The sequence below is a fragment of the Synechococcus sp. A15-24 genome, assembly GCF_014280195.1.
Lineage (GTDB): Bacteria > Cyanobacteriota > Cyanobacteriia > PCC-6307 > Cyanobiaceae > Parasynechococcus.
The window spans coordinates 1483347-1537896 of the sequence record NZ_CP047960.1 but is presented as its reverse complement, the minus strand read 5'-3'; the positions used below and the strand labels follow the sequence as shown (position 1 = coordinate 1537896).

The 54550-nt window shown below is 61.8% G+C and carries 62 protein-coding genes (1 of these 62 running past the window's edge); 36 read left to right on the top strand and 26 right to left on the bottom strand.

Annotation, left to right across the window (positions count from 1 at the left end; genetic code table 11):
* Positions 1–39: 39 nt before the first annotated feature.
* Positions 40–753 (bottom strand): UMP kinase, encoded by a 714-nt coding sequence (gene pyrH, locus SynA1524_RS08770; protein WP_186496924.1) that lies wholly within the window; start codon positions 751–753, stop codon positions 40–42.
* An 83-nt stretch (positions 754–836) separates the two neighbouring features.
* Between pyrH and SynA1524_RS08765 the strand changes: the two genes are divergently transcribed.
* Positions 837–1025: a hypothetical protein gene (locus tag SynA1524_RS08765; protein WP_186499590.1), complete on the top strand. Its 189-nt coding sequence runs from the start codon at positions 837–839 to the stop codon at positions 1023–1025.
* 9 nt (positions 1026–1034) lie between these two features.
* On the opposite strand, the gene cobO is transcribed toward SynA1524_RS08765, so the two are convergent.
* From cobO to SynA1524_RS08750, 3 genes are read right to left on the bottom strand one after another with little or no spacing between them, the layout of a single operon-like run.
* Positions 1035–1700: a cob(I)yrinic acid a,c-diamide adenosyltransferase gene (cobO, locus tag SynA1524_RS08760; protein WP_186496922.1), complete on the bottom strand. Its 666-nt coding sequence runs from the start codon at positions 1698–1700 to the stop codon at positions 1035–1037.
* A complete protein-coding gene (locus tag SynA1524_RS08755) occupies positions 1697–2344 on the bottom strand; it encodes a class I SAM-dependent methyltransferase (RefSeq protein WP_186496920.1) in 648 nt (215 codons plus the stop codon). Before SynA1524_RS08755 ends, cobO begins: the two co-directional genes overlap by 4 nt.
* Positions 2344–3486, bottom strand: coding sequence for a site-specific integrase (locus tag SynA1524_RS08750; RefSeq protein WP_186496918.1), 1143 nt, complete (start codon positions 3484–3486; stop codon positions 2344–2346). Before SynA1524_RS08750 ends, SynA1524_RS08755 begins: the two co-directional genes overlap by 1 nt.
* A gap of 72 nt (positions 3487–3558) precedes the next feature.
* On the opposite strand from SynA1524_RS08750, the gene hemH reads away from it, so the two are divergent.
* The 6 genes from hemH to SynA1524_RS08720 all read left to right on the top strand — a co-directional run bounded on the left by hemH (position 3559) and on the right by SynA1524_RS08720 (position 10128).
* Positions 3559–4734 carry a ferrochelatase gene (hemH, locus tag SynA1524_RS08745; RefSeq protein ID WP_186496916.1) on the top strand — a complete coding sequence of 392 codons (1176 nt, stop codon included), beginning with the start codon at positions 3559–3561 and terminating at the stop codon, positions 4732–4734.
* 56 nt (positions 4735–4790) lie between these two features.
* Positions 4791–6644, top strand: a complete 1854-nt coding sequence (gene ilvB / locus SynA1524_RS08740; protein ID WP_186496914.1) for a biosynthetic-type acetolactate synthase large subunit — start codon at positions 4791–4793, stop codon at positions 6642–6644.
* On the top strand, positions 6626–6994 hold the full coding sequence (locus SynA1524_RS08735) for a nuclease (RefSeq protein ID WP_186496907.1): 369 nt from the start codon (positions 6626–6628) through the stop codon (positions 6992–6994). Before ilvB ends, SynA1524_RS08735 begins: the two co-directional genes overlap by 19 nt.
* Positions 6995–7216, top strand: coding sequence for a GIVxVP protein (locus SynA1524_RS08730; RefSeq protein ID WP_186496905.1), 222 nt, complete (start codon positions 6995–6997; stop codon positions 7214–7216).
* 76 nt (positions 7217–7292) lie between these two features.
* On the top strand, positions 7293–8486 hold the full coding sequence (locus tag SynA1524_RS08725; protein WP_286188550.1) for a type 1 periplasmic-binding domain-containing protein: 1194 nt from the start codon (positions 7293–7295) through the stop codon (positions 8484–8486).
* Positions 8470–10128 (top strand): NAD(P)/FAD-dependent oxidoreductase, encoded by a 1659-nt coding sequence (locus SynA1524_RS08720; protein ID WP_186499589.1) that lies wholly within the window; start codon positions 8470–8472, stop codon positions 10126–10128. The genes SynA1524_RS08725 and SynA1524_RS08720 overlap by 17 nt, the downstream gene beginning before the upstream one ends.
* Here SynA1524_RS08720 and pgeF read toward each other — a convergent pair.
* Genes pgeF through SynA1524_RS08705 form a run of 3 tightly spaced genes read right to left on the bottom strand, consistent with a single transcriptional unit; the run spans position 10092 to position 13034 of the window.
* The gene (gene pgeF, locus SynA1524_RS08715; protein WP_186496901.1) at positions 10092–10922 is read right to left on the bottom strand and encodes a peptidoglycan editing factor PgeF; all 831 of its coding nucleotides are present in this window, start codon (positions 10920–10922) and stop codon (positions 10092–10094) included. The two genes, SynA1524_RS08720 and pgeF, sit on opposite strands and share 37 nt — an antisense overlap.
* Before the next feature lie 7 nt (positions 10923–10929).
* Positions 10930–11811, bottom strand: a complete 882-nt coding sequence (locus SynA1524_RS08710) for a Tab2/Atab2 family RNA-binding protein (RefSeq protein WP_186496892.1) — start codon at positions 11809–11811, stop codon at positions 10930–10932.
* On the bottom strand, positions 11808–13034 hold the full coding sequence (locus tag SynA1524_RS08705; protein WP_186496890.1) for a S1 RNA-binding domain-containing protein: 1227 nt from the start codon (positions 13032–13034) through the stop codon (positions 11808–11810). Before SynA1524_RS08705 ends, SynA1524_RS08710 begins: the two co-directional genes overlap by 4 nt.
* Positions 13035–13105: 71 nt before the next feature.
* On the opposite strand from SynA1524_RS08705, the gene SynA1524_RS08700 reads away from it, so the two are divergent.
* From SynA1524_RS08700 to folE, 6 genes are all read left to right on the top strand, one after another.
* Positions 13106–13936, top strand: coding sequence for a creatininase family protein (locus tag SynA1524_RS08700; protein WP_186496888.1), 831 nt, complete (start codon positions 13106–13108; stop codon positions 13934–13936).
* A 76-nt stretch (positions 13937–14012) separates the two neighbouring features.
* Positions 14013–14732 (top strand): aldehyde oxygenase (deformylating), encoded by a 720-nt coding sequence (locus SynA1524_RS08695; protein ID WP_186496886.1) that lies wholly within the window; start codon positions 14013–14015, stop codon positions 14730–14732.
* Between the two features lie 111 nt (positions 14733–14843).
* A complete protein-coding gene (locus tag SynA1524_RS08690) occupies positions 14844–15884 on the top strand; it encodes a long-chain acyl-[acyl-carrier-protein] reductase (protein WP_186496884.1) in 1041 nt (346 codons plus the stop codon).
* Between the two features lie 10 nt (positions 15885–15894).
* Positions 15895–16884, top strand: coding sequence for an acetyl-CoA carboxylase carboxyltransferase subunit alpha (locus SynA1524_RS08685; protein ID WP_186496883.1), 990 nt, complete (start codon positions 15895–15897; stop codon positions 16882–16884).
* A gap of 24 nt (positions 16885–16908) precedes the next feature.
* Positions 16909–17616: an SDR family oxidoreductase gene (locus SynA1524_RS08680; protein WP_186496881.1), complete on the top strand. Its 708-nt coding sequence runs from the start codon at positions 16909–16911 to the stop codon at positions 17614–17616.
* Between the two features lie 10 nt (positions 17617–17626).
* A complete protein-coding gene (gene folE, locus SynA1524_RS08675) occupies positions 17627–18388 on the top strand; it encodes a GTP cyclohydrolase I (protein ID WP_186496879.1) in 762 nt (253 codons plus the stop codon).
* A 3-nt stretch (positions 18389–18391) separates the two neighbouring features.
* On the opposite strand, the gene SynA1524_RS08670 is transcribed toward folE, so the two are convergent.
* A complete protein-coding gene (locus tag SynA1524_RS08670; RefSeq protein ID WP_186499588.1) occupies positions 18392–19081 on the bottom strand; it encodes a phosphoribosylanthranilate isomerase in 690 nt (229 codons plus the stop codon).
* A gap of 42 nt (positions 19082–19123) precedes the next feature.
* Between SynA1524_RS08670 and SynA1524_RS08665 the strand changes: the two genes are divergently transcribed.
* Positions 19124–20383 (top strand): M50 family metallopeptidase, encoded by a 1260-nt coding sequence (locus SynA1524_RS08665; RefSeq protein ID WP_186499587.1) that lies wholly within the window; start codon positions 19124–19126, stop codon positions 20381–20383.
* Here SynA1524_RS08665 and SynA1524_RS08660 read toward each other — a convergent pair.
* On the bottom strand, positions 20320–21072 hold the full coding sequence (locus tag SynA1524_RS08660; RefSeq protein ID WP_186496877.1) for a lipoate--protein ligase family protein: 753 nt from the start codon (positions 21070–21072) through the stop codon (positions 20320–20322). The two genes, SynA1524_RS08665 and SynA1524_RS08660, sit on opposite strands and share 64 nt — an antisense overlap.
* 26 nt (positions 21073–21098) lie before the next feature.
* On the opposite strand from SynA1524_RS08660, the gene SynA1524_RS08655 reads away from it, so the two are divergent.
* The gene (locus SynA1524_RS08655) at positions 21099–21872 is read left to right on the top strand and encodes a sulfite exporter TauE/SafE family protein (RefSeq protein WP_186496875.1); all 774 of its coding nucleotides are present in this window, start codon (positions 21099–21101) and stop codon (positions 21870–21872) included.
* A 3-nt stretch (positions 21873–21875) separates the two neighbouring features.
* On the opposite strand, the gene SynA1524_RS08650 is transcribed toward SynA1524_RS08655, so the two are convergent.
* A complete protein-coding gene (locus tag SynA1524_RS08650; protein WP_186496873.1) occupies positions 21876–22346 on the bottom strand; it encodes a CRR6 family NdhI maturation factor in 471 nt (156 codons plus the stop codon).
* An 83-nt stretch (positions 22347–22429) separates the two neighbouring features.
* Here SynA1524_RS08650 and psaM point away from each other — a divergent pair, with 83 nt between their 5' ends.
* From psaM to SynA1524_RS08635, 3 genes are all read left to right on the top strand, one after another.
* On the top strand, positions 22430–22534 hold the full coding sequence (gene psaM / locus SynA1524_RS08645; protein WP_011128588.1) for a photosystem I reaction center subunit XII: 105 nt from the start codon (positions 22430–22432) through the stop codon (positions 22532–22534).
* 32 nt (positions 22535–22566) lie between these two features.
* The gene (locus SynA1524_RS08640) at positions 22567–22938 is read left to right on the top strand and encodes a hypothetical protein (RefSeq protein ID WP_186496865.1); all 372 of its coding nucleotides are present in this window, start codon (positions 22567–22569) and stop codon (positions 22936–22938) included.
* Between the two features lie 69 nt (positions 22939–23007).
* Positions 23008–23958: a protochlorophyllide reductase gene (locus SynA1524_RS08635; protein WP_186496863.1), complete on the top strand. Its 951-nt coding sequence runs from the start codon at positions 23008–23010 to the stop codon at positions 23956–23958.
* On the opposite strand, the gene bchL is transcribed toward SynA1524_RS08635, so the two are convergent.
* The 4 genes from bchL to SynA1524_RS08615 all read right to left on the bottom strand — a co-directional run bounded on the left by bchL (position 23959) and on the right by SynA1524_RS08615 (position 28313).
* Positions 23959–24849: a ferredoxin:protochlorophyllide reductase (ATP-dependent) iron-sulfur ATP-binding protein gene (bchL, locus tag SynA1524_RS08630; RefSeq protein ID WP_186496861.1), complete on the bottom strand. Its 891-nt coding sequence runs from the start codon at positions 24847–24849 to the stop codon at positions 23959–23961.
* A 149-nt stretch (positions 24850–24998) separates the two neighbouring features.
* Positions 24999–26573 carry a ferredoxin:protochlorophyllide reductase (ATP-dependent) subunit B gene (locus SynA1524_RS08625; RefSeq protein ID WP_186496859.1) on the bottom strand — a complete coding sequence of 525 codons (1575 nt, stop codon included), beginning with the start codon at positions 26571–26573 and terminating at the stop codon, positions 24999–25001.
* Positions 26574–26577: 4 nt separating this feature from the next.
* A complete protein-coding gene (locus SynA1524_RS08620; protein ID WP_186496857.1) occupies positions 26578–27855 on the bottom strand; it encodes a ferredoxin:protochlorophyllide reductase (ATP-dependent) subunit N in 1278 nt (425 codons plus the stop codon).
* 80 nt (positions 27856–27935) lie between these two features.
* Complete coding sequence (locus tag SynA1524_RS08615) at positions 27936–28313, bottom strand: DUF8679 domain-containing protein (protein ID WP_186496855.1); 378 nt, start codon at positions 28311–28313, stop codon at positions 27936–27938.
* Positions 28314–28432: 119 nt separating this feature from the next.
* Here SynA1524_RS08615 and SynA1524_RS08610 point away from each other — a divergent pair, with 119 nt between their 5' ends.
* Positions 28433–29218, top strand: coding sequence for a BMC domain-containing protein (locus tag SynA1524_RS08610; RefSeq protein ID WP_186496853.1), 786 nt, complete (start codon positions 28433–28435; stop codon positions 29216–29218).
* Positions 29219–29221: 3 nt separating this feature from the next.
* Here the strand turns inward: SynA1524_RS08610 and SynA1524_RS08605 are convergent, their stop codons facing one another.
* The gene (locus SynA1524_RS08605) at positions 29222–29800 is read right to left on the bottom strand and encodes a non-canonical purine NTP pyrophosphatase (RefSeq protein ID WP_186496851.1); all 579 of its coding nucleotides are present in this window, start codon (positions 29798–29800) and stop codon (positions 29222–29224) included.
* 350 nt (positions 29801–30150) lie between these two features.
* Here SynA1524_RS08605 and csoS1 (SynA1524_RS08600) point away from each other — a divergent pair, with 350 nt between their 5' ends.
* The 13 genes from csoS1 (SynA1524_RS08600) to cbbX all read left to right on the top strand — a co-directional run bounded on the left by csoS1 (SynA1524_RS08600) (position 30151) and on the right by cbbX (position 43489).
* Complete coding sequence (gene csoS1 / locus SynA1524_RS08600) at positions 30151–30462, top strand: alpha-carboxysome major shell protein CsoS1 (RefSeq protein ID WP_006169870.1); 312 nt, start codon at positions 30151–30153, stop codon at positions 30460–30462.
* 73 nt (positions 30463–30535) lie between these two features.
* On the top strand, positions 30536–31951 hold the full coding sequence (locus SynA1524_RS08595) for a form I ribulose bisphosphate carboxylase large subunit (RefSeq protein ID WP_006043650.1): 1416 nt from the start codon (positions 30536–30538) through the stop codon (positions 31949–31951).
* A 59-nt stretch (positions 31952–32010) separates the two neighbouring features.
* Positions 32011–32352, top strand: coding sequence for a ribulose bisphosphate carboxylase small subunit (locus SynA1524_RS08590; protein ID WP_006043651.1), 342 nt, complete (start codon positions 32011–32013; stop codon positions 32350–32352).
* Positions 32353–32453: 101 nt separating this feature from the next.
* The gene (gene csoS2, locus SynA1524_RS08585; protein WP_186496849.1) at positions 32454–34796 is read left to right on the top strand and encodes an alpha-carboxysome scaffolding protein CsoS2; all 2343 of its coding nucleotides are present in this window, start codon (positions 32454–32456) and stop codon (positions 34794–34796) included.
* Positions 34797–34803: 7 nt separating this feature from the next.
* On the top strand, positions 34804–36543 hold the full coding sequence (locus SynA1524_RS08580) for a carboxysome shell carbonic anhydrase (protein ID WP_186496847.1): 1740 nt from the start codon (positions 34804–34806) through the stop codon (positions 36541–36543).
* 2 nt (positions 36544–36545) lie between these two features.
* Positions 36546–36866: an alpha-carboxysome shell vertex protein CsoS4 gene (gene csoS4, locus SynA1524_RS08575; protein WP_011128576.1), complete on the top strand. Its 321-nt coding sequence runs from the start codon at positions 36546–36548 to the stop codon at positions 36864–36866.
* Complete coding sequence (locus SynA1524_RS08570) at positions 36866–37117, top strand: carboxysome peptide B (protein ID WP_186496837.1); 252 nt, start codon at positions 36866–36868, stop codon at positions 37115–37117. The genes csoS4 and SynA1524_RS08570 overlap by 1 nt, the downstream gene beginning before the upstream one ends.
* 52 nt (positions 37118–37169) lie before the next feature.
* Positions 37170–37727: an alpha-carboxysome major shell protein CsoS1 gene (csoS1, locus tag SynA1524_RS13060; RefSeq protein ID WP_286188549.1), complete on the top strand. Its 558-nt coding sequence runs from the start codon at positions 37170–37172 to the stop codon at positions 37725–37727.
* Between the two features lie 111 nt (positions 37728–37838).
* Positions 37839–39683, top strand: a complete 1845-nt coding sequence (locus SynA1524_RS08560; RefSeq protein ID WP_186496835.1) for an NAD(P)H-quinone oxidoreductase subunit F — start codon at positions 37839–37841, stop codon at positions 39681–39683.
* 10 nt (positions 39684–39693) lie between these two features.
* The gene (locus tag SynA1524_RS08555) at positions 39694–41184 is read left to right on the top strand and encodes an NADH-quinone oxidoreductase subunit M (RefSeq protein WP_186496833.1); all 1491 of its coding nucleotides are present in this window, start codon (positions 39694–39696) and stop codon (positions 41182–41184) included.
* Positions 41181–42323, top strand: a complete 1143-nt coding sequence (locus tag SynA1524_RS08550; protein WP_186496832.1) for a CO2 hydration protein — start codon at positions 41181–41183, stop codon at positions 42321–42323. Before SynA1524_RS08555 ends, SynA1524_RS08550 begins: the two co-directional genes overlap by 4 nt.
* Before the next feature lie 25 nt (positions 42324–42348).
* Complete coding sequence (locus SynA1524_RS08545) at positions 42349–42600, top strand: 4a-hydroxytetrahydrobiopterin dehydratase (RefSeq protein WP_186496830.1); 252 nt, start codon at positions 42349–42351, stop codon at positions 42598–42600.
* Positions 42584–43489, top strand: a complete 906-nt coding sequence (gene cbbX, locus SynA1524_RS08540) for a CbbX protein (protein ID WP_186496827.1) — start codon at positions 42584–42586, stop codon at positions 43487–43489. The genes SynA1524_RS08545 and cbbX overlap by 17 nt, the downstream gene beginning before the upstream one ends.
* Here the strand turns inward: cbbX and SynA1524_RS08535 are convergent.
* The 6 genes from SynA1524_RS08535 to SynA1524_RS08510 form a co-directional block, all read right to left on the bottom strand.
* Positions 43404–44654, bottom strand: coding sequence for a chloride channel protein (locus tag SynA1524_RS08535; RefSeq protein ID WP_186496826.1), 1251 nt, complete (start codon positions 44652–44654; stop codon positions 43404–43406). The genes cbbX and SynA1524_RS08535 overlap by 86 nt on opposite strands.
* Complete coding sequence (locus SynA1524_RS08530; RefSeq protein ID WP_186496825.1) at positions 44651–44902, bottom strand: 2Fe-2S iron-sulfur cluster-binding protein; 252 nt, start codon at positions 44900–44902, stop codon at positions 44651–44653. The genes SynA1524_RS08535 and SynA1524_RS08530 overlap by 4 nt, the downstream gene beginning before the upstream one ends.
* Positions 44903–44959: 57 nt before the next feature.
* Positions 44960–45199, bottom strand: a complete 240-nt coding sequence (locus tag SynA1524_RS08525; protein WP_186496824.1) for a hypothetical protein — start codon at positions 45197–45199, stop codon at positions 44960–44962.
* A 17-nt stretch (positions 45200–45216) separates the two neighbouring features.
* Positions 45217–46125, bottom strand: coding sequence for a zinc metalloprotease (locus SynA1524_RS08520; protein WP_186496820.1), 909 nt, complete (start codon positions 46123–46125; stop codon positions 45217–45219).
* A gap of 63 nt (positions 46126–46188) precedes the next feature.
* A complete protein-coding gene (locus SynA1524_RS08515) occupies positions 46189–47643 on the bottom strand; it encodes a cobyric acid synthase (protein ID WP_186499585.1) in 1455 nt (484 codons plus the stop codon).
* A gap of 17 nt (positions 47644–47660) precedes the next feature.
* Positions 47661–47984 carry an Npun_F0494 family protein gene (locus SynA1524_RS08510; protein WP_286188548.1) on the bottom strand — a complete coding sequence of 108 codons (324 nt, stop codon included), beginning with the start codon at positions 47982–47984 and terminating at the stop codon, positions 47661–47663.
* Between the two features lie 111 nt (positions 47985–48095).
* Here SynA1524_RS08510 and SynA1524_RS08505 point away from each other — a divergent pair, with 111 nt between their 5' ends.
* The 4 genes from SynA1524_RS08505 to SynA1524_RS08490 all read left to right on the top strand — a co-directional run bounded on the left by SynA1524_RS08505 (position 48096) and on the right by SynA1524_RS08490 (position 52995).
* Entirely contained in the window at positions 48096–48677 is a 582-nt protein-coding gene (locus tag SynA1524_RS08505; RefSeq protein ID WP_186496818.1) for a nucleoside triphosphate pyrophosphatase, read from the top strand.
* A complete protein-coding gene (locus SynA1524_RS08500; RefSeq protein ID WP_186496816.1) occupies positions 48674–50428 on the top strand; it encodes a mechanosensitive ion channel family protein in 1755 nt (584 codons plus the stop codon). Before SynA1524_RS08505 ends, SynA1524_RS08500 begins: the two co-directional genes overlap by 4 nt.
* A gap of 108 nt (positions 50429–50536) precedes the next feature.
* Positions 50537–52714: an ERV1/ALR-related protein gene (locus SynA1524_RS08495; protein ID WP_186496811.1), complete on the top strand. Its 2178-nt coding sequence runs from the start codon at positions 50537–50539 to the stop codon at positions 52712–52714.
* A gap of 41 nt (positions 52715–52755) precedes the next feature.
* Positions 52756–52995, top strand: a complete 240-nt coding sequence (locus tag SynA1524_RS08490; protein ID WP_222930480.1) for a hypothetical protein — start codon at positions 52756–52758, stop codon at positions 52993–52995.
* A 100-nt stretch (positions 52996–53095) separates the two neighbouring features.
* Here SynA1524_RS08490 and SynA1524_RS13055 read toward each other — a convergent pair whose 3' ends face one another.
* The 5 genes from SynA1524_RS13055 to SynA1524_RS08470 form a co-directional block, all read right to left on the bottom strand.
* A complete protein-coding gene (locus SynA1524_RS13055; protein WP_286188547.1) occupies positions 53096–53230 on the bottom strand; it encodes a hypothetical protein in 135 nt (44 codons plus the stop codon).
* Between the two features lie 344 nt (positions 53231–53574).
* Entirely contained in the window at positions 53575–53850 is a 276-nt protein-coding gene (locus SynA1524_RS08485) for a hypothetical protein (protein ID WP_186496809.1), read from the bottom strand.
* 44 nt (positions 53851–53894) lie between these two features.
* Positions 53895–54089 carry a hypothetical protein gene (locus tag SynA1524_RS08480; RefSeq protein WP_186496808.1) on the bottom strand — a complete coding sequence of 65 codons (195 nt, stop codon included), beginning with the start codon at positions 54087–54089 and terminating at the stop codon, positions 53895–53897.
* Between the two features lie 140 nt (positions 54090–54229).
* Positions 54230–54454, bottom strand: a complete 225-nt coding sequence (locus SynA1524_RS08475; protein ID WP_186499668.1) for a hypothetical protein — start codon at positions 54452–54454, stop codon at positions 54230–54232.
* Positions 54455–54472: 18 nt separating this feature from the next.
* On the bottom strand, positions 54473–54550 hold the final stretch of the coding sequence (locus SynA1524_RS08470) for a DUF4079 domain-containing protein (protein ID WP_286188546.1). It continues 570 nt past the right edge of the window; only the last 78 of its 648 coding nucleotides appear in the window; its start codon lies off the right edge, out of view; the stop codon is at positions 54473–54475.

The following is a 54550-nucleotide window of genomic DNA, read 5'->3' as shown; positions in this document are numbered from 1 at the left end:
GGTTGCTGTTAAGGGAGGCGTGCAGGCGTGGCTGCGTTGTCAGGCGGGATTGCCGATGCGGGATCCGATCGGTTCACCTGCCACTGCTCTGCCGATGTTGCCAGGTTCAAACAGGTTGAAAACAACAATCGGAATGTTGTTGTCTTTGCACAAGGCAATGGCGGTGCTGTCCATCACGGCCAATTCACCGCTCAGCACATCCTGATAGGTGAGATGGGCATGCTTCACCGCATCAGCATGTTTGGCCGGATCCTTGTCGTACACACCATCCACCTTGGTGGCTTTGAACACCACATCGGCATTGATTTCAGCGGCCCGCAGGGCGGCGGTGGTGTCGGTGGTGAAGAAGGGATTGCCGCAACCGGCGCCGAACACCACCACCCGACCCTTCTCCAGATGGCGCATCGCCTTGCGGCGGATGTAGGGCTCCGCAACTTCCTGCATCGCAATGGCCGTTTGCACCCTGGTGGGGACCCCGGCCCGCTCCAAGCCGTCCTGCAAGGTGATGGCATTCATCACCGTGGCCAACATGCCGACGTAGTCCGCCGTGGCCCGCTCCATTCCAGCCGCAGAACCCTTGAGGCCACGGAAGATGTTGCCGCCGCCCACCACGATGGCCAGTTCCGTGCCCCCGGCCACCACCTTGGCGACATCGGACGCGACTGAATTCACAATGGCGGGGTCGATTCCGTAACCCTGCGTACCCATCAGGGCTTCGCCACTGAGCTTCAGCAGCACACGGGAATAGGTCATCCAGATCCCAGATCCAAACGACAGTAGCAAGCACTGGCCAGATCACCCTGGCCTCGTTTGGATGGGTGAACCGTTCCGACCGGATGCCAGAAACCGAAAGCAGTCACAGCGGTGTAATGGCCAGGCTGACTCTGTCGGCCCTGGAACGGGCCAGCCGAGATCCCGCTTGCTGGAAGGATCCTGTGGTGCATCGGGCCCTGCTGGTGAGTGGCCTCTCCGTATTGACGGAAGCCACCAAGCGTCTCAACGAGGATCTAGAAGCAACAGCCTGATCGTCCTTATCAGTATTCGATGCCGGCCTGGGCCTTGACGCCCTGCTCGCGGAACGGGTGGTGCACCAGGGTCATCTCCGTCACCAGATCAGCTCTCTCCACCAGGGCTGCCGGCGCCCCGCGGCCGGTCACTGCCGCATGAGTGAGCTCCGGGCGCTCGTTCAAACCGTCAATCACCGTTTCGGCATTGATGTAGCCCAGCTTCAGGGCCACATTCAGCTCGTCCAGCAGCACCAGCTTCACGGCACCATCACGCAGGTACCCCAGGGCGGTCTGCCAGGCCTCTTCCACCAGCTGTTGATCCCGTTCCCGGTCCTGGGTTTCCCAGGTGAACCCTTCGCCAAGGGCATGCCAGCTCACCTGATCGCCGAAGGCTTTCAGCGCCCGTGCTTCGCCGGGTTCCCATCCCCCCTTGATGAACTGCACGATCGCCACCCGCTCGCCATGGCCCAGGCTGCGCAACACCAGCCCCAGCCCAGCGGTGGTTTTGCCCTTGCCCTGGCCGGTGAACACCAGCACTAATCCCTTTTCTTTGTTGCGTTCTTCCACCCGTTGTTTCTGCACCTGCTGGCGCCGTTCCATCCGCTTGCGGTAACCGGCATCGTCGGTTTCAGGGGCGAGATTGCCTCCCATGCCCAGTTCGGCGGCGGATTGATCGAGGTCACTGCTGCTCATGAGGGCGTGCTGTCTGCGGAACGGGTTGCGGTGATGCGTTGCAAAGCCTGACCCGCCAACAGCTCCTGGTTCACGGCAGAGAAACCCAGTTGCTTCAGCTGTGCGGGGAGGTCGTCCTCCAGCATGGCGGTGGCGGTATCGGTTTCAAACAACGCACAGAACAGCTGCTGCGGCAGCCGCAGCCATGGCCCTGCTGGGTGCAGGTCCACCACCACCAGCCAGCCACCGGGTTGCAGCAGCCGCAGACAGCTGCGCAGCACCGCCTCCCGGTCGGTTCGCGGGAATTCGTGCAGGGCCACACTCAGCTGGATGGCCGCGAAGCTTGCATCCGCCAGTGGTGGGTCTTCCGCTAATCCCTCCACCCGGGTCATCGCGGGATGCCGTTGCGCCGCCAGGGCAAGGGCACGGGGTGAGATGTCGAGCCCTGTCACGCGGTAGCCGGCCTCCAGCCAGGGGGCGGCCGCCTCGCCACTGCCGCAGCAGAGGTCCAGCACGGCGGCGTCCGGGCTCAGATGGGGGCCTAAAGCCTCCAACCCAAGCCCGCGCAACCGCTCCACCCCGCCGACACTCAACGACGAGACGGCCGTCACCAGGTCGTAGATCCAGCGATGCCGATAGGCTAGTGGCCGCAGAAAGGAGCTCATCAGGCCTGCTGGCGTGCCAGGGCTGCATCCACCGCCTGCTGCTGATCACGCCGGGTGATCCAGTGGTGATACGTGCGGGTGTGAATCGCCACGGAGTGTCCCATCATCCTGGCGGCAACGGTATCGGGAAGTCCGATGTGGATGGTGCGCACCGCCCAGGCATGGCGCAGGTCGTAGGGGGTGATCGGCAAGCCATAACGGCGGAACTGTTCACTCACCCGTCGCCCCACCTGCTGCAGGGTGGTGCGGCGCAGATCGGTCTGGATCTGCGGCAGTGCCTCTTCACGGCTTCCCAGGCTGGTGAGGCTGAAGCGGTCCACCCACTCCGGCTGGAACGGCCACACCTGGTGTTCACCTGTTTTGGTGTTGGGCAGCACCCGGATCACCCGGTCACCGTGCTCGGCCAAGGCACTGAGATCGCAGAAAAACACCTCATGGTTGCGTAATCCATAGGTGGCCATCAGGCCGTAGGCCAGCCGCCATCGGGGGTTGGGGATCCGCAGCACCGCTTCGAGGATCTGCGCGTCTGTCGGCAGCTGCCGAAAGCGTGCCCGGTGCAGCCCGTAGCCGCCGGCTTCCTGTCGCCAGTCCTCCGGCAGGGCAAGGCCGAGATGCTGGGCCAGGGCCGCGAGGGCCGTGGAACACTGCTGGCGGCTGCGGCTTCCATCCTCATAACTGCGCAGGGTTTGCAGCAGCAATGCAGCGTTGAGGGGTGCTTCACCGCTGAGGTGGCGCAGGCGTCTGAGATAGGGGAGGTAGGCCCCACTCCAGGTGGTGCGGCTGCCGGCGGCGGCGCGGCGGCGGCGGGGGTCGTTGAAAAAGGCTTGTTCGAAGGAGCCGATCGCTGCGTCTGCACCGGTTCCGGTGGATCCGCGCGGCGTGGTCTGCCAGTCCTCCCAGTTGAAGCGGTCACGATCCAGCTGCCGTTGAACCTGATCCAGGGTTTCCTTGGCCTCCTGCAGGCCAGCGGCATCGGCCCGTAGCCCCAGGCTGATGCGCTGCACCTTGGTTTTGGATGGCTCGTCCCGCAGCGGCAGCGGTCCCCTCAGGTTGAGGCCCTGGCCACGTTGCTCGATGCGCAGCCGTGTCCCCTGGACAGCCAGCTGCGCGTTGAGGGCATTCAGGCTGTTGCGAAGGTCCATAGCTGAGGCTTCAGCGCCCAAGATGACGTTGACGCGGGTTACGCTCAAGCCCCTGATTTCACGGTTGTTGGCATGTCCCGCGTCGGCGTCGTCCTGCTGAATCTGGGGGGACCCGAACGCATTCAGGATGTCGGACCGTTTCTCTACAACCTGTTTGCTGACCCGGAGATCATCCGGCTACCCAGCCCCGCCCTGCAGAAGCCCCTGGCCTGGTTGATCAGCACCCTTCGCAGCGGTAAATCCCAGGAGGCCTATCGCTCCATCGGCGGCGGATCACCCCTGCGCCGGATCACCGAACAGCAGGCCCGGGAGCTGCAGAGTCTGCTGCGGCACCGCGGACTGGATGCCACCACCTACGTCGCGATGCGGTACTGGCATCCGTTCACGGAATCCGCCGTGGCTGACATGAAGGCGGATGGCATGGATGAGGTGGTGGTGCTGCCGCTCTATCCCCACTTCTCCATCAGCACCAGCGGCTCCAGCTTCCGGGAACTGCAGCGGCTGCGTCAGGGCGATGCAGCCTTCGAACAGCTTCCGATCCGCTGCATCCGCAGTTGGTTTGACCACCCCGGCTACATCAAGGCGATGGCCGAGCTGATCGCCGAAGAGGTGCGCAACAGCGACGACCCGGAAAAGGCCCATGTCTTTTTCAGTGCCCACGGCGTGCCCAAGAGCTACGTGGAGGAAGCCGGTGATCCCTATCAGCAGCAGATCGAGGCCTGCACCGATCTGATCATGAAATCCCTGGCGGAGCACATGGGCCATGCCAACCCCCACACCCTCGCGTATCAGAGCCGAGTGGGTCCGGTGGAATGGCTGAAGCCCTACACCGAGGAGGCGCTCGAGCAACTGGGGGAGGCCAAGACCAACGATCTAGTGGTGGTGCCCATCAGTTTCGTCAGCGAGCACATCGAAACACTCGAGGAGATCGACATCGAATACCGGGAGCTTGCCACCGAAGCCGGTGTGGTCAATTTCCGCAGGGTGCGTGCCCTTGATACTTACCCTCCCTTCATCGAGGGGTTGGCGGATCTGGTGACCAGCAGCCTGGAGGGGCCTGAGGTGAGCCTCGACGCAGCGGCTGAACTGCCCACCAAAGTGAAGCTCTACCCCCAAGAAAAGTGGGAATGGGGCTGGAACAACAGTTCCGAGGTTTGGAACGGACGCCTGGCCATGCTCGGTTTTTCCGCGTTTCTGTTGGAGCTGATCAGCGGCCATGGCCCGCTGCATGCCCTCGGTTTGCTCTGAGCAAGCCAGGAGAGCTGCAGGCCCTTAACCTTGTGGGTCATTCCCGACCAGTTGCCGTGACCCTTACTTCCGCCTCAACGGTTGTCGGTGGACTGGATGCCAATGCACCGCAGACCATCAGCGGCGCTGCGGCGTTGATGGATGCGCTGCGGCGCCACGGGGTGGACATGATCTTCGGCTACCCAGGCGGGGCGATCCTGCCGATTTACGACGCTCTGCACATCGCTGAAAGCGAAGGCTGGGTGAGGCACATCCTGGTGCGTCACGAGCAGGCCGGCACCCACGCCGCTGATGCCTATGCCAGGGCCACCGGCAAGGTTGGTGTCTGCTTCGGCACCTCTGGTCCAGGTGCCACCAATCTGGTGACGGGCATCGCCACAGCCCAGATGGATTCCGTGCCGATGGTGGTGATCACCGGGCAGGTTCCGCGCCCGGCCATCGGTACCGATGCCTTTCAGGAAACCGATATTTTCGGCATCACCCTGCCGATCGTGAAGCATTCCTGGGTGGTGCGCGACCCTGCCGACCTGGGTTCGATCGTGGCCCAGGCGTTTCTGATTGCCGCCAGCGGCCGCCCCGGCCCCGTGCTGATCGACATCCCCAAGGATGTGGGGCAGGAACAATTCAACTATGTGCCGGTGGAACCCGGTTCCGTCATCCCTGGCGGTTTCCACCAGCCCGAACCTCCGCTCGATGCTGCGGTGGCAGCGGCACTGGATCTGATCGAGCAGGCCCAACGACCTCTGCTCTACGTGGGTGGCGGCGCGATCTCTGCAGGTGCCCACGACAGCCTCAGGATGCTGGCCGAGCGTTATCAGCTCCCGGTCACCACCACCTTGATGGGCAAAGGTGCCTTTGATGAGAACGATGCTCTCTCGGTGGGCATGCTCGGCATGCATGGCACCGCCTACGCCAACTTCGCCGTCACCGAATGCGACCTGTTGATCGCTGTCGGTGCACGGTTTGATGACCGCGTCACCGGCAAGCTGGACACTTTCGCCCCCCGGGCCCGGGTGGTGCACTTCGAGATCGATCCGGCGGAGATCGGTAAGAACCGCAAGGCTGATGTGGCTGTGCTCGGTGATCTTGGCCTGAGCCTGGCGCGGATGGTGGAGATCAGCCTGCAACGCACGGCGGAACCCCGAACTGCAGCCTGGCTGGAGCGCATCAACACCTGGAAGGATCGTTATCCCCTCACGATTCCGCCAACGGAAGGGGCGATCTACCCCCAGGAGGTGCTGCTGGCGGTGAGGGGTCTGGCCCCCGACGCGATCGTCACCACGGACGTTGGTCAGCATCAGATGTGGGCTGCGCAGTACCTGCGCAACGGACCCAGGGGCTGGATCAGCAGCGCCGGCCTGGGGACGATGGGCTTCGGGATGCCGGCTGCCATGGGGGCCCAGGTGGCCATGCCGGATCGGCAGGTGGTGTGCATCGCCGGTGATGCCAGCATCCTGATGAACATCCAGGAACTCGGAACCCTGGCGGCCTATGGCCTGCCGGTGAAGGTGGTGATCGTCAACAACCACTGGCAGGGCATGGTGCGTCAGTGGCAGGAAAGCTTCTACGACGAGCGGTATTCCGCCTCCGACATGCTCAATGGCATGCCTGATTTCATCGCCCTGGCCCGTTCCTTCGGCGTGGATGGCGTCAAGATCACCGAGCGTGAGTCGCTGCACCGCGACCTCGCCGCAGCCCTGCAATCACCAACCCCGATGATGATTGACGTGCACGTGCGGCGGGGAGAGAACTGCTACCCGATGGTTCCGCCGGGCAAGAGCAATGCACAGATGGTGGGTCTCCCCTCGCACCCGGAGCTGGCGATGGGCACTACCCGCACCTGCAGCTCCTGTGGCGCTATCACTGCCCATGAACATCGCTTCTGTCCGCAGTGCGGCGCCTCCTTGTGATCACCCGCTTGCTGGGGTTGCTGCTGGTGGCCGTCGTTGCGGTTTTACCGGCAGCGGCGGCCGAAGTGCTGCAGGTTCGTACCGCATCACTGTTGCAGGTGGGTGATGGCAACCGCACTTACACGGTTCAGCTGGCCTGCATCGACGTCGAGCCTGCTGGGGAGTCCGCTGCCGTGGATTGGTTGAGGCAGGAGCTGCCCCGCCGCAGACGGGTCAATCTCCGCCCGGTGGGACGCAACGATGGCCAGTTGCTGGCCAGGGTCACCCCCATCGGTGATGAGCAGGATCTCAGCTCCGGTCTGGTGACGGCTGGCCTGGCGGCTGACAGCTGCCCCACGGAGCCAGCCTGAATGGCCGATAACCGCATTGCACGAGGCATCGTTCTGGTGCCCTGCCTCCTGCTTGGAGGTTCTTTTCTGGCCACGGCCGTGTGGGGACAGGGCGCTGCGGCCGATAACCGCGGTCTGGCCACAGCCATCGGTGCTGCGCTGCTTGTTGGTGGCCTGTTATCTCAAGTGCCATCGTCCGACGATCAGGTGACAAAACCGGACGACGGAGACCGTTCTCCCTAGTTTGACGCGGTCGGGTTGACGGTCCCGTTTCATGTCGAGCTCGGCACCGCGTTCCCGGTGCGCCTGGTCCTGTGTTGTGGCTGCGGCCATTGGCTGTCAGGCCATGGTGTCCAGTGCCCTACCGCGGCAGCGTGTTGTGGTGATGCTGCCGTCCACCTCGGCTGACGCCACCCTGCGCGACCGCTTTCTGCAGGGATACACCGTTGGTGAAGCGACGGTGAGGGCCTGCGGTCATCCCGTGCCCCCAGTGCGCTGGATGGCACTGCGGCCTGATCAATCTCCGCTGGAGCAACTGCCGCGTCATCGCGATCAGCATCTCGTGGTGGCGCCACCCTCCGCTGATCTGCGCGCCTTCAATGACCTGTCTGAGCAGTACGGCCTCAGTGTTCTGCTCCCTTATCAGCGCGGTGAGTCGATTGACACCCTCCGAGGTTTGAAGGGGCGTGAGAAGCTCTGGCCACTGGTCCCCTCGATTCAGGAGGACGTCAAGGCCACGGTGGAGGCCACCCTCAAGGCCGGTTGGGACCGGGCCATGGTCGTGGCGGATCCGAGTGCGCTAGAGGCCACCCTGTCAATGGCCTTCGTCGATCACTACAAGGCATCCGGCGGTCTGGTGGAGAGCTACGAACCCACCCCGGTGCAGCAGGTGGATCCAACGGACGGGCAACGACTTGATCGTTTTCGCAAGGACATGAACTGGTCATGGGCCGGCACGGTGGTGGTGGCCGGTCAACCCGACGGGCCTCTGGCCACTCGCCTGCGGCAGGAGCAGCGTGATGGTGCATTCGGTGGCGGCGCACCCTGGACGCCCAACTGGGTGTATCTGTCGGATTCGTCCACGCTGCGGGATCTGCCGCAGGTGCCTTGGCAGCAACTCGGTTTGGAACATCCAGCCCGTGGTGAGGATTGGTTGGCCTTTGCCGAGGCGTTCAATCGCCGCTGGGGGCAGACCCCAGACCTGCTCGCTGCAGCGGGCTACGACACGGCGCGGGTGCTGGCGCTGGTCGAAGCGGCGCCGCTGCCGGTGTCGGATGAGGGTCTCCCGGATCCGATGGGTTGGGTCAGTCCTGATCAGGACGCGGTTGATCTCTGCTCCGCCCTGCGTCATCGACAGCGGGGCGAGGCGCTGCGGCTGAAGGCGGCGGCCAGTGATTTCCGTTTGCGCGGTGGCATGACGCCGTCGGGTCAGGCCGCTGCAGGGCTGCTCATGGCGACGCCATCTGATCCAATGAAGGCAGATGGCAAGCGGGCTGATGCTGCGACTGGCTGAGCTGAAGCTGCCGCTGGATCACACCGAGGAGGAGCTCACGCAGGCTGTACTGCGTCGGTTGAAGATTCCACCGGATCAATTGCTGGAGCAGCGACTGGTCAAGCGCAGCATCGATGCTCGCCGCCGTGATCGCATCCAGCTGATTTACAGCGTTGATGTGCTGGTCCGCCATGAGCAGGCGCTGATGAAGCGCCGCCGGCCCGGCCCCCCGCTGAAACAGGCACCGGACACCCGCTACCGGATGGTGGCGCAGGCGCCGCCTGGCCTGGAGGCGCACCCCGTGGTGGTTGGTGCCGGCCCCTGCGGTTATTTCGCTGCGTTGCTGCTGGCGCAAATGGGGTTTAAGCCCTTGCTGCTGGAGCGTGGGCAGCCGGTGAAGCAGCGGACCCAGCAGACCTTCGCCTTCTGGCGGGGGCAGCAGGCCCTTGATCCGGAATCCAATGCCCAGTTTGGGGAGGGGGGTGCCGGCACCTTTTCCGATGGCAAGCTCTACAGCCAGGTGAGCGATCCTGAGCACTACGGACGCAAGGTGCTTGAGGAGTTGGTGGCTTGCGGTGCCAACGCCGAAATCCTCACGGTGCATCGGCCGCATATCGGCACCTTCAAGTTGGCCACCGTGGTACGTGGTCTGCGTTCGCGCATCGAAGCCTTGGGGGGTGAGGTGCGCTTTGGTTGCCGGGTGGACTGCCTGTTGCTCGAGCCCAGCGGCGGCGAGAAGCCCTTCAGCTTGAAGGCGCTTCTGCTGGCCGATGGTCAGCAACTGCCCTGCCGTCACCTGGTGCTGGCGCCCGGCCATTCGGCCCGGGACTGTTTCGCCATGCTCGATCAGGTGGGGGTGCAATTGGAGCGCAAACCGTTTTCGGTTGGTGTGCGGATCGAGCACCCGCAACCTTTGATTGATCAGGCCCGCTGGGGAGCGATGGCAGGCCATCCGCGGCTTGGCGCGGCGGAATACAAGCTTGTTCATCACGCCAGCAATGGCCGCTGCGTCTACAGCTTCTGCATGTGTCCTGGCGGTTTTGTGGTGGGCGCCACCTCGGAGGAGGGGCGGGTGGTGACCAACGGCATGAGCCAGCACTCCCGCAATGAGCGCAATGCCAACAGCGGCTTGGTGGTGACCCTCGAACCCGAGGATCTGCAGCCCTACGAACGGCATCCGGGTGATCCCCTGGCGGGGATTGCGCTGCAGCGGGATCTGGAGCAGCGGGCCTTCTGCAGTGGGGGGGGAACCTATGCCGCCCCAGCGCAACGTCTGGAGGATTTTCTGGCCGGTTGCCCGTCCACAACGCTGGGCACGATTGCCGCGTCGTATCAGCCCGGCATTACGCCGACAGACCTGGCTCCGGTGCTGCCGCAGCCGATTCTCACCGCCCTGCGCGAAGCACTGCCGCAGTTTGCCCGCCGCCTCCGGGGCTATGGCCATCCCGATGCTGTGCTCACGGCGGTGGAAACCCGGACGTCGTCTCCTGTGCGCATCCCCAGAGATGGCCAGCTTGAGTCGCTCAACACCCGTGGTCTGATTCCAGCCGGTGAAGGAGCGGGCTACGCCGGAGGCATCCTGTCGGCTGGCATTGACGGGATCCGGGCGGCGGAAGCGATGGCCGCTCAGCTGCTGGCGGCTTCGTCCAAGTCAGCGGCCTGACTGACAATGCCGCTCCACTGCACCGCTTTCACCTGATCCCGCCGCCAGGAGTGGAACAGCTCCGGTTCGCTGACGGTGCAGAGCGGGCAGTGGCTGATCTGGGCTGGTGTCAAACCGATGCGCTGCAACTGCAGGGCCGCGGCGCGACGGATGTCCAGCCGATGGCGCTGCGGATCTGAATCCGGCAGCAACGCCCCGGCGTCTTCGAGTGCTGCTTCGGCATCAGCAGGGATGTTGAGCCCCTGGGCGATGGCCGCCACCACCTCAGGGCCCACTTGGTAGTTCGCGCCGCTCACCGCTGGCCCCAGGGCCACCAGAAGATCGTCTCGCCGTGCACCGCGTTGCTCCAGAAGCCGCACGGCCTCCGGAAAGATCCCCGCGGCCACGCCACGCCAGCCGGCATGACAGGCCGCGGCATGGCCGGTGCCGCGATCGGCGATCAGAACCGGCGTGCAGTCGGCACCACAGACCCAGAGGCTCTGGCTGCCGCCATCACTCACCAGGCCATCGGCCTCGGGCCAGGGCTCCTGGCGGGCTTCGCTGGCCTTCAGAACGACTCCACTGTGGATCTGCTGGGGACGATGGACGCTGATGCCAGCACTGATGTAACCGGCCAGTTCGTCGGGGCCTCGGCCCTGCCAGCGGCGCGTGAAGAACCCGTGTTCAAAGCCTGCAGCGTCGAGACGATCGCACTGCAGGTAATAGCCGCCGTAGCAGCCAATCCAGGTCCAGCCCTGCAGGGTGTTGAAGCTGTTGTCCGGTCGATCGAAAGGATCGTGGCCTTCCATCGGCATGGCTGGCCTAGAGGGTGGCGATGTCACGCATCATCCAGAAGCCCGCGAAGGCTTGCTGCTCGGGGCTGGTCTGGATCGCGATGAATTGAAGCCCCTTGCCGCGTTCCTTGGATTGCGCCAGCTCCTCGGCGATGGCCTCGGCCGCCGCTGAATCCAGATCACTCACCAACCAACGGTCGTCCTGCCCTGCTTCGAGCACGAGCTGACGACCCTCCACCAGCAGCCGCACCGGCTCAAGACCCCCCAGCCAGCCGGCCATCGCCAGGGCGCGGCTGTTGCTGAACAGACGCAGCCCCGGCACCGGCTGGTTGCTGTCCAGGCCGGCCGGGAGGGGCAGCAGGCCGCTGAAGCTGGTGGGCCAGTCCGACGCGTCACTCAGAAGATCCGTCGGCAGGGATGCCCAGGACCAGGCATCGCCCTGCACCTCTTCAGGCAGCGGCACAGGCGGGGTGGCGACAGGTGCGGGCGGTGGGGCCAGAGGGCCTGCCATGAAGCCTTCCTCCTGGGGATAGACCTCTTGCTCGCGCTGTTGCAACCACTCCAGCAGCGCATAGGTGCGGCGGCTGGCGATCATTTCCAGATCCAGCTCCGTGGCAGCCCGCTGAACCATCGTTCGCATGGAGCTGCGCCAGCAGCGCAGGCGTCGGGGTGCCGGCCAGCCGGCCTCCATCGCGCATTGCCGGGCTTCGCCGAGGGCAGCCGTTAACCAGAGGGAATTGACCTCCCCCGATGGGCAGCATTTGGAAAAACGGAAGGGGATCTCAGTTGCATCTGCCGCGGGGGTTGCAGTGACCAACAGCTCCCAGCGTTTGCGCCCGTCGGCTTCAAGAATCGGCCTGGAATAGAAATCCAGTTCCCAGTCGGCGCCGACCGTTTGCGTGGCGTTCATCCGGCTTCTTGTTCACGTTGTTTGAGCATGCTCTGGGCGCGGCTGGCGCGATCACTGGCCTCTGCCATCACCTTGTCTTTTTCAATCAGCAATTCGCCGGGGGGACCCTCCAGCAGCGCGGTATTCAATCCGATGCGGCCACGGCCAGGATCAAGCTCCGTGATCAGCGCTTGAACACGGTCGCCCTGATCGAACACCTCGCGGATGGACCGCAGGCTGCCGTTGGTGATGGAGGACTGGTGCAGCAGGCCGCTGATTCCCCCCAGGTCGACGAACAACCCATAGGGCTTCACCGCGGCAACCACACCCTCCACCAACTGGCCAACCTCCAGCTCCTGGAAACGGGCAGCCACCGCAGCACGTTTCTGCGACAACACCAGCTTGCGGGTTTCAGAGTTGACCTCGATGAAGGCCACCCCGAGGGTCTTGCCCACCAGCTCCTGGTGGTTGTCGCCCTCCTGCAGCTGGGATCGGGGAATGAAGCCCCGCAGGCCCTCGAGATCGCAGGTCACACCGCCACGGTTGAACCCGTTGACGATCACCTGCACCACCTTCCCCTGCTTCTCGAGTTCCTTGACCTTGTCCCAGCTCTTGCGCAGTTCGAGGGCCCTGCAGCTGATGGTGACCATGCCATCTGCGTTCTGTTCGCGGGTGACCAGCACCTCGACCTGCAGCCCTTTGGGGAAACGCTCACCCAGGTTGGTGATCACCCCCAGGCCGGCCTCGCTTTTGGGCATGAATCCCGGCGCTTTGCCGCCGATGTCCACATAGATGCCATCACTTTCAAGCCCGATCACGGTGCCTTGCACTACATCTCCCGTGGTGCCCACGGGAGCGTTCTCATCCAGGGCGGCCAGGAAGGCTTCTTCGTCGAAGTCGAAGTCGTCAACGCTGCGGGGTTTGTTGTCGTCTTGGCGGCGGGGTGCATTATCAGGCGATCCCATCAGATCCGCCATGGTCATCCCCTCCATGGCGCCCATGTCGAAGCGATCGTCATCGGCCTCGGCCGCAGCCGCTCGGGGTGGACCCATCAATCCCGCCCGCTCCTCCAGCAGGCGTGCCTTTTCGGCTGCCGCCTCGGCTGCTGCGCGAGCTTCTGCGGCCTCGCGTTGCAGCTGCTCCTGCTCCTTCTTGCGGTTGATCTTCATCACCTGGAGCGGTGGGGTCGCAGCCGCTCGCGGTGCCTTGGGGCGATTGGGCTGCGAACTGCCAGCTGCGGCCATGAACAGGAGGTCGTCGATCGACCATTCTGACAGGGAGGGACAGGTCTGGGAACGATGCAACACGAGTTTCGATGACGGGCCATCGGCGTCGCTTTGACCAGCTCGCCTGGCCTGAGATCCAGGAGAGAGCCCACTGCGATGGATCAACGCTGATCTGGCCATTTGGTGCCTGTGAGCAGCACGGCCCCCATCTCCCCCTTGTCACCGATGCCCTGTTTGCTGAACGGATCGCTGACGCCGTTCTGGCAGAGCTCAATCCTGAACTGCCGATCTGGAGATTGCCGACCCAGGTCATCGGCTTTTCACCGGAACACCAATCGTTTCCAGGCACCCTCAGTTTGTCCTCGGACCTGCTGATCGCCTTGGTCGTGCAACTGGGGGAGCAGCTGGCTGCCATGGGATGGCGTCGCCTGGTGCTGTTCAACGCCCACGGTGGGCAGATCGCCTTGCTGCAGGTCGCGGCCCGGGCGCTGCGGCAACGCTGTCCGGCGATGGCTGTGCTGCCTTGTTTTCTCTGGAGTGGGGTGGAAGGGCTCGCTGATCTGCTGCCTGCAGATGAGTTGGTGAATGGTCTGCACGCCGGTTTGGCGGAGACATCGTTGATGCTGCATCAGGCCCCTGAACTGGTTGGTGATCAGCGCCCGAAAGACGGTTTGCCTGGTTTAGACAGCTGCCCTCTTCCCCCCAGCGGTTGGAGTTTGGAAGGGGCCGCTCCTTCGGCCTGGTTGATGCAGGATCTCAGTCGCAGCGGTGTGATTGGAGACAGCGGTGCTGCTTCAGCTGAGCTTGGACTGGCCTTGGAACAGCACCTGCTGGTGCATTGGACCGCGCGATTCCAGGCGTTGTTGACGAGCGACTGGCCAGCGGTTGAAAAGGCTGCTGACAGGACCTCTGCGTCCTGAACTGAGAACGCTTCTCTCACCAAGATTGGGGGTCCTGGTTATTCTCAGTCGCACTGAAAGTGGTGGACCACGTCCTATGACGACCCTCAACGCACCCGAGGCAGCTGTGGTGGAGGGCCTGGACGCGCTGCCTGATTTCACCACCGAGGCTTACAAGGATGCCTACAGCCGCATCAACGCCATCGTGATCGAGGGCGAGCAGGAAGCCCACGACAATTACATCTCCCTCGGCAGCTTGATTCCTGATCAGGAGGACGAACTGGCGAAGCTGGCGCGGATGGAAATGAAGCACATGAAAGGCTTTACCTCCTGCGGCCGCAACCTGGGAGTCGAGGCGGACATGGTGTTCGCCAAGAAATTTTTCGAGCCCCTGCACGGGAACTTCCAGGCCGCACTGAAGGAGGGCAAGGTGGTGACCTGCCTGCTGATCCAGGCCCTGCTGATCGAAGCCTTTGCGATTTCGGCTTATCACATCTATATCCCTGTAGCCGATCCCTTTGCTCGCAAGATCACAGAGGGTGTGGTGAAGGACGAGTACACCCATCTGAACTACGGCCAGGAATGGCTGAAGGCCAACTTTGAAGCCAGCAAGGATGAGCTGTTCGAGGCCAACAAAGCCAACCTCCCCTTGATTCGCTCAATGCTTGAAGAGGTCGCGTCCGATGCCGCTGTGCTGCATATGGAGAAGGAAGACCTGATCGAAGATTTCCTCATCGCCTATCAGGAGGCTCTCGGGGAGATCGGATTCACCTCCAGAGACATCGCCCGGATGGCTGCTGCAGCCCTTGCGGTCTGAGGTCACTCAGACCTTCGGCCGGTTTGTCCACAGGAACTTGATCAGAATCCTGCCGTGCCGTGGGAGCATGGAGGATCGGGTCGTCATTAGCGGCGTGTTTAGAGCGGGTGCATGTTTGGTCTGATCGGGCATTCAACGAGCTTCGATGCAGCCCGTCGCAAGGCGATGGAACTTGGTTTCGATCACATCGCTGATGGAGATCTCGATGTTTGGTGCAGTGCACCACCGCAGTTGGTGGAACACGTGGAGATCTCCAGTCCCATAGGCACCACGATCAAAGGTGCCTACATCGATTCCTGTTTCGTTCCGGAAATGCTGAGCCGGTTCAAAACGGCGCGGCGCAAGGTTTTGAACGCCATGGAGCTGGCGCAGAAGAAGGGGATCAATATCACCGCTCTCGGCGGCTTCACCTCGATCATTTTTGAGAACTTCAACCTGCTGCAGCACCAGACGGTGCGCAGCACAACGCTGGAGTGGCAGCGTTTCACAACCGGCAACACTCACACCGCCTGGGTGATCTGCTGTCAGGTGGAGAACAACGCACCAACCCTCGGCATCGACCTGAAAACCGCCAAGGTGGCTGTGGTGGGTGCCACTGGAGACATCGGCAGTGCCGTGTGCCGCTGGCTGTCAGCGCGCACCGGTGTTGGAGAACTGTTGCTGGTGGCCCGCCAGCAACAGCCGTTGCTGGACCTTCAGGCGCAGATCGGCGGCGGACGAATCCTCACCCTGGATGAGGCCCTGTCCGAGGCGGATGTGGTGGTGTGGGTGGCGAGCATGCCGCGCACCTTGGAGATCGATCAGGCCAGCTTGCGCAAGCCCTGCCTGATGATCGATGGCGGCTATCCGAAAAACCTCGACACCAAAGTTGCTGGTGGCGGCATTCATGTCCTCAAAGGAGGAATCGTTGAGTTCTGCAAGGACATCGGCTGGACGATGATGCAAATCGCCGAAATGGAGAAGCCACAACGGCAGATGTTTGCCTGCTTCGCTGAGGCCATGCTGCTGGAGTTCGAGCGCTGTCATACGAATTTCAGCTGGGGTCGAAACAACATCACCCTGGAGAAAATGGACTTCATCGGAGCTGCTTCGGTGCGCCATGGTTTTTCCACGCTGAACCTCAACCCCTCTGCCCAGGCCGCCGCCGCCTGATACTAACGCCATGCCTCGCCGCCCCCTACTCGAATTCGAGAAGCCTCTGGTGGAGCTGGAGCAGCAGATCGAACAGATCCGCCAGCTCGCCAGGGATTCCGAGGTGGATGTCAGTCAGCAGCTCCATCAGCTGGAGTCTCTGGCGGCTCGCCGTCGTCAGGAGATTTTCCAGGGGCTAACGCCGGCCCAGAAGATCCAGGTAGCCCGTCACCCCCATCGTCCCAGCACCCTGGATTTCATCCAGATGTTCTGTGACGACTGGATTGAATTGCATGGTGATCGACGCGGCAACGATGATCAGGCCCTGGTGGGCGGTGTTGGGCGTCTGGGTGATCAGCCGGTGCTGTTGATCGGCCATCAGAAGGGACGCGACACCAAGGAGAACGTTGCCCGAAACTTCGGCATGGCCACCCCAGGGGGGTATCGCAAGGCCATGCGTCTGATGGATCATGCTGATCGATTCCGCTTACCGATCCTGAGTTTCATCGACACTCCGGGAGCCTATGCAGGGCTGCAGGCGGAGGAGCAGGGGCAGGGTGAAGCCATCGCCGTCAATCTGCGCGAGATGTTCCGGCTGCGGGTCCCTGTGATCGCCACAGTGATCGGTGAGGGGGGTTCCGGCGGAGCCCTTGGTATCGGAGTGGCCGACCGCTTGCTGATGTTCGAGCACAGCGTTTACACGGTGGCCAGTCCTGAAGCGTGTGCCTCGATCCTCTGGCGGGATGCGGCCAAGGCACCTGATGCGGCCACGGCGCTGCGCATCACCGGTGTCGACCTCTTGGAGCTCGGTGTGGTGGATGAGGTGCTTGAGGAACCGTCCGGCGGGAACAACTGGGCCCCTCTGGAGGCAGGTCAGACCCTGCGGGCTGCACTGGAGCGGCATCTCGCTGAGCTGTTGGCCCTGTCGGAACGTGAGTTAAGAGACAGCCGTTATCGAAAATTCCGTGCAATGGGGCGCTTTGTTGAGGGAAATTCACAGAATCCTGGCAAAATCGATTAATCTGTCACGGTTTGCAAACAGCGCTTGCCAACGGCTCTGATTACGGGTGCAAGTCGTGGCATTGGCCGCCGAACTGCTGAACTGTTAGCCCGCAAGGGTTGGGATCTCAAGCTTGTTGCCCGCAGTGGCGATCAACTCGAGCAATTGGCTGCTGAATTGCGGCCGATGGGTGTTCAGGTGGAGGTCAGCTCCATTGACCTGACCGATCCCCAGGCCATTCAGCCAGCGCTGACAGGCCTTCTGGAGCAGGGTTCTCCTCCTTCGGTGTTGATCAACAACGCAGGTGCTGCTTACACGGGAGATTTGCTGGCCATGCCGTTGGAGCGTTGGCAGTGGTTGATGCAGCTGAATGTCACCAGCGTCATGCAGGTTTGTGCGGCCGTGGTTCCTGCCATGCGCGCAACTGGAGGTTTGGTGATCAACGTCAACAGCCACGCCGCTCGCAATGCCTTCCCGCAATGGGGGGCGTATTGCGTCAGCAAAGCGGCTCTGGCCAGCTTCACCCGTTGCCTGGCGGAAGAGGAGCGAGCCCATGGAATCCGCGCCTGCACCCTCACCCTCGGTGCCGTCAATACCCCCCTGTGGGACGCGGAAACCGTACAGAGCGATTTCGATCGTCGTGCCATGCTCTCCGTCGACAAGGCAGCGGAGGCCTTGGTGAACCTGGCCGAACAACCCGTCAACCAGGTGATCGAAGATTTAACCCTCATGCCGGCTGCCGGCGCCTTCTGAACGAATAGCCATGACCACCACCGTCCCTTTCGTGACCAATGGCGCCAGCAATGGCATCTCCAACGGCAACGGCCAGCCTCGTCTGAGTGCCGAAGTGTCGAGCCGGATCCGCGAGCGGCTTCAGGCCGCAGGCGTGTCGTTCCTTGCTAACGACAACATCGCCGAGTACATCGAACCCGGTGAACTCAGAGCGCTGGAAGTTGAGGTGGCGGACAAAGTCCGCGACCTGCTGCGCACGTTGGTGATCGATATCGACAACGATCACAACACCCATGAAACCGCCGAGCGTGTGGCTCGGATGTATCTCCATGAGGTGTTCAAAGGGCGCTACCACCACCAGCCGAAGGTGGCCAGTTTCCCCAACGTTAAAAAGCTGGATGAGATCTACACCGTTGGCCCGATCACGGTGCGATCGGCTTGCTCCCATCACCTTGTGCCCATCATGGGCAACTGCTGGATCGGCATCAAACCCGGTGCCCGGGTGATCGGACTGTCCAAGTTCACGCGCGTGGCGGACTGGGTCTTCTCACGGCCCCACATCCAGGAAGAGGCGGTAATGATCCTGGCCGATGAGATCGAGAAGCTTTGTGAGCCCCAGGGACTCGGCATCATCATCAAGGCCCAGCACTACTGCATGAAGTGGCGCGGTGTGAAAGAGCCGCAAACCAGCATGGTGAATTCCGTGGTGCGGGGCGACTTCCGCCACGACCCCAGCCTGAAGCAGGAATTCTTCGAACTGGTGCGTCAGCAGGAGGCGCTGCTCAGCAGCTGATCGTCAGGCTTGAACTGCCGAGAGCAGTGCGTTCACCTTCTCGAGGTCCTTCCAGCCGGGACGGACCTCAAGCCGGCTTGAGGCATCGAGGCCATCGGGTGTGACGCGGTCAAGCAATTCCGGGATCCATTCCGCACTGATGCCACCGGCCAACCACCAGGGCAGCGGCAATGTGGTTTCCGCCAGCCAGTCGAGGGGGAGCCGATGGCCCGTGCCCCCCAGCTGATCCGGACTCCAGGCATCGAGCAACAGTTCATCGACTGATTGCACATAGCCCTTCACAGCATGGAGGTCGTCCTGGCTGCGCAATCGCAGGGCCTTCCAGACGGTGATCTCGGGGTGGCGTTGGCGCAACGCCTGGCACTGCGAGGGGGTTTCCTGGCCATGCAACTGAATCACCGTTGGGGTGCCCTCTCCCTGCAGTGATGCATCAAGCATCGCGTTCGATGGGTCCGCCACCACCCAGACCCGTTGGAGCGAAGGGAAGTTCAGCTGCAGTTGGCTGAACAGGGCCCGGCGAGGGCTGTCCTCGAGGTAACGCGGAGTTCCTGCCACGCCGATCACACCGATGGCATCTGCACCCATGGCAGCGATCGCCAGTGCCTGTTCGGTGTCGGTGAGGCCGCAGATCTTCACGGCTGGAGCTGTGGATTGATCGCGCAAGATCCTGCTGGCTGATCTCTTTAGGATCATGCTTGACATGCCCTATTGGGGCAGCGATACCACGGAGCAGCGGTGGGAGAAGGCTGGACCCTGTTGACCTTTCGGGGCGTTCCGCTGCGGATCCAGCCCAGCTGGTTGTTTGCCCTGGCCATCTTCACCACGCTATTTCAGGGGCGTTATGCGAGTGAGGTCACTCCAGCCGTTCCGATGCTGGTGAGTTGGGGCCTCGGGTTGGCCACAGCACTCATGCTCTTTCTGTCGGTGCTGCTTCACGAACTCGGCCATGCCGTGATGGCTGTCCGCGAAGGGGTGAAGGTACTCAGCATCACGCTGTTTCACCTGGGGGGCATCGCCCGGGTGGAGAAGGAGTGCACCACGGCCATGGGCAGCCTGCGGATTGCCGCCGCTGGTCCGCTGGTCAGCCTGCTGCTGGCCCTCGGCCTGCTGCTTGCAGCGGTGCCGGCCGGTGCTGTCAGCCCCCTGCTCACGCTGCTTTGCACCCAGCTCGGTCTGCTCAATCTGATGCTTGGGTTGTTCAATCTGCTGCCCGGTTTGCCCTTGGACGGCGGGTTGATCCTGAAGGCGCTGGTCTGGCAGTTCAGCGGCAGTCAGAAGCGGGGCATGCAGGTGGCCGCGGCGTCCGGCCGTGCCCTGGCCACGTTGTTGATCGTGATGGGGGGCCTGCTGCTGCTGCAGGGCGGTGGCTTCAACGGTGTGATGTTGATGCTGATCGGTTGGTTCGGCCTGGGAGCGAATCGCAGTCAGTCCCAGATGTTGGTGTTGCATCAGGTGCTTCAGGACCTGAAGGTGGCTGATGCCGCCAGTCGCCGCTTCAGGGTGATCGAATCGGATCAACCCCTGCGAAAGCTCAGTCAGCTGCGGCTGCAGGACGACGAGGCCAAACGCGGAGCGGATTGGTTGCTGATCTGCCGTGGCCCCCACTGGCTGGGCTGGGTGGATGATCAGCCCCTGAGGGATCTGCCGGTTCAGCAATGGGATCGGCAGACCGTCGGCGACCATCTGCGCCCCCTCGACTCCCTTCCTTCTGTTGCCGACAGCGCGCCCATCTGGCAAGCGATCAAGGCTGTGGAGGCCTCTCAACAGGGACGCGTGCTGGTGCTCAGCCCAGCCGGGCTTCCTGCCGGCACGCTGGATCGCATGGACATCGGTGAAGCAGTGCTGAAGCGGTTAGGGGTGCGCCTTCCCGCTCCGATCCTCGATGAGGCCCGACGCCACAACAGCTACCCGATGGGACTGGTGATGTTGCCTCAGATCGTTGCGTCGATGCCCGCAAATTCCGAACAATCGGACCGTGAACGGGCCTCCACCTGAGCACGTTCGTCGTCGCTGAGGGGCACCTCCTCCCAGACCACATCAGGCCAGGCCATGGCCATGGCATTGATCAGCTGTTGCTCCAGCGTCAGCCGGTTGAGGTTTGCCGCTGCTGCAGGCGGGGCGGCTTCGCCGAATACCGCGTTCCAGAGCATCGGCGGAGGGTCCAGCAGGATTTCGCCGTGCTGGAGCAGACGTCCGTGCTGCCAGCACTGGGCACTGCCGATGCGTTTCACGCCGGCACGGTCCACGAGATCCGCTGCGGTGGAGCTGGCGAAGCAATTGCTGCTGCTGCCCAGGGCGGGATCGTCCCCGAACTGCAAAGGCAGCCCCAGTTGGCTGAAGCCATCGATCAACCATTGGCAGGCCTCGCGGTAGGCCTGCTTGCGTCGGCGTGGGGCGGAAGGCCAGATCAGTGCGTAGGTGAGCCCCCCGGCGTGAAGGACGGCCTGGCCGCCACTGGGCCGACGCACCATGCGAAGGCGCCCCTCCTTCGCCAGTTGCTCCCAGTGCTGGGGCCAGTGGCGCTGATGGCGGCCCAAGGACAGCCATGGTCCGTCCCAGCGGTAGAAGCGCAGCACCGGAACCTCCGTGGCCTGGGCCAGCAGCAGCGCATCGATGGCCATCTGGGTCGGGCCATCCGCGATCCGGTTGGGAATGAGTCGGCCAGGGGATCGGGCGGTCGGCATGCTGGAGATCGTGAGCGAGCGATGACGTGCTGCCCTGGTGGGACATCCCCCTGCTAATCGGCCTTGGCCTGCTGGCTGGCGGGTTGGCCGGCCTGCTGGGCATCGGAGGTGGTTTGATCTTCGCGCCCCTGCTGCTCTGGTTGGATCTTCCGCCCCATCAGGCTCTGGCCACCAGCAGCTTTGCCATTGTTCCCACGGCCCTGGCGGGCCTGGTGTCCCACCTGCGCAGTGGATCGCTGCCGGTTCGAACCGGTGTGGCTATTGGACTGTCCGCCTTTGGTTCAGCGCTGTTGTTCGGCGGTCTGGCCGGCGTGGTGAGCGGTTGGCTGCTGCTGGCGATGCAGACGTTGATCTACGTGGTGCTGGCCTTTGCCGTACGCGTGCGGGAGGAGGAGGCAACACCCGGCGTGGACGAGGAGACCAACGGCCAGGTGGGGCTGTTGGCGGGGGTGGGCTGCATTGCCGGCTGGACCGCCGGAATGCTCGGCCTTGGTGGTGGCCTGGTGATGGTGCCACTGATGAACGGACCCCTGGGGGTTCCCATTCATCGGGCGGTGCGCCTCAGCACCGTGGCGGTGTTCTGCTCGGCGTCAGCGGCTTCGCTGCAGTTCCTGCATGAGGGGCGAGGGGTGCCCTGGATGGGACTGGTGCTGGGGGGTGTGGCGGCCCTGGCGGCGCAATGGTCCGCCAGTCGTCTGGATCGGTTTGATGCGGTGGTGCTGGTGCGGTTGCTGCGGGGCCTGGCGATCGCGCTGGCGGTGGACAGCTGCCGGCGGGCCCTGCATTTGTTGATGGTCTGAGGCTCAGCTCAACAGGGTCCAGAAGCCAGCGTCTAGCTCGTAGCCGAGGGACGCTGCCATCTGCGACAGGTTGCCCCGTTGGGGGCGTCCCAGCGTGGCGGTGCAGAGGTCATCCAGTTGCATCAGCCGGTGGGTGATCCACAGCTCGAGGGCCTGGGGCTCGAATCGCAGTCCCTCACTGCGGTTGAAGCTGTGGGGCACCACCATGGCCACATGGCGGATCAAACTGCCCTGGTCGCGTTCCAACAGCAGCGGTAGCCAGGGATAACGGGCATCGGCCCGCACGGCCCAGAGCCGTGGCTCGGGGCATTCGGCAAGTTCCCGGGGATCCGAAGGATCGCGAGGCCAGTCGAACTGCAGTTCCAAAGCAGGGCCTTGCTCCAGCAGCGACGGCAGCGGCTGGCTGCTCCAGGGCTGCAGGGGAGTGAGGTCGAGACGCCGGATCGCATCGGCATTGATCTGAACCGGTTCCATCGACGGGTGTGACAGGCCTTTGCGAATGATGGCCTGAAGCCCTGCTGAGGGAGAACAATGGGATCGCTTGTGTCTTCTTTCCCATGGCCACTGCTCTGACTTCGGCTGAAGTGTTCGTTGCTCTCGTGGTGGCAGCCCACGCTGCTGTGCTGGCCCTGCGTCTCTCCATCAGCCTTTACGAAGCCTGATCACTGCGTTACAAGCGGACATCTGAACAGTCGTGGTGACGGCGTCAACGACAAAGTCATCCCGACTCACTAATCAGCCATCGGCGGAAGCGGCCGCTCATCGTGCTGCAACGATTCAGCGCCAGCTGGACCGACAGGAACTGCACTGCAGCCTGATCGCTCTGGCGGCCAAGAGTGCGCTGATTCTCGTGGGTTGCGTCAGCGTGGCGCGCCTTTCTGTGGCCTATCAGGAGCGGCTTGAGCGCCACGGCGAGATTGCAGCGGTGGTGAATCTTGAATCGAAGAAGTTGGAAACCCTGCAGCAACGCTTTGATCGGTTGTTCAGCATTGGCGGTGAGAAACGGTTGCTGAGCGAGCAGGATCAATGGATTGCACCCAATCGTCTGCGGGTGATCTGGCGCTGAGATTCATCACCACCGGTCAGCGTTTCGGAGGCTGACCGGCAGACTGTCAGCCTTCCTGGCCCTGTCTTGATGTCAACGCCCGGCACCGTTCTGATCACCGGCACCACCTCAGGTGTGGGTCTGAATGCAACCCGCGCCCTGGTGAAGCGGGGCTGGACGGTGATCACCGCCAATCGCAGCCCCCAGCGGGCCGCGGCTGCTGCTGACGAGCTGGACCTCCCCAAGGAGCGGCTCCAGCACGTGTTGATGGATCTGGGCGATCTCGACAGTGTGCGGCGTGTTGTTGATGCCCTGCCCGATCGTCTGGATGCGGTGGTCTGCAATGCGGCGGTGTATAAGCCAAAGCTGAAACAGCCGGAGCGTTCGCCGCAGGGCTATGAGATCTCGATGGCCACCAACCACTTTGGCCATTTCCTGCTGGTACAGCTGCTGTTGGATCGGCTCAAGGCCTCCAGCCATCCCTCCAGGCGGGTGGTGATTCTGGGCACGGTGACGGCCAACTCCAAAGAACTGGGGGGCAAGATTCCCATTCCGGCGCCGGCCGATCTGGGGGATCTCTCCGGTTTTGAAGCTGGCTTCAAAGAGCCCATTGCCATGGCAAGCGGCAAGGCCTTCAAGCCCGGTAAGGCCTACAAAGACAGCAAGCTCTGCAACATGATCACCACCCAGGAGCTGCACCGCCGCCTGCACGGTGAGACGGGGATCACCTTCATGTCGCTCTACCCGGGCTGTGTGGCGGACACCCCGTTGTTCCGCAATACCCCCAAGGCGTTCCAGACGATCTTTCCCTGGTTCCAGAAGAACATCACCGGCGGCTACGTCTCCCAGGCCTTGGCCGGAGAACGGGTGGCGGATGTGGTGGCCAATCCCGACTTCGCCGAATCCGGGGTGCACTGGAGCTGGGGCAACCGCCAGAAAAAGGATGGCCAGCAGTTCAGCCAGGAGCTGTCGGTCAAGGCCACCGACCCAGACACCGCTCGACGGGTCTGGGACCTGTCGATGCAGCTGGTCGGCCTTTGATCAGTCGAAGCCGAGCAGGTCAAAGATCTCCCGATCCTTCAAGGATGTGGCTTCGAGGGGCTCCACCTTGTCGAGCATGTTCTGAGCGAGGCGCAGATATTCCTCACGGACGGCCTGCACCGCCTCGTCGTCATCATCCATCTCGAAAATTGTGCACTTCTTGAGCCGTGAGCGACGAATCGCATCCACATCCTTGAAGTGGGCCATGGTGCGCAGGCCGGTGCGTTCGTTGAACTTGTCGATCTGATCTGTGTCTGCCGAGCGATTGGCCACGACACCTCCAAGCCGCACCTTGTAGTTCTTGGCTTTGGCCTGAATCGCCTGGACGATCCGATTCATCGCGAAGATCGAATCGAAATCGTTGGCGGTCACGATCAGGCAGTAGTTGGCGTGCTGCAGCGGGGCGGCAAAGCCACCACACACCACATCGCCCAACACATCGAAGATCACCACATCGGTGTCTTCCAGCAGGTGATGCTCTTTCAGCAACTTCACGGTTTGCCCGGTCACATAGCCGCCACAGCCGGTCCCTGCCGGTGGGCCGCCGCTTTCGACGCACTGCACACCGTTGAAACCGGTGAAGACGAAGTCTTCCGGACGCAGCTCCTCGCTGTGGAAGTCGACTTCCTCAAGGATGTCGATCACCGTCGGCACCATCTTGTGGGTGAGGGTGAAGGTGCTGTCGTGCTTGGGGTCGCAGCCGATCTGCAGCACCCGCTTGCCCAGCTTGGAGAAGGCCGCCGAGAGGTTGGAGGAGGTGGTGGATTTACCGATGCCACCCTTGCCGTAAACGGCGATCACCAGGGTTTCCTCGTGAATGTTGAGGCCAGGGTCCTGGTGGACCTGCACACTGCCTTCGCCGTCCGTGGGACGCGTCAGGGTCGTGGTCATTCAGCGACCTTCACAAGAGGAGACAGGTTCATTCAACAGCAGCAGATGTGCCGTGGTTGGTTTTCACTAAGAAATGAAAGATCTGGTTTCTGGCTGAGCCTTAAAAACAGAATTTCTTTCAATTAAATAAAAAAAATGAGTGCAAATGCTCATGCCTTGTAGTGGGCTTTGGCGTCGTACAACGTCTCGCTGCTGATTTCCCGGCACCCCACTTCTCGGGCGTAGGCCTCGGCATTGCGGCGGACTTTCCCGCGCACGAAAAAGGGGATCTTCTTCAGTTCCGCCTCGCCATCAGCGGTCCACACTACGTCGCCCTCCTCGGCCTCGGGAACGTCGCTTAACCTGCTCTGCTGGGATGCTCCGGAGCCACCGGCATGGCCCAGATGGCTCTGATGGCCGTCCACGAATTCGAAATCGTGGCGGAACATGCCGATCAGGTGCTCCTCCAGGCCCATCATCAGCGGGTGCACCCAGCTGTCGAAGATCACGTTCGCCCCTTCCCAGCCCATCTGCGGGCTCATCCGGGCTGGCACGTCCTGAACGTGCATTGGCGTGCTGATCACCGCGCAGGGAATCCCCAGCCGTTTGGCGCTGTGGCGTTCCATCTGCGTGCCCAGCACCAGTTCAGGAGCTGTTTCGGCCATGGCCGCCTCCACCGCCAGATAGTCGTCGCAGATCAGGGCCTCCAGCCCCAGGGCCTTCGCAGCGGCCCTCACTGGCCGAGCCATCTCGCGGCTGTAGGTACCCAGCCCCACCACCTGAAAGCCCAGTTCCTCACTGCAGATGCGGGCGGCAGCGATGGCATGGCTGCCATCGCCAAAGATGAACACCCGTTTGCCGGTGAGGTAAGTGGAGTCAACGGATTCGGAATACCAAGGCAGGCGTGAGCGGCGATAGCCTTCCTGCGGCGAGGGTGGTTCCAGTCCCAGAGCTGTGTGCACTTCAACCAGGAAGTCGTGGGTGGCGCCGACACCGATCGGCACTGTGCGGCTGAAGGGCATGCCGAAGTTGCGTTCCAGCCAGAGGCAGGTGGATTCAGCCACCTCCGGGTAGAGGCAGATGTTCAGGTCGGCCTCCGGCAGACGGTGCACGTCTTCTACGCCAGCTCCCAGGGGGGCGACGACCGCCACATCGATGCCGTGCATCGTGAGCAGCGTCTGCACCTCCAGCACGTCATCGCGGCAGCGGAACCCGAGCAAGGACGGGCCCAGCAGATTCACCCGTGGTCGACGCCCCTGTTGCTGCCAGCGCTTGGGGTCATGCTTCGGCTCAGCCGGCACCTGTTGTTTCAGCAGACCCCGCACCAACTGATAGAGGGTTTCTGAGGCGCCCCAGTTCTCCTTTTTGCTGTAAGCCGGCAGTTCAAGGCTCACCACCGGCATGGTCAGCCCCATGCCCTGCGCCAGGGCACCGGGTTGGTCCTGGATCAGTTCAGCCGTGCAGCTTTCCCCCACCAGCAGTGCATCGGGTTGGAAGCGGTCCACCGCTTCCCGCACATGGCGCTTCACCAGTTCGGCCGTGTCGCCACCCAGGTCCCGGGCCTGAAAGGTGGTGTAGGTCACCGGCGGGCGCTGGCCGCGCCGTTCGATCATCGTGAACAGCAGGTCGGCGTAGGTGTCGCCCTGCGGTGCATGCAACACGTAGTGCACCCCTTGCATGGAGGCGGCGATGCGCATGGCCCCCACATGGGGTGGTCCTTCGTAGGTCCAGAGCGTGAGATCCATGGTGTCAGGCGTGCACGGGTTGGTCGGGTTGTGTCGGATGAAGCCCGGGGTGAATCAGTTGGCGACGCCGCAATGGCCTGGAGAAGAGCTCCGCCAGGTCTCCGGCCTGGTCGATGCCGTGAATCGGACTGAACACCAGCTCGATCGACCACTTGGTGGCGATGCCCTCGGCCTCCAGCGGATTGGCCAGCCCCATGCCGCAGACCACCAAATCCGGTGCGCTGTCACGCACCCGGTCGAGCTGCAGCTCCACGTGCTGTCCCTCCATCACGGGGGTGCCCTCCGGCAGCAGGGCCAGCTCCTCGGCCATCTGATCGCGGTTCAGGTATGGCGTGCCCACTTCCACCAGCTCCATGCCGCATTCCCGCTGCAGAAAACGGGCCAGGGGAAGCTCCAGCTGTGATTCGGGCAACAGGAAGATGCGCTTGCCCGCCAGCACCTCCCTATGGGGTTCCAGGGCGATGCGCGCCCGCTCCATCAGGGGATCCAGCACAGTTGCCACGTGGCTGGGTGCCACCTCGAAGGCTTGGGCGGCCGCCTCCATCCAGCGTCGACTGCCCTCCGCTCCCAGCGGGAAGGGGGCGGTGAGTACCGTGGCGCCGCGGTTGCGCAGCAGGCGGGCGGTGTCGGTGAGGAACGGCTGGGTGAGCAGCACGGTGGTTCCGGGGCCCACCGGTGGCAGCGCGGTCGACTGGCGCGGCGGCAGGCTGCGGACCCTGTCGATCCCCAGGCGTCCGAACAAGTGGATCAGGCGATCCTCTACAGCGTCGGCGAGGGTGCCCACCAGCAGCAGCTGCCGTTCAGCGCTGCTGGGCAGCAGCGGCACCAATGCCGCCAACGCTCCATCCTCCCCTTGGGTGAAGGTGGTTTCGATGCCGCTGCCGGAGTAATTCACCACCCGCACGCGGCCCTGCAGTTCGTCGTTGAGCCGCTCGGCCGCCCGGGCTAGGTCCAGCTTGATCACCTCACTGGGGCAGGACCCCACCAGAAACAGGGTGCGGATCTCTGGGCGCCGCTGCAGCAGTTCCCGAGCCACACGGTCCAGTTCCTCATAGGCGTCCGCCAGGCCCGCCAGATCCCGCTCGCTGAGAATGGCGGTGCCAAACCGAGGTTCGGCAAAGATCATCACGCCGGCGGCGCTTTGGATCAGGTGTGCGCAGGTCCGTGACCCCACAACAAGAAAAAAGGCATCCGGCATGCGCCGGTGCAGCCACACAATCGAGGTAAGACCGCAGAACACCTCCCGCGGTCCGCTTTCCTTCAGCAGGGTTGGCCCGGCCATCGGCCATGTCCCGAGGAATCAGCCCACAACCTGACCTCGGCAGCGGGCTGGTGACGCTCAGCCCCTGAAACTCTTCCGGATCAGAGGCGACGGCGGAAGCCGTCGTAGCGGTCGGAACGATCGCTGTCCTCCAGCTTGCTGAGCCGCCAGACGTTGCGGCTGACGCGCCGCGCCATCAGTCCGCCACGCTCAACCTGCTCGCTGCCAGGGCGGGCCCCCAGCAGCAGGGTGACCTCCGCTGTGGTGAGCGGTGCGCCGGTGTTGATGGCCAGGGCGGTGAGCTCCAGGCGTTGGCGTAGCTGCCGGGCCCGTTCCACCTCGCTGTCCACGGCGGTCTCCAGCCAGGGCAGATCCACCTGTCCATCCTTGGCCAGCCGTTGCATCAAGCCGAAACTGACCATGCCCAGGGCCTGGTCGGCATTCAACTCAACCGCATTCAGGGGGGATTGCTCGCTCATCACCGGAGTCCTCAGTGTTGATAAGCGGACAGTATCGGCTGCGCTTCGGCACGCAAGACCGCTTCCCACGGCTGTGATCACAGCCGGAAACACCGAATTCATCCGGTACACTCCCCGCCATGACCCGTTTCGCCAGCTTCGAGGCCCGGGAGCGGCGGCGCGGTGGAAGCGCTCTCGTGACCGGCACTGAGGTGAAACCTCCCCAGGGAGGTGCGAGTTGTGTTGTGACCACGGATTCCGAATCCCCCAGGTTGCAACGCCAGAACAGCCATGTGCAGTCGATCGAGCTGCGCACCCATGTGTTCATCGACTCATTGCAGCCTCAATTGGCGGCTTACATGGGTTCGGTGAGCCAAGGATTTCTGCCCATTCCGGGCGATGCCTGTCTGTGGATGGAGGTGTCGCCGGGTATGGCGGTTCACCGCGTGACGGACATCGCCCTCAAGGCGAGTGATGTGCGCCTTGGCCAGATGGTGGTGGAACGTGCCTTCGGATCGATGGCGCTTTATCACCGTGACCAGAGCACGGTGCTTCATTCCGGTGATGTGGTGCTGGAAGCGATCGGCAGCACCATCGAGCAGCGTTCCCCCGCTGATGTGAGTTGGACGGAGGTGATCCGGGCGATCACCCCGGATCATGCGGTGTTGATCAACCGCCAGAACCGCCGTGGCTCGATGATCGAGGCCGGCATGAGCATGTTCATTCTCGAAACAGAGCCCGCTGGCTACGTACTGATTGCGGCGAATGAAGCGGAAAAAGCGTCCAACATCACCTTGGTGGACGTGAAAGCCGTCGGTGCCTTTGGCCGGCTCACCCTGGCCGGACGGGAAGGGGATGTGGAGGAGGCTGCTGCTGCGGCTATGCGGGCCATTGAAACCGTCAACCGACGTTCCACGTTGCGCTGAGCCTCAGTTCAATCTCAGCAGGCGTCGAAGATCCGGTGCCAGGGCGCGTGCCGCTTTGCCACGGCTCCCCAGACGGGTGAGTTGGGCTGCGTTGAGCTCCCCGTAGGTGCAACGGGCTTCCCGCACCCACAACAGCGATTCGAAGCCACCGCCGGCATAGGCCGGTTTCAGCAGCAGTTCACCCCAGCAGACCCCTTCGGCTGAGGCCACACAAGTGCCGGAAGGATCGCTGATCACCATCGTGCTGCGGAAACAGGCACTCCGATAGGGGGAACTGTTGAGTTCCTCCAGTAGACGCTGAATTTTGGCGTCGTTGCCGCTGGCGTAACGGGCGGAAAACAAACCCGGGGCACCGCGTAAGGCATCAACTTCCAAGCCGGAATCATCCGCCAGGGCCCATTCGTTGGTGCGCAACGCAGCGGCACTGGCTTTCAATGAAGCGTTCTCCAGATAAGTCGCTCCTGTCTCGTCAACGTCGAGATCATTGGGTTGACGCTGGACCTCGAGACGCAACGGTCCAAGCATTGCTTCAATCTCGGCGACCTTGATGGGGTTGCCGGTGGCAATGGTTAGACGTCGCACCGAACGGAGAGCTCAGAAAGGCTCACCATTGTGGGGTTTAGCGGTAGGTATTTTTCGATCACCATCAGAACCGAATGGCATGGGTTGAACATTCCACCCCTCAGCCAATGGCATCAGGACCATTCGTTCAGGTGAAGGTATGCATCAAGGCTTGTCGCGGCAACGACTTGTGCGGATGTGATCACAGGAACTACCACAGCAGTGCGGAACAGTGAGGGACAGGGTGATAAGCCGGGCTTATCAGGTTCACTATGGACAGTGATCTTGGCTGTGTGCCCAATTGCTTGACGGGAAGGGATCTGGCGGACCAATGTCCCGAGCGAACATTCCACCCCTTCTCCCGGTAGGCAATGGCTAACGAAACCATGGGCATCGCCCTCGGCATGATCGAGACCCGCGGTCTGGTCCCCGCCATCGAGGCAGCTGATGCCATGACCAAGGCTGCCGAAGTGCGCCTGATCGGTCGTGAGTTCGTCGGCGGCGGCTACGTCACCGTTCTGGTGCGCGGCGAAACCGGCGCTGTGAACGCTGCTGTGCGCGCCGGCGCTGATGCCTGCGAGCGCGTCGGCGACGGCCTCGTGGCTGCTCACATCATTGCCCGCCCCCACCGCGAAGTGGAGCCTGCACTGGGCAACGGCAACTTCCTCGGTCAGAAGGACTGAGATCTTCCGCTGAGCCTCTGACGAGGCACGCGAACGTCTCATCCCCCCTTCACCGACCTAACGGAGTTTTCCCATGAGCAAGAAGTACGACGCTGGGGTCAAGGAGTACAGGGACACTTACTGGACTCCTGATTACGTTCCCCTCGACACCGACCTGCTGGCCTGTTTCAAGTGCACCGGCCAGGACGGTGTGCCCAAGGAAGAAGTTGCCGCTGCTGTGGCTGCTGAATCCTCCACCGGCACCTGGTCCACTGTGTGGTCCGAGCTCCTCACCGACCTCGACTTCTACAAAGGCCGCTGCTACCGCATCGAAGACGTCCCTGGTGACAAGGAGTCGTTCTATGCCTTCATCGCCTACCCCCTCGACCTGTTCGAAGAGGGTTCCATCACCAACGTTCTGACCTCCCTGGTCGGCAACGTGTTCGGTTTCAAGGCACTGCGTCACCTCCGTCTGGAAGACATCCGCTTCCCGATGGCGTTCATCAAGAGCTGCTACGGCCCGCCGAACGGCATCCAGGTCGAGCGTGACCGGATGAACAAGTACGGCCGTCCCCTGCTGGGTTGCACCATCAAGCCGAAGCTCGGCCTGAGCGGTAAGAACTACGGCCGTGTTGTCTATGAGTGCCTGCGTGGCGGTCTGGACTTCACCAAGGACGACGAGAACATCAACTCCCAGCCCTTCCAGCGTTGGCAGAACCGCTTCGAATTCGTTGCGGAAGCTATCAAGCTGTCCGAGCAGGAGACCGGCGAGCGCAAAGGTCACTACCTCAACGTGACTGCCAACACTCCCGAAGAGATGTATGAGCGCGCTGAGTTCGCCAAGGAACTCGGCATGCCGATCATCATGCACGACTTCATCACCGGTGGCTTCACCGCCAACACCGGTCTGTCGAAGTGGTGCCGTAAGAACGGCATGCTGCTGCACATCCACCGTGCCATGCACGCGGTGATCGACCGTCATCCCAAGCACGGCATCCACTTCCGCGTTCTCGCCAAGTGTCTGCGTCTGTCCGGTGGTGACCAGCTCCACACCGGCACCGTGGTCGGAAAGCTTGAAGGTGATCGTCAAACCACCCTCGGCTATATCGACCAGCTGCGCGAATCCTTCGTGCCCGAAGACCGCAGCCGCGGCAACTTCTTCGATCAGGACTGGGGTTCCATGCCTGGCGTGTTCGCCGTTGCTTCCGGCGGTATTCACGTCTGGCACATGCCCGCCCTGGTCACCATCTTCGGCGACGACTCCGTTCTGCAGTTCGGTGGTGGTACCCACGGTCACCCCTGGGGTTCCGCTGCAGGTGCTGCGGCCAACCGCGTGGCCCTTGAGGCTTGCGTCAAGGCCCGCAACGCCGGCCGTCATCTCGAGAAAGAGAGCCGCGACATCCTTATGGAAGCCGGCAAGCACAGCCCCGAGCTGGCTATCGCCCTCGAGACCTGGAAGGAGATCAAGTTCGAGTTCGACACCGTCGACAAGCTCGACGTTCAGAACTGATCGTTTCTTCGGCCGGTTGATGTAACCGGCCAACCCTTTTTCTTAAACCCAGGATCCCCATGCCTTTCCAGAGCACCGTGGGTGACTACCAAACAGTCGCCACCCTGGAGACCTTCGGCTTCCTCCCGCCGATGACCCAGGACGAGATCTACGACCAGATCGCGTACATCATTGCCCAGGGTTGGAGCCCGCTCGTTGAGCACGTCCATCCCAGCAACTCCATGGCCACCTACTGGTCCTATTGGAAGCTCCCCTTCTTCGGTGAGAAGGATCTGAACGTTGTCGTCAGTGAGCTCGAGGCTTGCCACCGCGCATACCCCGACCACCACGTGCGCATCGTCGGTTACGACGCTTACACCCAGAGCCAGGGTGCATGCTTCGTGGTTTTCGAAGGACGCTGATCCTTCGAACCTTTGGTTCCGAGCCCTGACCTGATCAGGGCTCCAGTTTTTTCCGGAGGGGCAGGTGCCCTTCCACCTCACGACGACACCCTCGGGCGGACATGGCAAGACTTTCTAGTCGCGAACTCGCACTTGAGCGCCGCAAGGCGCTGACAACCTCCGGTAAGAAGTCTTCTGTGGCTGCAGGAGATGGTGCCAATCGCGTGCGCACTGCCTCCGACGCACCTCCCACCCGCACGGACGCTGCGGCCGCTGTTGAGCCCACGGCTCCAGCAGTCTCCGCTCCCGTGAAACCCACGGTGTCGTTCACTCCGGCTTCCCCCTCCCGTAGTTCTCATGTGAAGCCTCAGCGTCATCCCAGCAGGGACCTGGTGCTGGCTCGCCGTGATGCCCTGTCCCGCCGCGGCAAGACCGCAGACACCAGCCGCGACCGTAACCGCGCTGATGTCTCTCGCCAAACCAAGGCTGCTGCTCCTGCTGCAGCACCGGTTGAAGAGCAAAAATCCTGTGGATGTGGCGGCAAGCGCGCTGCTGAAAAGGATCAACTGAGTGCACGTACCACTTCTCTGACGCCCCGTTCCGACCGTCGCAGTGCAGCGCCCAAGCGCCGTGCCATCGAGAACCCCAGCCGTGCGCTGGTGTTGGCCCGCCGCGAAGCGATGGCGAAACACGGCAAAACCGCTGGTAAGCAACCCACCAGTGCTGCTGCTGTCGCCCGCCAAGCCAACCCTGATCTCACCAGCCGCGAGCTGGCTCAGCGGGTGCGTGAGCTGCGCACCAAGGCTGGTGCGCGCAACAAGCAAAGCGCTGGTGCAACCCGCCCAACCGGTCCCAACCGCCACGGCGCCAAGCAGGCTGCTGCAGCGGATGCCCACTGGAAGGTGGGTGAAAGCACCACGAGTTCCGGCCAGACCGTGACCGGTACTCAGGCCAACCGTTCGGTGAAGACCACCGGCAACGAGGCCAGCACCTGCCGCTCGATTACTGGCACCGAATATCTGGGTGCCGAAGTGTTCCAAACGTTCTGCCAGCAGGCACCTGAGCCCACCACCCCCCCCAAGGTTCGCGTCACCGCCACTAGCCATGGCAACCGCGTCACCGGCAATGAAGTCGGCCGTTCCGAAAAGGTCACCGGTGACGAGCCCGGCACCTGCAAAAGCGTGACGGGTACTGAATACATTTCTGCTAACCAGTCCGCTGCCTATTGCGGCAGCTCGCAGGTGTCACCCCGCAAGGTGGGTCGCAGCCTCACGCAGCAGGGTCGTCCGGTCAGCGGCGTGATGGTGGGTCGTTCCTCCAGCGTCACCGGTGATGAAGCCGGGGCTGGCCGCAGCCTCACCGGTGATCAATATCTCGGGTCAGATCCCCTCCCCGACGGTCGCCCTGCCGCCAAGGTTGGCCAATCGGGAACCCTCTCTGGTACGGGTGTGACAGGAACCATGGTGGGTCGCTCCTCCCAGGTAACCGGTAATGAGTTTGGTTCTTGCCATCGCGTCACCGGCGATCAATACATCAGCGCTGAACAGGTCAATGCCTTCTGCGGTAGCAAACCTGAGCCGGAAGCCGCCAAGGTCGGCTTCAGCGTCACCAACCGCAATCAGGTGGTGAGTGGCACCCGCACTGGTCGCTCCGAGCGAGTCACAGGCGATGAACCCGGCACCTGTAAGGCCGTCACCGGCACCCCCTATGCCGGACTCGAAAATGCTGGCCAGCACTGCGGAAATTCTGCTGTTCAGGCCATTCGCGAGCGCACTCCTGTGCGTCTTGGTACGCCGTCTGCTGCCATGACCGGCATCCAGCCCGGTGTGGGTGGTGTGATGACGGGAGGTGAAAAGGGAGCCTGTGAAGCCGTCACCGGCACCCCCTATCTCGGCGCAGACCAGCTCGCCACGGCCTGTGGCAACGAGGCTCCAGTGGGCACCGACAGCCATGGCCAAGCCCCTGAAGGTGCGGCCTGGACACGCTTCAGTGTGATGTCTCCCGCCCGTGCCGCTCAGCAGCAGCGCGAGGGCCAGGGTGCTGTTACCGGTACCTCCTACGAGCAGGGCAACCGCATCACAGGCCCTTTTGATCTGGCCGGTGGCAAGGTCACCGGCACCGAGCAGTTCCGTTTCGATAACCTTGAATTCCAACGTCGTCAGTTCCAACCCACCGTGGCGGTGGTGAGCGAACCGGCTGAACAGCCCGCCTCCCGGGTCACCGGGGAGGGTTCCTCCACCAAAATCACAGGTGACGACTGGGACCGTGGTGAGCACGTCACCGGAACTGAGGGTGTGTCCGCCCGTCGTCGTAACCCCACGCGTCCCGGCCCGATGAGTGCCATGGCTCCTCACGAGCGCAAGCGCAATGAAGAGAACGAGTGGCCCGTCAGCCGTGTGACTGGTTCCAGCGGCAACACCGAAAAGGGTTCCCTGATTACCGTCTCAGGCGGCGCAAGGGGCTGATCCGCTGATGGTTCGCTCCATGCCTCTCCGCGGCGGGCGACCTCAGGCCCCCACGGCACCAACCCGCCGGCAGCTGCAGAACACTGTTTCTGCAGCTGAATCAAAGAACCAGGCCAGCGCGTCTGAAGCGGTCGTCTCCACAACCCGAGATGCCGCTCTGCAGCGCAGGCGTGCACTTACCACAGCCGGCAAAGCGGCCACGTTGGTTCAAGGTTCCATCGGTGGTGGTCGGGTCCGGTCCGCCCGCGATCAACGCCAACCGGGTTGGGTCCGTCGCGACAAGGGCGCAACCTCCGGGGTGCTGTTCAACCTGAGTCGCTCATCCCTGCCGATCACCCATCGGCAGCACCCCCTCACCGATACCGCTGCCAACGAACGGCTGCGCGCCTACGAGCAGGAGGTGAAGGGGCGATTTGATCGCATTGTTCCCCTGCTGCAACGGGTTTCAGCGCTCCAGCATGAGCCTGATTTCATTGAGCAATCGCAGCGACTTACACGCGCTGAGTTGGGATTCGACCTCCCTCAGCACATCCTCGAGAGAGCCTGGGTGCGACCCCTCGATATGCGGGCGCTGTTCGCCTGGTGCGTGTTTGAAAGCCATCGGTTGTTCAGTGATCGTTTTTTTCAGGACGACCCGCTTGATGGGGCCGCTGGCAGCGCCGCCGCCAGGGATTTCGAGCAATTTCTGCTCGATTGCGGCATCCATCTGCTCGATGTCAGTCCCTGCGCCGATGGCCGTCTGGCCCACACGGTGGCTTACGCCTTGCGCATTCCATTCAGTGCTGTGCGCCGCCGCTCCCATGCTGGCGCGATGTTCGATGTGGAAAACACAGTCAACCGCTGGGTGAAGACTGAGCACCGGCGACACCGCGAGGGAATGCCGAATCCCGCCACGGAGCCGACCCGGTACCTGAAGGTGGTGACCTACCACTTCAGTTCCCTCGACCCTCAGCACCAGGGCTGCGCAGCCCATGGCAGCAACGATGAACTTGCCGCTTCCGCTGGCCACCAGCGGCTGCTCGATTTCCGTGAAGCGGTGGAAAACAGCTTCTGCTGCGGAGCGTCCGTGGATCTGTTGTTGATCGGCCTTGACACCGACACCGACGCGATTCGGGTCCATCCCCCGACTCGGGACAGCGAGATGGTGCTTGATCAATGGCTCTGTGCGCGTGAACTCCATGCCGCGACGGCGTCGATGACGGCGGATCAAGCCATGGCTCAGATCGCCGAGGCGATCGAGGCTGAAGCACCGGGACCAATGGAGCCCGGCACGGTGGCGTTTCTGACCCGCTTGATCGCCAACAACTTTTCTCAGATTGATTACGTGCAGGATTTGCACGGAGCGCCATACCCCGATGCAGGCCACGCTGAACGTTTCATCGGTGTCGGGATCGGCTTCAAGGAGGTTCACCTTCGCAATCTCACCTACTTCGCCCATTTGGACACCGTTGAAGAAGGTGCTCCTGATCTCGATGTCGGGGTCAAGATCTTCAAAGGTCTGAATGTGTCCCGCGATCTGCCGATCCCGGTGGTCGTTCGCTTCGACTATTCAGGCCGTGTTCCCGGTGCCCGGGAGCGGGCGATTGCCGATTGTGAGCGGGTGAATCAGGCCATCTCAGATCGCTACGGCGAGTTTGTGAACCAGGGCCTGCTCCACACTTGCCTCACCGTTCGGGATCGCAACCAGACGGCCCCCGCCGAGGTGGTCGGTTCCACCCTCGCCCCCCCGCTTCAGGAGGCTCACTGATCATGCTCATCGTCAAGGTCATCAAGCCGCTCGTCTCCACCAACCGCATTCCGGATTTCGAGCACAAGCATCTTCAGGTGGTGCAGGACGGCAGCGCCAAGAAGGTGGCTGTCGATGCGGTCGGTGCGAAACCCGGAGACTGGGTGATCTGCGTCAGCAGCTCCGCCGCCCGTGAAGCGGCTGGCAGTAAGTCTTATCCCAGTGACCTCACCATCGTGGGGATCATCGATCACTGGGAACCTGACCCACCGAAGACCCCAGCTCCTGCGCCGGCTCCCACCCCTGCACCCACAGCAAATCCTGCCGGAGGCGCGAGCGTCTGATGGAGATCATGCAGGTGATGGGCACCTTGGTGTGCAGCTTCCGCGTGGCGGGGCTGGATCACATGCACCTGCGCATCCTTCGCAATGCCAAAGGCAAGAAGCTGGTGGCCGTGGATCCCGTGGGTGCCTGTGAGGGCAACTGGGTGTTCACTGCCAGCGGCTCCGCTGCCCGGCATGCCTGCCCGGACAACAAGGTTCTCACCGATCTAACCATCGGCGGGATCATTGATCACTGGAATCCGGACGGATAGGGAGCTTTCCCTCCTTCCGCCGTTTCCGTTCCGCTTCCACTCCCTTCTCCCCATGGCCACCCCGTCCCCCACACCCCGTCGCCGCACCACCCGCAGCAGTGCTGCAGCGAATAAGACCGTTGATGTGAAGCCCGTGGCCACCCCCGCAAAGCCCGCTGCTTCGGCCGCTTCCACGCCGGCTCCCACCCCAGCACCCTCAACCACCCGTCGCAGCAACACCACCACCACCACCCGCAGAAGCGCAGCGTCGGGCTCGGCAGGTGGCGGCAGCGTTGCAAAGCCTGTGAGCAACACCGCTCCCGCTGCAAGCCCTGTGCAGGGCATTGCCCTGGGCATGATCGAAACCCGTGGCATGGTCCCTGCCATCGAAGCGGCTGATGCCATGACCAAGGCGGCTGAAGTCAGCCTGATCTGCCGCGAGTACGTCGGTGGTGGCTACGTCACCGTGATGGTTCGTGGTGAAACAGGTGCAGTCAACGCTGCTGTTCGCGCGGGGGCAGATGCCTGTGAGCGTGTGGGTGACGGACTTGTCGCCGCTCACATCATTGCTCGCCCCCATCAGGAAGTAGAGCCCGCTCTGATCGTCAGCGGTGCCACACGTCGTCTCTGATACCACAGCACCACTACTACAGCCGTTCACAAAGAGCGCCCAGAACACGGTGTCGTACCTAGATTCGCCGGCCAATCAACGACCAGCCCGATCCCGATCCCGCTTGCCGTTTTGACTCAGGAGCTCTCGCTTCCTATCCAGACCGCCTGGCTGATTCCTCTCTATGGATTCGCCGGGATGCTGGTGTCACTGCCCTGGGCTTCAGGCCTGTTTCGTCGTGACGCCCATCGTCCGGCGGCTTATCTCAATATTCTTCTGACCCTGCTGGCTTTCGGCCACGGCAGCCTCATCCTTCAGCAGGTGTTCCAGTCAGGCCCGGTGGACCTGGCTTTCCCCTGGCTCACCGTTGCCGATCTGGAGCTGGACATCAGCTTCAGCCTTTCGCTCACCAACCTGGTGGCCCTGGAATTGATCACCGGTTTGAGCCTGTTCTCCCAGGTTTATTCCCTCGGCTACATGGACAAGGAGTGGGCGCTGGCCCGTTTCTTTGCCCTGCTTGGCTTCTTTGAGGGGGCGATGAGCGGCGTTGTGCTGAGCGATTCGTTGTTCCAGAGCTATTTCCTGCTGGAGATGCTTACCCTCTCCACCTATTTATTGGTGGGTTTCTGGTATGCCCAGCCGCTGGTGGTGACGGCCGCGCGGGACGCCTTCCTCACAAAGCGTGTTGGCGATGTGCTCCTGCTGATGGGTGTGGTGGCCCTCTGCAGTTATTCCGGTGCCATGGGGTTCAACGACCTCTACGCCTGGGCCGCGCAGGATGCCCTGTCCCCCTTGGCCGCAACGTTGCTGGGGCTTGGCCTGATCGCCGGCCCCACAGGCAAGTGCGCCCAGTTCCCGATGCACCTGTGGCTGGATGAAGCGATGGAGGGGCCAAACCCGGCTTCCATCCTGCGCAATTCCGTAGTGGTCACCTGCGGGGCGATCGTCCTGCTCAAGGTGATGCCAATCCTGCAGCTTTCCCCCATTGCTGTAGGGGTGCTGCTGGTGATCGGCAGCATCAGCGCCATCGGCGGCTCGCTGGTGGCCATCGCCCAGGTGGACATCAAGCGCACCCAGTCGTACACAACAACCGCCCATCTGGGTCTGGTGTTCATTGCCATCGCGCTGCAGATTCCTGTTCTGGCTCTGCTGCTGTTGTTCTCCCATGCTGTATCCAAGGCGTTGTTGTCGATGAGCATTGGTGGCGTGATTGCGTCGACCAATTGCCAGGACATCACCGAGCTGGGTGGCCTGGGAACTCGGATGCCGGCGACCACGACAGCTTTTGTCGTGGGTGGTGCCGGGTTGGTGGGTTTCCTGCCCTTGGGTGGATTCCTGGCCCTGGCCCAGTCGATTGAGCTTCTCAGCGTGCGTTCGATCCCTTTCATGGGTGTTTTCCTGCTCACCAACGCCCTGACGGCTCTTGGTTTGGTGCGGGTGTTCCGTCACGTGTTCCTCGGCAACCCCCTGATCAAGTCGCGACGTTCAGCTGAAGTGAACTGGCAGATGGCCTTGCCGATGGTGGCCTTGTCGGTGGTGGTTTTGCTCACCCCTCTGCTGCTGGTGCGGCTGGAATCCCTCGATGGCCTGCTCGCGTTCCCGCTCTGGGCAGCGGGCTTGGTGGTGGGAAGCGGACTGATCGGGCTGGTTGCGGGTGCTCTGCTGCCGTTGAGCAAGGCCTGGTCCCGTTCACTCAACCCCTGGCTGCGCTGGTTCCAGGACCTGCTGGCCTACGACTTCTATACCGAGAACTTTTACCGCCTCACCATCGTGAATGTGGTGGCCCGCGTGTCGCGTCTGGCCTTCTGGTTTGATCGCACCGTTGTTGACGGTGTGCTCAACGGTGTGGCCCGCCTGTCGTTGCAGAGCGCCGAAGGCCTGAAGCTCAGCGTCAGCGGCCAGACCCAGTCGTATGTGCTCACGGTGCTGGTGGCCATTGTTCTCTTTCTCACCTCGGTGAGCTGGTTCCTCACCTGATCGCCCTGAGATGCTGCTTTCCCTGCTGCTGTTGATTCCCCTGATGGGGGCTCTGGTCCTGATCCTCTGGCCTGGGGCACCCACCAGTGCTCGGCTGCGCGAGGTCACGATCGTGCTGCTGGCCGTTCAATGCGTGGCCAGCTTTGCATTGTTGCTGCCGTTCGACCCTGCAGACGCTGGTCTGCAGCTGGTCGAGCAGGCCCGCTGGGTCCATGCCATCGGCCTGGATTACGCCCTGGCGGTAGATGGATTGTCCCTGCCGCTGGTGTTGATGAATGGGGTGCTCTGCCTGGTCGCCGCCATTGCGTCGCGATCGATCGATAACCGGCCTCGGATCTATTTCGCCTTGCTGCTGGTGATCAGCGGCGCTGTGAACGGTGCCTTCCTGGCTCAGAACCTGCTGCTGTTTTTCCTGTTCTACGAGCTGGAACTGATTCCCCTGTGGCTGTTGATTGCTGTGTGGGGTGGTGCCAACCGGGCCTATGCCGCCACAAAATTTCTGATCGTCACGGCGGTATCCGGCGTGCTGATTCTGGCGGCCTTCCTCGGGCTGGCCTTCGTCAGTGGCACGATGGATTTCAGCTTTCAGCCGATCATGGCCGGTGAGCTGGGGATGACGGCTCAGTTGGTGTTGATGGGCGCTCTGCTGATCGGCTTCGGCATCAAAATCCCCCTGTTTCCGTTCCACACCTGGTTGCCGGATGCCCACACCGAGGCCTCCACACCGGTGTCGGTGCTGCTGGCCGGTGTGTTGCTCAAGCTGGGCACCTATGGCTTGCTGCGGTTCTGCCTTGGTCTCTTCCCCGAGGCCTGGCAACTGGCCTCCCCCTGGTTGGCGGCCTGGGCGGCGATTTCGGTGCTTTATGGCTCTTTGGCCGCCATCGCTCAAACCGACATGAAACGGATGGTGGCCTACAGCTCCGTTGGTCACATGGGCTACGTGCTTCTGGCGGCTGCTGCTGCCACGCCGCTTGGGTTGATGGGTGCCCTGTTCCAGATGATCAGTCATGGGCTGATCTCCGGGGTGCTCTTCCTGCTGGTGGGCGTGGTCTACGCCCGAACCGGCACTCGAGATCTCAATGTGCTGCGCGGTCTGCTCAACCCTCAGCGGGGCCTGCCGCTGACCGGTTCCCTGATGATCATCGGTGTGATGGCCAGTGCCGGGATTCCAGGCATGGCTGGCTTCATCTCTGAATTTCTGATCTTCCGCGGCAGCCTGCAGCCGTTCCCCATCGCCACATTGCTGTCGATGGTGGGCTCCGGCCTCACGGCGGTGTATTTCCTTCTGCTGGTGAACCGGGCCTTCTTCGGGCGCCTTGCCATTGCCCCCGGCGAAGTGGTGAATCCCCGTATTCTCGATCGGGTTGCCTTGCGGGAACAGGTGCCGGCCATTGCCCTCAGCCTTGGTGTTCTGGTTCTTGGCCTGGCGCCGGAACTGCTGTCCAACCTCAGTGAAGCAGCCACCACGGGCCTGAGTCAGATCAGCGGAGGACTCTCATGACCACCACCTTGAAGCCCACACCAGTGGCTCCTCCCCAGTTGCCGGATCAGGAGGAGCTGATCCGGCGCCTGCTCAGCGATACGCCATTGCTCAAGGACACACCGGACCATCTGCTGCAGGTGGTGAATGTTCTCGAGAGTTACGGCATCGTGCTCGATGCTTACAGCAAAAACCTGGTGGATCAGGGGGAGAAGCAGCTGCTGAATCCCTTCCCCGTGTTCCGTTTCTTTCATGAGGGCTTCAACCTGAAGCGCCTTTGGCAGCACCTGCTGGGGGACCGGATCAACTTCGAGTACGCCGAGTACTGCCAGAAGGCGATGTTCTGGCACGGCACCGGTGGCCTGGATGCCTATCTCGACACCCCGGAGTTTGCTGACGCCTGCCAACGGATCATCCAACGCAAGGCGGCGCGGGATCCATTGCTGGCGCTCACCAATCGGCTTTATCCCGGCTTTGCCCCGGAATCGATCCGTTCACTCACCACCATTTATTGCCTTGGTCTGTTCTGGCGCGTGATGAGCGACATTTTTGTCGACCTGGCCCGTCGCTATGCAATCAATGAGGTCACCTGCGTTAACGATGTTGTGCATCACATCCGCGATGGTCTGGTGGCAGCGGCTGGCAATCCGATCACCTACCAGGTGACGGTGGGTGGTGAAGACATCTGGGTGCTGCCTCCTGAGGCTGGTCTCACCTTTCTGGTGGATGTGGCCGTGCCCTATGTGGAAGCAGTGTTCTTCCGCGGCATGCCGTTCCTGGGAACGGTGTCCTACAACGCCCAGGCCCGTCAGATCTCACCGGACATCAGTGATTTCAAGTACGGAGCGCTGTACGCCGATCCGATTCCCAGCATGGGGGCCGGCATCCCGCCGAGCCTGTGCATGCAGGACATGTTCCGCCATCTGCCGGAGGAGCTGAGCCGCTGGTACGACGTCAACGGACGGGGGCAGACCGATGCGCACGTTCAGATCTGCGTCAGTTTCCAGAAGTCGATGTTCTGCGTCACCAATGCCGCCATCGCCGGCACCATGCCCCATCCCATGGATACCGACGATTCGGAACAGCAGGCGGCTAATCGGGCCTATGCCGAGGCCTGGTCCGGGCGCTTGATGGGCTGCCAGCGGGTGGCGCTCCTCTAGGTTTTCATCAGGCTCTCGGACGACGATGGATCAGTGGCAGGAACGCAAGCGTCCGGTCTGCCTGGAGCGACGTTTCGAGTTCGACGGCTACAGCACCACCCGGGATTTCCTCGACAAGTTGGGCGAGCACAGCGAAGCCACCCAGCGCTTTCCGGACATCAGCTTCGGGAGCACCTACGTGAACATCACGATCCGCCCGGAGAATGACGATCCTGATGCCCAGTTGAACGAAGCCGATCGCGCCTTTGCCGCTCAGATTGATGCCCTCCTCGGTTGATCTGGCGGCTAATTACGCCGAATCCGGCGTGGCAGAGGTGCTGGACCAACTCGACCGTGAGCTGATCGGCCTTACCCCGGTGAAGACCAGGATCCGTGAAATTGCAGCGCTGCTGCTGGTGGATCAGGCGCGGCAGCAACTGGAACTGGCCAGTACTGCGCCAAGCCTCCACATGTCGTTCACCGGCAATCCCGGGACGGGCAAGACGACTGTGGCGCAAAGAATGTCGCAGATCCTGCATCGCCTTGGTTACCTCCGCAAAGGCCATGTGGTGACGGCCACTCGGGATGATCTGGTGGGGCAGTACGTGGGTCATACGGCGCCCAAGACCAAAGAAATGCTCAAGCGGGCCCAGGGCGGTGTGCTGTTTGTTGATGAGGCTTATTACCTCTACAAGCCCGACAACGAACGCGATTACGGCGCTGAGGCGATTGAGATCCTGCTGCAGGAGATGGAAAACCGCCGCACGGAGTTGGTGGTGATTTTCGCGGGATACAAGGATCGGATGGACAGCTTTTACAGCTCCAATCCCGGGCTGTCCTCCCGGGTGGCCCATCACCTGGATTTTCCTGATTACAGCAATGCGGACTTGATGGCGATTGCCGGCTTGCTGTTGGACGCGCAGCAGTACCGCTTCAGTGCGGAGGCTGAGCAGGCGTTTGCGGAATACATCATGCTGCGACGCCAGCTGCCGTTTTTTGCCAATGCCCGCTCCATCCGCAATGCCATCGACCGGGCCCGGCTGCGCCAGGCCAATCGATTGTTTGCCCGCATGGCGGAAGCACTCACCAAGGACGATCTGATCACCATTGAGGCTCCGGACATCCGGGCGAGTCGGGTGTTTGCTGGGCACGTGGAGGGCCATCACCCGGTGGCGAGCGGTGCGTGATCAGCCAGGCCATGGCCACACCCACCACCACGCCAGTGGCGCCATGGCCCTGCAGCAAACCCAGCCCAAGAATGAGAGCGACGAGGGGTGAGCGCAGCACCGTGAGATAGATCGCGCCAGTGATGCCGCCGCACCAACTCCCCAGGCTGCCCAGGCCTGGCCAGAGGTCGTGCAGACCCACACCCACAGCGCAGGCGATCAGGAACAGCGGAAAGAAGATGCCTCCGCGCCAGCCGGTCTCCAGGCAGAGGCCCACCAGCACCAGTTTGACGAGCGCCGAAATGATGAGAAGAAAGGCACTTGTGCCGCCTGCACCCTCCAGCAGGGGACGCAGTTGCTCCTCTCCGGCGAAGGGCACCAGCGGCAGCCAGTGCATTGTGATGCCCAGCAACAGTCCCGTCAGCGCAGGCCACCAGCACCAGTGGGCCAGGAGTTGCCGCCGCTCAAGCAACGTTCGCCAGCGCAGCAGCAGCCAGCCGAGCCCCCACCCCACCACGCCTGCCAGGGCACCTGAGCTGAGGGTGCCCAGATCTTCCCCCAGGTTGCTGGGCCAGCTGTAGGCCATGCGTTGCAGGCTGCCGCCACTGGCCTCGTTGATGCCATGGAAGGCAGCAAAGCCGGCCAAGCCCCCCAGGGCGCCAGGGATCCAGCGAGCGATCAGATCTCGGCGCTGACGGGTCTGAACGACGGCTCCCCCCAGGAGCGGAAAGCCGAACAGGCCGAGACTGCCAGCGGCGGCGACGAATTTTAGCTCATGGTCTCGGCCCCGCAAGATCCTTTGGCTGATCAAGGCAGCCAGACGGGTCATCAGGGCTTCCGGGCCGATGCTGCCGCCGCCAATCTGGGCCAGAGCGGCGCCGAGGATGGCTCGTCTGTTGTCCCGTGGCGGAGCATGGTCTGGCTCCCGTAGATCGGCGATCGTCTCCGGCAGTTCCGGCAGCAGTGTGTGGTCACCGGCGCGATGGAGTTGGCTGAGCACCAGGCCGATGCCTCCGCAGATCGTGATCGACCAAACCAATGGAATCTGCCGTTCCAGTCCTTCCACCACCGGATCTCCCCAGAGCTGTCGGGTGATCAGTCCGATCAGTGCCATGAACAGAGCGACGCCTGCTCCACTGATGGCTCCAGTGAGCAAAGCCAGCACACTGAGACGAAGTTGAGTCACCAGTAGGGGTCCGTGGCGAATTCCACGGTTAACTGCCTGGATTTTGATGGTGGCACCGTGCTGATACAGGCCCGCACCACCTTGCCGTTCACCTCGATTTCACAGGCGCCGCAACTGCCGCCGAGGCAACCGGTGGGAATGGCAATCCCCGCGTCTGCTGCGGCCTGCAGCCAGTCGGTGCCGATTGACTCGATGGTCTGGTGGCCGTTGGGCCAAAGAACATGAACTTTTCTTGTAGTGGTTGACAAAGGAGGGTTGTTTTTAAAGGTGCGTTGTGAATAGTTGAAAACAATCTTCAAATGATCCTAAATAATTTCAACTGTCAGATTGTCAATTGTGAGCTCAGGTTTGTTTTTCAATATAGCGATTAATCCTCCCTCGGCGGTTGAGCCCCAGCCCTCGGCTTCGCAGTTGCCGTCAAAGTAAAGCATCCCCTTTTTCTGATAATAAACAAAGTCGTAGCACTCTTTAGAGAATTTTTTGAGCTGTTTTTTGTTTTTAGCGGTATTGAAAAAGAATTGCTCTCGATTGGCGAGCTCAGGCAATGCATTGGTTGTGAAGATTAGGGAGTCGCCTGAGCTGGGGATGAACTTAGTGATTTTGTCAGCACCTTTTTCCCAAATACATCAAGGCCATCGAAAATGTAATTAGTCGAATGTTTGGTATTGCCTTTTAATTTTCCCTTGCCTGCTATGGCGTAAATAAACTCAATGTCGTTATTTTCTGGAGTACTTCCCCCGGAGCCTTTTGACTCAGATTGAGGCGGAGCTTTGTAGCTGCCTTCAGCTCCCCAGATCTCTTGTAATGCCAGGATGTCACCTTCGCTGTAAAAGCCTGCATGAATGCCATCTTCAGGCTTGTTGTAACTCATAATCGTGTCTTCGGAGTCATATAATTCCCAGTTCGGAAGGTCTTTGCCGTAAACCCCTGGGTGACTCAGTCCAAGTGCGTGGCCAATCTCATGAAGAGCTGTGTTTGTGTTCTCAGGGGCGAAGTCAGCAGTGACGCCGGATAAGTTCCCCGCTTCTACATTGACAACAACGTCAACATATCCCTTTTCGTCGGCGTTGAATGGTGTGGCAAAGCCAAATAATGTGCTGGTTTCACTTATTAAATTGTGACCACTGGTTCCCCAAAGCCTTAAATCGGCTTGATTGATATCGTTGATTAATACAAATTCAGGTTCTAAATAGTAATCAAGTGTATCAAAGACATCAACGGCCCATTGGTAATCCTCGTCTCGTACTTGGATTGCTTCGATTTCTACCGAACCAGATGTTCCTCTCCGATTAATATTGACAAGTTGCGTAGGCCCCGCGTACATCCAGTAGAAAATCTGCTGGCCCGTGGGGCGACTGAAAAAATTTTCCCGATGGGTCTCGCAGTCGAGTAAAACTCCACACCAATTCAAGATGTGATCGATGGACTGTTCTGTAGGGAGAGATTGTTCGGCGGTAACAGAATGAGCCATGAGAGTCACTGTTTTGTAAGCTCTACTTTGCGCGAGTGTACTTAGAGTTTTGATATTGTTAAATTATTGCAGTAGCTTGTGCCATTGCACGTGCTCGTCGAATGATGTTGCTAATCGGTTAAGCAGTTGTTCTCGCTGTAATGCGTGATGCGGTTGATCAAGTGGAAGTGATGGCAATTGTTTTGCAGTTCTTAGGCGGTTAATCCAGCTGCGTCTCCAGCTTCCGTTATCGAAAATTCCGTGCAGGTAGGTGCCGGCATTGTTCCCCTGAACGTGCCAACCCAGGCCTTCTTCCTCACTGATTGACGCCGCCAGTGATCGTTCCGTTGGATGCGTCAGACCCTGATGCAGTTCATATCCCTGCACCGTTGTTCTAATCGGCCAGCTCAATTCAACCTCACGTTGACGCAAGACCTTGGACGTCGTGAATTGCGTGATCAGTGGCAACAAACCCAGACCACTTGCTTGCAACGCACCTCCTTCCAGTTGATCTGGATCCTCGAGCTGCTCTCCCATCAACTGCATACCTCCGCAGATACCGAAGACGTTCCCCCCGTGATCGGCATAGCGTCTGATCTGGTCGGCCAGGCCAGATGTTTTCAAAACAGTGAGGTCGTTCAGCGTCTGCTTGCTGCCAGGCAGCAGCACGGCATCAGGGCTTCCGAGGGTGTCGCCAGGGTGCACCCAGCGCAGCCGCAGGCTGGGTTCCGCCTCCAGGGGGTCCAGATCGGAGAAGTTGCTGATCGACGGCAGTTTCAGGACTGCGATCTCCAGATCGGTGGGTCCTCGGTTGGGTTTGCGCTCCAGCAGATCGAGGGAATCCTCCGGCGGAAACAGATAGTTGAGCCAGGGCATCACCCCCAGCACCGGCACACCGGTGTGCTCCTCCAGCCAGGTGCGTCCTTCATCGAACAACTCCCGCCGGCCGCGGAAGCGGTTGATCAGGATCCCTTTGATCAACGGCCGTTCCACCGGGCGTAGTAGTTCCAGCGTTCCGACGATCTGTGCGAACACGCCGCCACGTTCAATGTCCGCCACCAGCAGGCAGTTGGCTCGCAGGTATTGGGCCAGCCGCAGGTTGGTGAGGTCCCGTCGTTGCAGATTCACCTCCACCGGACTGCCGGCCCCCTCCAGCACCAGCCGACCGTTGGGCCATCGCTGTTGCAAGGTCTGCAGCCCTTCACGGATCGCCTGCCAGCCAGGACGGAACCAGTCGCGGTAGTAGTGCTCCGCTCGGGCCAGGCCAACGCTGTTGCCGCCGTGGATCACCTCACTGGTGCTGTCGCCCCGTGGCTTGAGCAGCACGGGATTCATGGCACAGCAAGGCTCCAGACGGGCGGCCCAGGCCTGCATCGCCTGGGAGTACGCCATCTCGCCGCCGTCGGCATCCACCCAGGCGTTGTTGCTCATGTTCTGCCCCTTGAAGGGCAGCGGTTGTTCACCGCGGCGGTGCAGCACCCTGCAGAGGGCTGCTGTCATCAGGGATTTGCCGGCCCCACTGGAGGTCCCCAGCACCATCAGTGGCCGCTTGCCGGTCAAAAGGGCCAGCGGCGCCGCAGCGCATGCCGCAAGCGATCGTTCCAGTCCGCTGGCTTCAGCAGCTCAGCCTGATGGCTATCCAGCAGGTCACGTCCGAGGGGGGTGAGCCGAAAGCGACTGGTGAGCCCCTGGCCGTCCACTTCCCGTCGCAGCACACCAACGGTGATCAGCCAGCGCAGGTCGTCTTCCAGTCGTTCCCCATCGCCTGGCCAGGACGGGCCACGGCCAAAGCGAGACCTGTTTTGCCAGATGGTGTGGGCATCCAGCCCCTGCTGCTGAAGCTCCCGGTAGAGCTCCGCCGCGAAGGGCAGGCAGCGCATCGAGCGCAGGGCACGCGCATGGCTGCGTTGATCAAGAAGCTCAGTGGGATGTTCGATGGCGGAATCCCCCAGTGTTGGCAGCCTACGGAGTGTTCCCAGCGGAGTGATTCTGTGCTGCTTCTGGCCTCTGCCTCGCCGGCTCGCCGCCGGCTGCTTGAACTGGCGCAGATTCCCCATCGCGTGCGCGTCAGCGGAGTGGATGAAAGCACCATCAAGAACGACGACCCCGCCCAGCTGGTGCAGCAGTTGGCCTTGGCGAAGGCCAAAGCTGTTTCGGACGGAAGCGACGCTGAGATCTCCTTGGTGTTGGGGTGCGATTCGCTTCTGCTGTTCGAGGGGGAGGTGTTTGGCAAACCGCAGGATGCGGAGGAAGCTGCTGCGCGCTGGCGGCGCATGGCCGGAGGCAGCGGCGAGTTGCTCACCGGGCACGCCCTGCTGGTTCGCAGCGGCGAGAACCGCCTGGCCTGCGTCAGCACCCGCGTCCATTTCGCTGCAATAACTGAAAAAGAGATCCAGGCCTATGTCGCCACCGGAGAGCCGCTTCACTGTGCCGGCGGTTTCGCCCTCGAGGGCCGCGGGGCTCCTTTGATTGCCGGTTTGGAAGGTTGTTATTCCAACGTGATCGGCCTGAGCCTGCCTTGGCTGCGATCCATTCTCAGGGACAGCACAATGAATTCATTAACGCCAGGTTGAGCCGTGTTCCGTCTCAGACGACGCCTGGGGCTCTGGTCAACGGCAGTGCTGTTGGCCCTGATGCCGCTTGTGGCTCAGGCGTCGATACTGGATTTCATCCCGACCGGTCCGGCGGGATCTCCTGCTCAACAGCAGGACAAGCAGGCGCAGTTCGAAGGAAATTCAAGCTGGCCAAGGTCCGGATTCTCGGGGTGCCCGCCATCACCGTCGCCAGCCCGGTGCAGCTGGGGGACCAGCGCGGGATTGAGGCCTCGGTGAGAGCCAGGGTGATTGAAGGCAATCTGCGCGCTCTTTACGACCCAAACCAGCTCTGCAGTTTCAGCGAGCGGCTCAGCGAGTGGATGCTGGACAGCCTTCTTCAGTCCGATGCGCACGTCTGCACGGCTGGTCAGCGCTACGGCCTGGATCGGTCCGGCACGCCGTTGACCCTGGAGGTGCTGCGGAACGGCAGTGGTCCCTATGAGCTGGCGGCACGGCTGCCGGGACGCAAGCAACCCTTCCCGCTGTTGACCGTGACCCGTGCCGATGCGGAGATCAATGGGGCACGGGAGTTGGCCCTGGCCCAGGCCTGGCGGGAACACCTGGAGGAGCGGCTGAACCATGCCCGCCGGATCTATGCACCGCCGCAGTTGGCCCGACGCTTCCGTCTGGCCTTGGTGTTGGAACTGCTGCTGCTGCTGTTGTTTGCGGCGATGTTGCTGCTCTGGCGGCGACTACGGCAACGCACTTCACGCCTGCATGGTGAGCTGCGGACCCGGGGGCGTTCTGATCGCAGGAGCGAAACTCGGTTGCACGCAGAACAGGCCCTGAGCATCGGCGTGCTGTTGCTGATGCTCTACCTGCTGGTGCTGATGTTCGGTGTGGTGGTGGTGGCGATCCCCAGTCAGGTTCCCCTGGGGATTGAGCTGGTGTTGCAGCCATCGCTTGCTGTGATCAAGTTTCTGGCGGTAACGCTGGCAGCGTTCCTGCTGCGCAGCTTGAGCACTTTCCTGCTCAGCCAGTGGGCGGCGGATGTGGATGTTCCTCAGCGGCTTCAGGCCCGGCGTCAGCAGCGCTATTGCAGTTTGCTGAGCACAACGCATCGGTTGATCAACGTGGTCGGGATCGGGGTGGTGCTGCTCTGGGTGCTGCTGGATATCCCTGGCGTTCGTTCCGCGTCGGTGTCGCTGTTGCTGGCCGGTGGTGCCTTGCTGGGAGCGCTGGCGTTTGTGTTCCAGGGATTGCTGAGGGATTTTTCTGCAGGGTTGGTGATGCTGCTGGAGGACCGCTACGCCATCGGCGACTGGATCGAGGTGGAGGGCATCGAGGGAGAAGTGATTGAGATGGGCCTGTTCAGCACCCAGATCCGCTGCCTGGACCAACGGATGAACATCCTCGACAACTCCTCGATCCTGCAGATGCGGAACCACACGAAGCTGCGCTCGGGAAGTCTGGTCACGTTTGTGATTTCACATCGACAAACGGATCTGGAGATTGTCTACAGAACCCTGGCGCTCGAGATCGAGGACTTCTCTCTCGACCCTGTGTGGGGCAGCCGGCTGCTGGGGGATCCGATCCTGCGGGGCGTCAAGCGCACCACGGCTCTTGGGGTTCAGATGCAGGTGTTGCTGGTGACCCGCGCCGGCGAGCAATGGACGACGGAGCGGGAGTTTCAACGCCGTGCTCTGCGGGCGTTGCATCGCCGAGGGGATCAGCTGGCAGACGGATTGGATCTGGGCAGCGTGCTGCCGCTAACGGCCGGAGGCCGTTGATCTCATTACCGTTCCGACATCGGACCAATCCTTGTGGCTTCTCTCTCCTCCAGTGCCTTTGAAACTGTCTTTTCAGGGTTGTCGCCCACTGGGTTGACGGCGGGGCAGATGGCAGGCCGCCTGCAATCCAGCGGCGCGGATCTCACCATGGACGACCTGAACGGTGCCATTGACGCGTATCGGCTCAAGGATGGAGCCATCAGTCTTCAGGAGTGGCGCCTTCTGCTGGCACTGCAGGTGGGTGACGCCGGCCTCAAGGCACGTGAGGCCTTCCGTTTGCTCGATCAGGACGGTGATGGCTGGATCGAGCTGGCGGATCTCAAGCGGTTGATCCATCTGTTTGAGGTGTCTGAGCAAACGGCCGATGCCATTGCGATCGAAATCGCTCGGGACGGTTCTGACCGGATCGACCTCCAGCGACTGCTGGACTACCTGCCAGAGGGATTTGAAGCGCATCCGCGCGCCTACAGCGGCGGGCACCGGGCGGTGGATCCCCATGGGGTCTCCCGCGGTACTTCTTCAGCAGGGCGAGGCAATCAGGGTGGTCTGAACAATCACAAGGGGACGTCACCGTTGCAGATGCAGATCGGTTGGTTCCGTCTGATCCAAGGGGCGGCTTACCGCAGTTTTCGTGAGAGCTACTCCGCCAATTCCGAGACCCACCTACGGGCCTACGACCTGCCGTACACGATTCCGGACTTTGTTCGGTTCGTGAATGCGGCCGTTGATCTCTACCTGTCCCTCGGCATCGTTGAGCCTGGCGCTGAAGAGCCGTTCGAGAGCCTGAAGACTTCTGTGAATGGTGCCGAAGAGGCCCTGCGCGAGCGCATGGCGAACTGGGAGTCGATCTCTCCCACTGAAGCGATGCTGGAGGCGGAGGGCCGGCTGGAGCAGGAACTGGCGGAGCTGGACCACCATCATCAGATCGTGTCCGTGGTGCTGGAGGTGTTGCTGACGGCGGCACTGCATGGCCACAGCCCGGATCAGGTCACCCATGAGGATCTTCAGAGCCACGAGCTGAATCGCCTTCGGCAGCTTGATGACCATCGTGAGGTCACCGCTGAGCTGGATCATCAGAAACCCGCTTCAACACGTCCCTATCACGACAGTTGGCAGCGGGTGATCGTCGACCCCGGTGATGAGCGCTTCGCCGGCTCGATCATGCCAACGGCCTACTGGTACGACGAGTTCATGCCACTGCTGCTGCGGGCGAGTTCGGTTCTGAGCAAAGACGACATCTTCGCTTGGGATAACGCCGACGACACCGATCTCAATGCCTGGTTCGCTGAACGCCATGCCGCCGGCGAGTTTGATCTCTACGGCCATGCCACTGAGGAGGCCTTCAACTCCCGTCCTCTGGAGGTCAAGAAGGAGCTAAAACGGGCCTGGGAGCTGACCCGCCATTACCTCAACGGTGTCCAGAAACGCCGGGAGCGGGAGGAGTTCGGGCGTGAATCCGGTTTCCTCTGCCAGTACGTCGCCTTTCTGGATCTGCACGTCGGCCGGCATGACGTGGAGGCCAGCCAGATGCGGGTGAGTTTCCCTTACTACATCGGACCGGCGACCTGGCGTTTCATGCACACCAGTGCTGAACTGATCGCCGCCCAACCGGGTGGGCAGCAGCAGCAATCGGTGGAGACGTTCAAGGCCTTCTTTGCTGCACTGGCCACGATGTATCCCTGCCCCTACTGCCGCTTTCATCTCAATCGCTACGTGGTGCGTAATCGCGAGGTGTCGATGTATCCGATTGAGTACCTGCTGCTGGGATCGGATGAGGCCAGCAGCACTCTGGAGGTCTCCCTGCAGGACAAGCTGGAGCGCGTGAGCGATGGTGATTCGCTGCGGTTGTTCCTCTGGAAGCTGCACAACACCGTGTCCTCCTCCATCGCCCGTAGTGAATCCTGGTACCACCAGGACTCCGGTGCGTATTACACCTCCCGGTACTGGCCGAGCCTGGATTCGGAGCTGGAGCGGGCACACACCCTGGGGGTTGAGTCGATCGAACGGGATCGGGTGCAACGCATCTACGGCGTGGTGAAAAGCGCAGCCCATCTTTCGGTGCTGCGTGATGAATTGCAGGTCTCTCTGCATTCCGACGACCTGGAGCAGCAGAAGAGCGTTCGTTCACGGGCAGTCGGTGCCATCAACGGCGTTGAAGACGCTGTCACCCAGTCCAGGTTTCTGCATGAGAACTACCGCTACAACCCTGATATGGTGCTGGACGAGCCTCACTTCAGTGCTGCGGAAGAGATCCTGGCGCGCAGCGGTCAGTTCACCGAAGACTGACGTCAGGCTTTCCGATGGTCGTCTTGCCCCTACGACGGTTGATGCGCAGCGCCCTTGTGGCGTTGTTGCTCACCTGGGGCTTTTCTGCGCTGGTGGGGGCTACAGCCGACCAGTCGCTGTTGCTGCTGTTCGGGGGCCTGCTGATCGGTGTGCATGCCTTTCTCGGCTACTGCCGATACCACCGTCGTCTCAGCGCCATGTTGTGCATGCAGGAGCTGTCGGATGCGGACTATGAACGGATCAGGCTGGAGCGCCACCATGACGGCTCGGCGTCACGGTGAATGCCTCATGACGGGTCCTTGCGGTTGTCCAGGTTTCGTCTCACCAGGGTTTGCGTCAGCCAGAGCAAGCTGAGAAAGCCTGTTGTCACGAGGATGAGCGTCATGGATTGTCCTCGAATCCTGTCCAGTCAGATCGGGCCAGTTTCCAGGACTGTCCTTCGCCGATGGTGATGGGGTTGAGTGATTGTGATGGTTCAGTTGCTGGCGCGTTCAAAGCAAGAAGACTGGCAGCCATCAAAAAGCCCCCTTCATCCAGGGGGCTCGAGCGCAGGCGATCCCCATCACCCGACCAACGCACCAAAGATAGGGTCTGTGGGTCGGTCAATTTGAAAAATGCACTAGATCTAGTGGGTTTTCTGTAAAGACTTTGTTGAGCTGCCTTGACACTCCACAGGCTGTGGACAGCCGTTTTGTGTTCTTCGTCACGTTGAATTTGGAAAGGGCTGGCACCACTTGGTTTCTGAGCTAGCTTGTGGATATCCCCATCACCTGGCCGCCCGCAGAGGCGGCTTTTTTGTTGGATTGCCGAGGGCTTCAGCCGTACGGGACACCAGATCTGGTGTGGCTCCCAGGCCGCGTTCAGTCCATCCACAGCGACTTGAACGTTTTTGGGTATCCCTCCCGCATGTTCATGGAGGCTTCTCGCATGAAGTCGATGCAAGCTTTTGATCCGTCAAATGACCGTGCTTCCACGACAGCAGCGAAGGCTTCTGCGTCGGTTCTGCCTTCGCTGAGCGCTTGATTCATGATCACAACGGCATTGACCGGCTCACAGCGACCGATCCATTGCTTCGGGGACTGAGATGTTTCGGCAGCGAGGAGATGTGCTGCTGAGGAGAGAAGGAGCAGGGTCAAGATTGTCATCATTCTGTTTGATCAGATCAAACTGTTTGACGGATTTAGATCCTGTCGAGTTGTTGGCAAGTGTCTTCGAGCATGAGATCAAGCAGCTCCAGGGCGACAAGGCGTTTCTCGGCTCGAATGCTCCTCAGTAGTAATGAATACTTGTGCTGACGCATCAAGGATGGCTCGCCCATCTCCTTCCAGCGATGCGCCAAGAGGCTGTTCAGCCGTGCTCTTGGCGACGTCGTCATTCGCTGGGTGCCGTTCTGCTAAGTCAAGCGAAGCAGTAGGCGATATGCGTGGTCATCTCAACAAAAGCCGCTTAAAACAATCTGAATAATGAAGAAAATGTGACTCGGAGCGTTATTCATTCATTCGCTCTCGGGAATGTTCAGAGTTTTAATTCTCGACTTGCCTTGTTAGGCATCGCTGGTCGGCCGTGGCAGAACATCACCGCTCGAGCGGTATTAATCCCTTTGGGCGCTGCTTCGACGCAACGGTTGAGGTAGCGGGCCTGTTGTGCCATGGGTGCGATCTGAATCGAGCCGTAAATCACGGTGAACGTGGCCAGCACCGGATACAGATGGGCGTTGATCAGATCCCTGGCTTTGGACATCAGTTTCTTGCTTTGAGCTCAGCTTGCTCCATGCAGCCGCAACAGGCCGCTGATTACCAGATCGCGGCTTCCGGAAATCGCCTGCATGGCCAGCAG

Bases quoted from the DNA above. Each gene is read 5' to 3' on its own strand.
- pyrH (WP_186496924.1), bottom strand. From the start codon at position 753: ATGACCTATTCCCGTGTGCTGCTGAAGCTCAGTGGCGAAGCCCTGATG.
- SynA1524_RS08765 (WP_186499590.1), top strand. From the start codon at position 837: ATGCCAGAAACCGAAAGCAGTCACAGCGGTGTAATGGCCAGGCTGACT.
- cobO (WP_186496922.1), bottom strand. From the start codon at position 1,700: ATGAGCAGCAGTGACCTCGATCAATCCGCCGCCGAACTGGGCATGGGA.
- SynA1524_RS08755 (WP_186496920.1), bottom strand. From the start codon at position 2,344: ATGAGCTCCTTTCTGCGGCCACTAGCCTATCGGCATCGCTGGATCTAC.
- SynA1524_RS08750 (WP_186496918.1), bottom strand. From the start codon at position 3,486: ATGGACCTTCGCAACAGCCTGAATGCCCTCAACGCGCAGCTGGCTGTC.
- hemH (WP_186496916.1), top strand. From the start codon at position 3,559: ATGTCCCGCGTCGGCGTCGTCCTGCTGAATCTGGGGGGACCCGAACGC.
- SynA1524_RS08730 (WP_186496905.1), top strand. From the start codon at position 6,995: ATGGCCGATAACCGCATTGCACGAGGCATCGTTCTGGTGCCCTGCCTC.
- SynA1524_RS08720 (WP_186499589.1), top strand. From the start codon at position 8,470: ATGCTGCGACTGGCTGAGCTGAAGCTGCCGCTGGATCACACCGAGGAG.
- pgeF (WP_186496901.1), bottom strand. From the start codon at position 10,922: ATGCCGATGGAAGGCCACGATCCTTTCGATCGACCGGACAACAGCTTC.
- SynA1524_RS08710 (WP_186496892.1), bottom strand. From the start codon at position 11,811: ATGAACGCCACGCAAACGGTCGGCGCCGACTGGGAACTGGATTTCTAT.
- SynA1524_RS08705 (WP_186496890.1), bottom strand. From the start codon at position 13,034: ATGGCCGCAGCTGGCAGTTCGCAGCCCAATCGCCCCAAGGCACCGCGA.
- SynA1524_RS08700 (WP_186496888.1), top strand. From the start codon at position 13,106: ATGACGGGCCATCGGCGTCGCTTTGACCAGCTCGCCTGGCCTGAGATC.
- SynA1524_RS08695 (WP_186496886.1), top strand. From the start codon at position 14,013: ATGACGACCCTCAACGCACCCGAGGCAGCTGTGGTGGAGGGCCTGGAC.
- SynA1524_RS08690 (WP_186496884.1), top strand. From the start codon at position 14,844: ATGTTTGGTCTGATCGGGCATTCAACGAGCTTCGATGCAGCCCGTCGC.
- SynA1524_RS08685 (WP_186496883.1), top strand. From the start codon at position 15,895: ATGCCTCGCCGCCCCCTACTCGAATTCGAGAAGCCTCTGGTGGAGCTG.
- folE (WP_186496879.1), top strand. From the start codon at position 17,627: ATGACCACCACCGTCCCTTTCGTGACCAATGGCGCCAGCAATGGCATC.
- SynA1524_RS08670 (WP_186499588.1), bottom strand. From the start codon at position 19,081: ATGATCCTAAAGAGATCAGCCAGCAGGATCTTGCGCGATCAATCCACA.
- SynA1524_RS08660 (WP_186496877.1), bottom strand. From the start codon at position 21,072: ATGCCGACCGCCCGATCCCCTGGCCGACTCATTCCCAACCGGATCGCG.
- SynA1524_RS08650 (WP_186496873.1), bottom strand. From the start codon at position 22,346: ATGGAACCGGTTCAGATCAATGCCGATGCGATCCGGCGTCTCGACCTC.
- psaM (WP_011128588.1), top strand. From the start codon at position 22,430: ATGGCCACTGCTCTGACTTCGGCTGAAGTGTTCGTTGCTCTCGTGGTG.
- SynA1524_RS08635 (WP_186496863.1), top strand. From the start codon at position 23,008: ATGTCAACGCCCGGCACCGTTCTGATCACCGGCACCACCTCAGGTGTG.
- bchL (WP_186496861.1), bottom strand. From the start codon at position 24,849: ATGACCACGACCCTGACGCGTCCCACGGACGGCGAAGGCAGTGTGCAG.
- SynA1524_RS08625 (WP_186496859.1), bottom strand. From the start codon at position 26,573: ATGGATCTCACGCTCTGGACCTACGAAGGACCACCCCATGTGGGGGCC.
- SynA1524_RS08620 (WP_186496857.1), bottom strand. From the start codon at position 27,855: ATGGCCGGGCCAACCCTGCTGAAGGAAAGCGGACCGCGGGAGGTGTTC.
- SynA1524_RS08615 (WP_186496855.1), bottom strand. From the start codon at position 28,313: ATGAGCGAGCAATCCCCCCTGAATGCGGTTGAGTTGAATGCCGACCAG.
- SynA1524_RS08610 (WP_186496853.1), top strand. From the start codon at position 28,433: ATGACCCGTTTCGCCAGCTTCGAGGCCCGGGAGCGGCGGCGCGGTGGA.
- csoS1 (WP_006169870.1), top strand. From the start codon at position 30,151: ATGGCTAACGAAACCATGGGCATCGCCCTCGGCATGATCGAGACCCGC.
- SynA1524_RS08595 (WP_006043650.1), top strand. From the start codon at position 30,536: ATGAGCAAGAAGTACGACGCTGGGGTCAAGGAGTACAGGGACACTTAC.
- SynA1524_RS08590 (WP_006043651.1), top strand. From the start codon at position 32,011: ATGCCTTTCCAGAGCACCGTGGGTGACTACCAAACAGTCGCCACCCTG.
- csoS2 (WP_186496849.1), top strand. From the start codon at position 32,454: ATGGCAAGACTTTCTAGTCGCGAACTCGCACTTGAGCGCCGCAAGGCG.
- SynA1524_RS08580 (WP_186496847.1), top strand. From the start codon at position 34,804: ATGGTTCGCTCCATGCCTCTCCGCGGCGGGCGACCTCAGGCCCCCACG.
- csoS4 (WP_011128576.1), top strand. From the start codon at position 36,546: ATGCTCATCGTCAAGGTCATCAAGCCGCTCGTCTCCACCAACCGCATT.
- SynA1524_RS08570 (WP_186496837.1), top strand. From the start codon at position 36,866: ATGGAGATCATGCAGGTGATGGGCACCTTGGTGTGCAGCTTCCGCGTG.
- csoS1 (WP_286188549.1), top strand. From the start codon at position 37,170: ATGGCCACCCCGTCCCCCACACCCCGTCGCCGCACCACCCGCAGCAGT.
- SynA1524_RS08555 (WP_186496833.1), top strand. From the start codon at position 39,694: ATGCTGCTTTCCCTGCTGCTGTTGATTCCCCTGATGGGGGCTCTGGTC.
- SynA1524_RS08550 (WP_186496832.1), top strand. From the start codon at position 41,181: ATGACCACCACCTTGAAGCCCACACCAGTGGCTCCTCCCCAGTTGCCG.
- SynA1524_RS08545 (WP_186496830.1), top strand. From the start codon at position 42,349: ATGGATCAGTGGCAGGAACGCAAGCGTCCGGTCTGCCTGGAGCGACGT.
- cbbX (WP_186496827.1), top strand. From the start codon at position 42,584: ATGCCCTCCTCGGTTGATCTGGCGGCTAATTACGCCGAATCCGGCGTG.
- SynA1524_RS08520 (WP_186496820.1), bottom strand. From the start codon at position 46,125: ATGGCTCATTCTGTTACCGCCGAACAATCTCTCCCTACAGAACAGTCC.
- SynA1524_RS08515 (WP_186499585.1), bottom strand. From the start codon at position 47,643: ATGGTGCTGGGGACCTCCAGTGGGGCCGGCAAATCCCTGATGACAGCA.
- SynA1524_RS08510 (WP_286188548.1), bottom strand. From the start codon at position 47,984: ATGCGCTGCCTGCCCTTCGCGGCGGAGCTCTACCGGGAGCTTCAGCAG.
- SynA1524_RS08495 (WP_186496811.1), top strand. From the start codon at position 50,537: ATGGCAGGCCGCCTGCAATCCAGCGGCGCGGATCTCACCATGGACGAC.
- SynA1524_RS08490 (WP_222930480.1), top strand. From the start codon at position 52,756: ATGCGCAGCGCCCTTGTGGCGTTGTTGCTCACCTGGGGCTTTTCTGCG.
- SynA1524_RS13055 (WP_286188547.1), bottom strand. From the start codon at position 53,230: ATGGCTGCCAGTCTTCTTGCTTTGAACGCGCCAGCAACTGAACCATCA.
- SynA1524_RS08480 (WP_186496808.1), bottom strand. From the start codon at position 54,089: ATGACGACGTCGCCAAGAGCACGGCTGAACAGCCTCTTGGCGCATCGC.
- SynA1524_RS08475 (WP_186499668.1), bottom strand. From the start codon at position 54,454: ATGTCCAAAGCCAGGGATCTGATCAACGCCCATCTGTATCCGGTGCTG.